The sequence below is a fragment of the Nocardia rhizosphaerae genome, from assembly GCF_042650365.1.
In the GTDB taxonomy this organism is placed as follows: Bacteria; Actinomycetota; Actinomycetes; order Mycobacteriales; family Mycobacteriaceae; genus Nocardia; species Nocardia rhizosphaerae.
In genome coordinates this window covers 1-49,449 of record NZ_JBHSBA010000016.1, presented here as the reverse complement: position 1 = coordinate 49,449, position 49,449 = coordinate 1, and the positions used below count along the sequence as shown (strand labels likewise).

Sequence of the window (49,449 nt, the reverse complement as noted above, 5' to 3'; positions counted from 1 at the left end):
ATAAACCACGGTGCGCCGTCACGGATATTGATCTCGTGACTGAACCAAGACCGCGTCTCGTGCAGCGCTTTTCGAAGTGAAAGCAATGCTTCGAGCGTGTACGCGCGGTCTGATCCGGACGCTAGGACTTCGAATGGTCGCGCCCATCCAGAATTCGCGATCCGGCCCGGACTTGCTATCCGCATCCAGGCGGCGATGGTGTCCCAGTAGAAAACTTGGGCGACGGCGTCGACGGCACCGCCAATGGGCGGGATTACGACCGCGGCGGCCAGGAGATCGCCTGCGGTCTGAATGGCCGCCGAGATTAGTTCGTTAACGAAAGGAAACGAATGCCCACCAGCAACAACTTGAACCGCGGTCGACGGAGTGAAGATGAACTTAGACGATTCGATACCCGTCTCTTCACCCTCGAGATAGATGACGTAAGGGCACGACTTATCCGTCAACCGGAGCCCCGGAACTTTGTACGAGCCTGGGATTGCCGGGTCGACGATGTCTTCGACGATCGGGTCGATGAAATCCTCGACAAACTTCGCAACGGTGCGTTTCAATCCGAGGAACGGGTCTCCACCGTTGGAGGTGTCGGAGTAGTAGCCGGACTTATCGACGATGTCGACCACGAGCGCACCGTTGCGCAGCGTTTGACCCTCGATAGGCTGTTCGTCATCGGCCGCGATGAACCGACGGACAACGATTGAAAGCTCGGCGTCCTCAAGGATATCCTCGGCCATGTCGACCCAGCGTTTAAAACGCGAGTTCGGCACCGACCAGAGTGTCCCAGCCAGCATGTCTTCGGCGAAAGTCGTCGGTTTGACGACCACAGACCAGTTACCCATTCCGGGTGCACTAGAATTCTGGTCCATAGGGTCATCAGGCAGGCCCCACCAGTTATCCTGCTCGCGCATCACATTCAGGAACAGGGCGGTTTTCAAAGCCCAAATACTGGGTCCTGCCAGGAAGAACACCCTAGGGAACTGCACAAAATCCGGCAGAAACGGGTTACACCATGCCAAATAATATTCCAGCATGGACATGTCATGGAGCCATCGGACGACCAAAACACGGGAGCCGTCTTCTCTTTTTTCAACCGTGTGATCGTGGATGCGGCCAGACCAGCGGGCACCGTCTTTGTCGACGGTGATGTAGACGTTGCGTTTCTCGCCCCGAAGGATGCGTGCCGAGACCTGCCATATCCATTTTGCAAGCGGATCGTCAAGCGGGATCTCGGTCAAACCCGGACCGACTTCATTGTCGAGCCAGGTGAAGCTGGCCGAATACTCGCTGTCGAGCGTTCCGACCAGATTGAAATCGCCCGTCCAGACCCTCATCAAAGGCGGTTCGAGGCGTGCGCGGCGGTCCGCTTCCTCCGCCGCGTTGGTGGCGTCCCAGATCGCTTGACACTGTTCTTCCAATGTCATTTCAAGGAGGTCGGTCATCGCACCTCCCACACATGCGACCACCGTCGCTGACAGTAAACGTCCACTCGCGCACCCCCGACAGGGGCGTTCTCGACTTTCACCGGAAGGTTCGTTTCCGGCGTCTTCGGCGGGATCTGATGAAGGAACGAAATACCGTTCATCTGCCCGGCGAGGTTCGTGCCTGCGAAGTCACGCACTTGAAGCTTGTCCCGGTACAACGTGATTCGGGCGCCGCCCTCTAGGTCGGTCAATTCCGGGAGAGTGATCTTCCGGTTAGGCCACTGCCCGCCGGGAATCCGGTGATGCTTCGTCCCGGACCATGTGTAGTCCGGCAAAGTCCAAATCCCTCGGGTGACAACCCATTGCAGCCACATCGGCTGATCGGTCGGGTTCGAAATAGTCACGAACCCTTCCGAAGTGCCGGTAGCGCCGGTTTCGAAATAGTCGTAGGGACTGTCTTCATACCGGTCTTCGAACCAAAACGGTTGATCAGCAACAACCGCCATCGGCTGAACCGAAGTGCGGGTGATCCGTGGATCGTGTTTCGACTCGAACTCGACAGTGTCGTTCTTCGCCAGCCACAGGCTCCTGGTCCCCGACGACGGTGTCGTCACCGACATTTTCGTCAAAGTGGATGCCGGATCCCACCGGTCGGCTTCATACTCCCAGGCCGCGTTCCACCTGCTTTGCAGGTCTTGCCATTCTTCGGGCGTTTCACCGTGAATGTTGACCGCGAAAGTGATGTCGCGTTGCTGGTATCGTTTGCCCTCATACGTCGCACCTTTTTGGTAGACGCTCGACTTCCGAAGCGTGGTAACCGGCGCGTCGAAGATGCCCTTGATGTTCGGTGCCAGGAAGAGCTTCTTCGACGCGCCAGCGCCGCTTATTTGGAAGTGCGAGCCGTCCGGCCCGTAGATGTCGATGCGGGCGGACTCACGCATCAATCGAGTTAGCCCCTTGCAGTTGCCGTGTGCTGAAGCGCACGCATATCGCGAATCAACTCGGCCTTGCGGAACGCCTCATCGACGTTCGGCGTCGTCAAATTGATCGTGGTCGAGTTATCGATGGTGGTCAGCGAGCCGCCTTCACTACCGCGCTGAATGACGGTGTTCGCGGCGCCCGCCGCGGGAACCGACGCAGCCTGGTACCCGGATTGGGCCAGGGTTTGCGACGCTTCCGCCGAACTGGACCGTGCCTGCTGCCACGACGCCAGCGTCGACCCGTAGTCGGTGACCGCCGACGGGATCAGATCACGCGGATCCGGCAGGCCGAGCGGGTCGAGCGTCGTCGAAACCAGATCCTCGAACCCGGTCGACAGTGCCGACGAGAACCGCTCCTGCGCATTGGTGCCGACTTCTTCGAACGTCTCCACCCCGGAGGTGTTGTACGAGCTCGTTCCGTCAGTGCCTGTGTCGACGCCGGTGACCGCGGGCCCTTCGAGCGTTTGCGGCGCCTGGTTGGTCATGTTTGCGACGAAGTCTTGGAACATCCGCCACTGCGGGTTCGTCAGAACCGCTTCCGGCAGCCCGCTGGTGTTCCAGCCGAAGGTGCCGTTGGGGAAGATGCCGCCCTGGTCGTAACCGTGGCCCTGGCCCCACATGGTGGTGAGGTCCATGCCATACGTCGCCTTGTAGTAGCGAAGCGCGGCGACCATGTTCGCCATCGGGTCGGTGCGGTCGTTCGGCAGTGACGGATCCCGGTAGGCCGCGAACGTGCCAGGGATGACCTGCAGCAGACCCTGGGCTTCGTTTCCGCCCGAATTGACATCCTGGACTTGCTGAAGGATGTTCGGGTTGCCGCCGGACTCGGACTGGATCTGCGCCATCATCGCGTTGACCTGGGCCGGGTCGTCCGCGTTGAAGCCCTCGCGGCGCATGGCTTCCAACGCCATGTCGCGCCACTGCTCGACGCCCTCAGAAGGAACGTAGTTCGCTCCCCCGCCACCGGATGACCCCGATCCGAGGATCTTGCTGGCGAGGGCCTCCACGAGCTTCTGCGCGAACGCGCGCGGGATCTTTCCTGCGTCACCGAGCCCAGCGATTTCGGGGACGCTGTTCGCCGCGGCGCGAAGTGGGTTCAGCAGCAGGCTGTTCGCGAGAGCGTTCCGGCCGCTGGTGACAGCCCCGGAGATCGCAGACCCGATGCGCGCGAAGATGCTGGCCTTCTCTTCGTCGGACAGGTTTCCGAGGAAATCGTTTGCGCCCCAGTGGACATGGTCCATGTGGGCTGCGTTCGTCGCGGCGCCGAAGTCGTACGGTTGGCCTTCGTCGAGGTTCTGCCAGCCGTCGAGTGGCCAGTGGATCAACTCTGCCGACTGTGGGTAGGTGTTGTAGATCCAGCGGGCGATTTCCTTCATCGGCCCGCCGAGGTCGATGGCCTTGCCCTGCATGTGCAGGTCGTAGCCGGACCCCACGTCTTGGAAGCGTTTACCCGAGGTCAACACCGCGCCAGGGATGGCTGTGCGCACCAGGTCCCACAGCTGGGCCTGGATCGGGTCGAGCGGATCCGAGGTCGAGACGATGCCGCCGTCGGCATACCGGCCCGGACCATCCGCCGCGGGCTGGGACTGCGTGCCACCGCCCTTGAGCGCGGCGGCGCGCATCTTGTACATCGCGTCATGCCCGCCGGCGGCCTTGACCTCGGCCGCGGTCCACATGTGCTCGCCGGGAGAGGCGAGGATCGGGACGCGGTCTTCGGTAGGTCCGCCGGGGCCGGTGATGGGACCGCCCTGCCAGCGTTTGGCCGCTGCGGGGCCGGGACCGGACCACATTTGCATGCCGCCGGTGCTGCCACCGATGTGGTCCATCGGATCCCACTGCGGCAAACCCAGTTTCGAGGCGACCTTGTTCCAGATGCCGCCGAGGGTGTTGAGGGCGTCGATCAGGCCGTTGATGGCGCCGGACAGTTTGCCGGGCAGCTTGTCCCACTCGATCCCGATATCGCTGACCAAGTTCCCGAAGAACGTCACCAGTGCGCTTGCTTCGGACTTCAGCTTCCCGAAACCTGTAGCGGTGCTAATGATCTCGCCGATATTGTCGGCTATGTGGGAGGTGATCGACGCCCAAGCTGACCCTATGGCGCTGTTGAGGGATTCGGCTTTCGAGCCGATCTCACCAAACCAGGTCCCGACAGTCCCGGCCCCGGTCGCCACAGACGACGTGAAGCCGTCCCAGGCTTCACCGAACTTTAGGGTGAATTGATTCCACTGTTTTCCGACAAATTCCCAGCCGTTACTTACCCAGCTGATGGCGAAATTGACCGGGATGTTGTATTTCAGCCCGGTCCCGAGACCGCTTCCAACTTCGCCGAGCCGATCGGTAAATGTCTTATCGACCTCGACCTCGTTGCCATTCTCATCTTTGACGGTCTTCGTGTCAGTGAAAATCCCGCCGAGCATTTTGCCTGCGGCCGAGTTTCCGACCGTGTCCATCAGGCCGATGATCTTTTCGAGGGCGTTGACGATCGAGTCCGCAGTGGACTTGACGTCGGCGAAGAAGTCCTTGACTGCCTGCTGGCCTTCAGGCGATTTCAGCCAATCAGCCCATTCCTTGAGCTTGTTGGTGATGTCGGTGAGCATGTCCTCACCGGTCTCCTCCGACCCGGAGAACAGGGCGCCGATCAGGCGACCGACCTCGACGACGAGGTCCTTGAGACGGCCGAAAGCAGCCAGCGACTTATCGATGAAGTCCTTGAACTTCTGCTGATTCTCGGGATCTTCGGCCCACTCACGGAAGCGCGCCATCAGATCGGCGAACCCTTGAGCACCGGACGGCAGGAAATCAGATCCGGCCTGGGCCAGGGACAGGAATCCCTGGATCATGTCGCGGATGCCGTCGATGATCGGGCCGATCGAGTCGGCGACCTTGTCGAAAATGTACTCCAGCTTGCTTCGCGTCGCCTCGGACTCGAAATCGGCGAACGCGCGCCGCAGACCACCGTTGATAGCCGTCGCGATCCGGCCGAGCCCGGTCTCCAAGGTTGGAATCCATTTGGTGACGAGGCTGGAAATCGAATCGCCCATGCCGTCGAACAGGTTTTCCTGCACACCGTCGGCCAGGGTCGACAGCAGCGGCTTGACCTCGAGCCATTTACGGACAAAGTCCTGCGCGGCCGGGGACAGTGCCGCCATCTTCCGGGCGAACTCTTCGGCGGCGTCGCTGCCTTCGTTCATCGCCTCGACCACGGCCTGGTTGGCTTCGGCCAACTGCTGCTGTGCATCGGCCAGCGACTGATGGGCGTCGATCAGCGATTGCTGTGCTTCGGCTTCGCTCTCGGCGGCATCGGCGACGCGTTCCTTCGCGGCGACGACCTGGTCGCTGCCCTCGACGCCCTTCTCGTTGGCTTCGGTGACCTGTTCGGCCAGCTCACGAGAGTTGCGGAGCGTGTCTTCTTGGTCGGCCAGAGCACGGTCGAGGTTGTACTGGGCGCGGGCGCGGTCAATAGCGTCCGATGACGAGTCACGTAGAACCTCGTTCAGCTCTTGCTGTGCTTCGGCCACCGCCAAAGCCGCGCCTTGCTCGTCGAGCTTGGTACGGCCAAGCGCGCGGTTGAGGTCGTCGAGTTCCTTTCGAGCGTCCTTGCGGGCCGTAGTCAGAGCCTTCTGCGCAGCCAGCGACTCCTTCTGAGCCGACCGGATACCCTTCTCAGCCGAAACCACGCCACGCTGGGCGGAAACAACACCACGGGCCGCCGACTCGACCTGCTTGTTCGCTGCCGCGACAGCTTTCGCCTGCGACTTGGCCTGGGCGGCAGCACCCTCAGATGCCTTCTTCGCGGCGTCGAACGCGTCGCCGATGCCCGACATGCCAGCAACGACCGTGGCGATCACAGCGCCGAAACCGGCGACTGCGGCCGGGAGCAAAGCGAGCACGCCGGCGGCTTGCGCGATCTGCCCGATCAGCGGGATCAGTGACACCGCGGCCAGCGCGATCAACGCGACTTTCGCGATCCCGGCCAGCGACGACAGGGAGAACAGGTTCTTGGCTGCGTTGGAGATGGCGTCGACCGCGGCGGATTGGAATCCGCGCCACGCCGCGGACAGGCTGCTCATGATCGAGCCTTGCCGGTTGCGGGCGCGGTCGAGCCGGTTGTTGGCGTCGGCTTCCTGGCCCATGAGGCTGGACAGGCGGCCGGTGGCGTCGGCGTGTTCGCGTTGTGCGCGGGCGAGTCGCTGTGTGGCGGCGGTGCGCTGCGACAGCGTCGAGTTGCCGTTGGCCAGGACCTCGTCATGGCGTTGCTGGGCGAGAGTGAGCCGGTCGAGGGTGTCGCCTTGCCGTTGGCGGGCGAGCTCCAGTCGGGAGATGACGTTCGCCAGTTCAGCTTCGGCGCGGGTGACCGAGTCGCGGTCGAGCTGCACCTGCAGCCGGATCGCCCGGATCGGGCGGGTGAAGATGTTGCCGGTGAGCCGTTGCGCGGTGCGGCCGATGCTGGCGCCGCCGAGCGAGTTGACCCGGTCACCGACATCGGAGGCCAGCGTGCGCAGAGCCATCAGCTGGGCGACCGCGGCGGTGGTGTCGACGTTGACGTTCATCGACAGGGGCTGCGCCGCGACAGCGGTACGGAACTCTTCGAGCTGGGTGACCGCTTCAGACAGGTCGAGCTTCACTCGCAGCTGTGCAGCGGGCAGAGTGTTCTTGAGTTCGCGGATCTTTTGCCGCACACCAGCTTCGGACAGTTTTAGCGTGATCGTGCCCTGCACGGTCGCCGCGGCGGCGTTGACTTTGCCGCGCAGCAGGCTTTGGAAACCGGTCTTCAGCTCGGGAGTGAAGTAGACCTTCGCGGTCGCCTTCTGCCCTTCGAGCTTCGCGGCGTTCTTCAGCGAGGCGCGGAACCCTGGAGCCAGTTTGTGACCGAATTCGATCTTCGCACCAGAGCCCTCGGCCGCGGTCTTGGCGAGGTCTTTCACCTGTGCCCGGAAACCGCTGGTCAGCTGCGGTTTCAGTGTGACCGCGAGGGATTCGTTGATCGGTTTGATCAGCGTCTTCACCTGCGCCCGGAACTGGTCGGCCAGCTTCGGCTTCAGGGACAGGTAGGCGGTGCCAGCCTTGTATTCGCCGGGCATCGTCACGAGCTACACCGCCTTGTTGTTCAGTTGTGTGTGCCAGACAGCAGTGCGTTCACTGCGTCGGTCAGCTCGATCCGTTCGATGGCGTCGCGGAAGCGTTGTTCTGCAGTTTGCGGTCGCGGTTCGGGTGGGAAAGGTGGCGGGAGTTTGCCGCCGAACACTGCAGGCAGGGCGCGGATGATCTCTTTGAGCAGCTCGGATTGGCGGATCATCGTCAGCACCTCGAGCGAATAGCCTTGGGGTGCGATCGGTGCCCGCTTTTCTGAGACCGGTTGTTGCGCTCGCGCCCAGCCGATCTCTTCGTCCATGGCCAGCGCGGACTGATACCACGAGTCCATCGGCAGCCTGCGCAGGAACCTGAGCAGTTGCGGCCAGGGGCGTCGACCTCGGAAGTAGTCGCCGAGGTCGACACCGAGCCGCTGCTGCAGGTCGAATTCGATCTCTTCCCCGTACTCCTCGATGAGGAGGACGAGGGCTAGGCACCCCCCGGCAGGTCGTCACCGACCTGCGAGGGCACGCTGTTGAAGTGGTCGGACATGTCGGACACGAGCGCGAAAAGCACCTCGAACGGCTCGTCCTGCACGATCGCCCACACACGATCGAAGGCGTCACCACAGATCGCGGCCACGAGCCGCCGCAGTGCACGGGACTCGAAGTCGCCCTTGCCGTCGACTAGTTCGGCCATCGCGGTCACTCGCTCGACGGTGTCGGGGGCGCTGATCTCGATCGGCGGGTCGACGGCGTCGAACAGGTACGGCGGGGTCGGCTTGTGCTTGGCGCGTGCTTCGTCGCGCATCGTGGCCCACCGCGACTTCGCGGCAGGGTTCAGCTTCTTGGCAGCCATCGGTGTTTCTCCTGGCAGAGTGGGTTACTTGCTGGTCTTGGGTTCCGGCTTCGGGGCCGGTTTCCGTTCCGGTTCACGCGCGACCACGGGCGCTGGCGCGGGGCGGGCTGGCGTGGTCGGCTTGGGGTCGGGCGCGTAGCTGTAGCCGCGGGCAAGCAGCTGCTCACGCTCGGTCGCTGATCCGACGAGGGCGGTACGGCCGTCCGGCGCGACGAGACGGATAGGGGTGAATGCCATGGGATTTCGCTCCTGGCTCTGCCCTGGCTGAAGAATGTGGAAGGGGGTGCCTGCCCCGCGCGCGGCCAGGAATCACGCGCGGGGCGGCAGTCAAGGTGCGGTCAGGCGTAGGTGACCGCGTACGCGGCAGAGGGCCCGGTCGCGTTCGTGACGACGACGTCGTGGCTGCCCGCAGCATTGGCCGGGGTCGTGATCGCCAGGGTGGTGTCGTTGACCAGCGTGTAGTCGGTCGCTGGGGTGCCGCCGACAGTGACGGCGGTGACGCCGGTGAAGTGGCTGCCCAGCAGGACAACGGACTCGCCGCCAGCCGCGGCGAGAGAGCCGGCGGGCAGGTGCGAGGTGATGGTCGGGACCGAGGCGGTGGCGGTGAAGCCCATGTCGGCCAGCAGTGGACCGATGCCGGGGCCGCACAGGACGTGCTTCACGCTGTAGCCGAGGTCGTCGTCGATCTTGGCCGACCAGGTCAGGTTGTAGGCCAGCGACCCGTCCTGTGACCAGGTCTGCTCGCCGACGCTGGTGACGGTGGCGCGCGGCAGGATCCGCAGGTAGTAGATCGTGTTCGCGCCAGCTCCATCGACCAGACCCAGGATCACCCGGTGATAACGGGTTTCGGGCGCGGTCGGGTCGGTGAACTGGATTTCCTTGGTCGTCGGGTCCGCGGTGATCGCGGACAGGTCGACACCGGAGTACAGCTCCAGGTTGCGGCGCTTGGTCTCGAGCAGTGTCGCCGAGACCATCGTCTTGCGGGAGATGATGTCGGTACGCGGAGGCTCCAGAGCACCCCACGCTTCCACGTCGGAACTCTCGATTTCAGGAGTGAAAGTGGGCGGCGCGGCCTTGTCGATGTAGCCGAGCGACTCGAACCCGGCCGAGGCCAGCGACTGGAACTCGGCGGCGACACCGTCGGTGAAGGCGTTTGGAATGGTCGCGTCCATGTTGCCGAGCAGCGCGAAGCCCTTGTTGGGGCGCCGGATGAGATCGGGGTTCCAGTTCGCGACCTGGTCGAAAGTGACAGCAGGCATGTAGATTTCCTTGAATTGGGCACGCCAGAGGGCCCGCGTCAACGGGCGAGGGTGCCAGAGGGAGGTGTCAGCCGCGCGGGCGGCGATAGGTCAGGCGCACGGTGGCTGTGACGCCACGGTCATCGCGCCGCAGCGGCGGCATGAACCGCCCGCCAGTCTGTTCATCGGCGGTGTCGATCAGATAGCCGCCCGGCGCCGTGTTCCCGGCGGCCAGCACCCGTTCTTGCCCAGCAGATTTCAGGACCTTGGACTCTTCGCGAGTGCTAGCGACGTACTCGATGTCGATGACTGGTGCGTCGATGAGATCGGAGGCCCTGCCGCCGACACGGGTGACGAAGATGTACGGGGGTTCGAGCTGGTCGGATTCGAAGGTGACGACGGGAGCGATGTCGTCGAGTAGGGCCTTCATGATGTCGTCGAAGGACGGGAACGGCGGCATCGTCATGTCAGCCCTCCACGTCTCGGATGAAGTCGCGCATCACGTGCTCGGGTCGGTTCCAGCGGGTGCCGTGCTCACGGAAGCGGGCGTAGTAGCCCCAGGCGAGCACGATGCCTTCCTGGACGGGTTCGTCGTCTGCGGGTTCGACATAGGCTTCGATGTGGGTTGCGTTGTAGCCGGTGAGCCACCGGACGCTGCGGGTCCATCGATCGGCGCCTTGCTCGGCGATCTCCTGCAAGAAGTCGCCGAGTTCAGCACTGTCCTGGAGGAACACGTGGAGGTCATTGTCAGTTCCGTCGAACTCCATTGCCACCGTCCTTGGCGATCACGAAACGAACTCCGGTCGCCCAGCCGGTGAACCCGTTCGGTGCGACACGAACCTGGCCGTCGATGACGAACGTTCGGCCGTCGGGCAGCCGGATCCGATCGCCGGCGAGAACGTCGGAGCCCAGTGGTGCGGTGATCTGTGCGGTCAACGTCAGCTGCTCGCCCGTGGTGTTGTCTTCGCTGTCGGTCAGCCACTTCAGGTCGCACGGGCCGATCTCGTGTTCGGTCTCGGCGGCCGGTAGGAGGTCGCCTTGCCAGTCACGCGAGTTCGCGGTGCCGGTGCGGATGACAGTGAGCATCGGGCCGCCCGGATATTTCGGGGCGGGGTAGTTCACCATGTGTCCGGTCCCAGAGCGGCGAGGCCAGCGTTCTTGAGAATCAGCCGGGCGGCGGAGTGCAGCCGTGACAGGGCACGGTCGATCTCGTCGGCGTCGACCGCGTCGCCATAGGTGACCGAGCCGCCGTCCGCCGTTTGCGATGCGACCGCGAGCTCACGACCGACCGACCCGGCGACCGGGTCGATTCCGGCGAGGCACCACATGGCGGCTTGAGCGCAGGTCGCATCACGGAAGGCTTCAGCGACACCACCGTCGGTAGGTAGTCCGGTGCTGTCGGTGTCGTAGCGGTCGCACATGGTGGCGCGGCGCACCAGGATCGACGCGTATCGCAGCAGGATCGGCGCGTTTGTGGGCGCCGTGCCGGTCAGCCATGCGCCGTCGATCAGGTCGTCGGGGACGGCGTAGATCAGCACGGCCATCGGTCACGCCGCCTTGGTGCGCCGGGTGGACTTAGCCGCGGGCTTGGCCGCCGGTTCCGGCTCGGGCTCCGGTTCCGGCTCGGGAGCCGGTTCGGGCTTTGGCTTCGCCGGCGCCTCGATCTCGGTCCACCACGCCCACTCGAGCAAGTCCGGCCGCGGCTCCTCCGACTCGATGACCCACGACGGGTCATGCAGATACCGGTAGAAATGTGGCACTGGATCTCCAAATAGATTGGCAGGCAACCACTCCCCCGCGCCACCATTCGATGACGCGGAGGATCATGGTCACGCCTGCAGATTGCCGCGCAGCAGCACGCCGCGGTCAGCGTCGAGGGTCTTGGTGCCGTACAGAGTGTCGAGGCTCATGATCTCGGCCTTCTGCTGCATGTCGTACTGCTTGACCAGCCGCAGCGACAGGCCCTTGTAGGACACGACGGTCGCCCACGTGTTGTCGGTCGGCAGCGCCAGAGTCGCCGAAGCGAACGCCACCGCGGTCTTGTGGAAAGCAAGACCGACCTCGGTGGTCGGCTGACCCACAGCCGGCGAGCCCGCGGGCTGCACGATGTTCTGGGTCATGAAGGTCTCGAAGCCGAAGATGTCGCGGCCGAGCGAACCCCGACGCAGGGCATCGGTGGTGCCGGACTTGTCAGCGTGCTTCAGCATCTCGGTGTTCAGCCATGGTGCACGCGTGCTCGGGCCGATAACCGCCGAACGCTCCGACGCGGGAACATTCTTGATGTTGAGCTGCCGGTCCGCCTCGATCAGCACTTCCGGCTTGTTCCACTCGTAGCCGACATCAGTGGACTCGCCAGCGACCTGGACGAAGTCGGCCTTCGCCTGGGCGATGATCGACCGGTCCACAGCCTGCGCGATGGCCTCGGCAGCAGGCATCAGGAACTGGGTGGAGAAATCTTCAAGCTCCAGGGTCAGGTCCTCTGCGGTGATCTGAAACGACACGTCCTTGTGGGTGTCGAGAGTCACCGGAATGCCGGTTTCAGTGGCGTTCTGGATGGTGATGCCAGGCGACTGCCGGTCGAAGTCCTGTGCAGTGAAGGTCGTTGGCTGTCGGATGGTGACAGTCGAGCCGATCTTCTGGCTGCTCCATTCCTGCGACACATCGGTGTAGACCAGGGGAACCATGCACAGCTTTTCGTACAGGTTCGCCAGGGCCTTCTTGGCGATCACATCGGGGGTGAGAAGAGTGTTTGCCATTGTGGCGTGCTCCTATAACCGGAGCGCAGGCTCTAGAACGCTTCGCGTTCACGCTTTTCGCGGGCCTCGCGCCGGTAGTCGTCGATTGACTTGGCGGTATTCGGCTTGCGCGCCGCGTTACCGCCGGAAAGGTCACCGCCGCTTCGAGGAGCAGACACCCGGTCTTGCGCCTTCTTGAGCTTCGGATTGGATTCGACGGCAGCAGAAACGACTTCGGCCACCTGGGCGAGGAAGTCGTCGGCTTTTGTGTCGAGTTTGTTGATTGCCTCGGTCACCTTGCGGGAATCGAGGAGTGCGTCGAGGTCGCCTTCAACTGCTTTCGCAGCAGTCGCGACGGCGTCCTTACGCGCGAATGCGCGGAGCTGCTCGGCGTAGGAGTCGCGTTCGGCCGCGAAATCGGCGGCCTGCTTCTCGGCTTCCTTGAGCAGTTCGGCGGGGTCGGGTTCGGCCGGGTCGAGGCCGAGGGTTTCCCGCAGCTTCTCCACGAGCTCGGTCGTGGCCTTCTTCGCTGCTTCCTGAGCTGCGGTTTCGGCCTTCTCGTTGCCTTTGACGCGGTTGGCGGCAGCTTCCTTGCGGAGCTTGTCGACCTCGCGGTTCAGGCGCGCGATCTCGGGGTCTACATCGGGGGTGGCCGACTCGTCCGGGTTGGGGGTGGTCTCGGTGGCCTGTACAGAGTCACCGGGATCCGGGGTGGTTTCTGCCGCGGCGGGTGCCGGGGTTTCGACCGGGTTGCTGTTTTCAGTTGTGGGTTCTGCGGGGGTGTTGTTGGCTTCGTCGGCCATGGATTGTGCCTCCTGGACACGTGAAACAACCCGTCGGCGACCTGGCCGGATCGGGTGTTGATGTGACGAAACCCCCAGGGCCAGACGGCCGGAACTGGGGGTCAATTGCACCCGCGCGAAACTGGGCGGGAAGTCTTCAAAATGTGAATGGAGAGAGCGCTCTCCGCTGGCTGGCTTGCCAGGATTCGAACCTGGACTATCTGAATCAGAGTCAGACGTGCGGCCGTTACACTACAAGCCGTTGGCAGGCTCGCCAGGGTTCAAACCTGGGCCGCCGCGATCAAAGCGCGGAATGCTGTCGCTACACCACGAGCCTACGAATTTTGGGCGAGCCGACGAAGATTATCCGCCGATTCCTTTGCTTTGCGAGCCGCGTTCGACCCGTCCAGCATTCCGGCGAATGCCGTCTCAGCCTCCCGGATCAAGTCCTGCGGCGGATCCGGTGCGTACCCAGCGACCGCGTGAATCGCGGTCGTGACCGCGTCATCGAACCCAGTCTCTGTGACGACGATGCCCTCGGTAGCGGCCAGCTTCAACGCTGCGGCAAACCCTGCGCGCCATTCGTCGTTTGTGCGCCCCCGGTCTGGAGACAGTCTCACGCGTCGCCCCTCCAAGCCTCAAGCAGCCGCCGGTGCAAGAACTTCGCCGGTTCAGATGCATTGTCGCCGAGGAGTTCTACTTCGGCAAACGCTTCAGCGAGTGCTTCCTCCGGCTGGACCTCGTCGCCATAGGAATCGCGGAAGAACGAATACCCAGGCAGTTGGTCGCGCCACGTCCGGTACTTAGCGATCCAGTCTGTCGGCCGTTGCCCCGGTTGGCGAGGATGCAACCGCATCCATTCGGCTTGCATCGCGAGATCGAGGTTCTCGCGTGCTGCAGCGTTTCCTTCGAAGTCCAGGACGTGGCCGTATTCGTGAACCATCGCCGAGTAGATCGGGCGCTGTTCGAACCCGGCAGGATGGTAGCCGTCAGCAGCGTCGGACACCATCCCGGCTTCATGCTCGGCCATGTGCTGCACAGTCCACAGGTTGAGCGTGATATCGACGACCTCGTAGTTGTCGCGGCGCGGCCCGGGTGGCCGGGCGGGCGTTTCTCCGACGATCTTCGTTGTATCCAGGCGGCCGGGGTTTCGTGGCTCGCCGATTCGGATCAGCTGTAGCTGGCGAGAGGGGTAGCGGGTCATCATGTCGTGAATCGCGCGGGCGAACTCTTGGGCCACGTCGAGCGTGACGTCGGGGTGGTCGAATCCTTCAGCCCGGATACCGTGAAGCTGATGCAGGATCTGTGCGACGTCAGCGGGTGTGGTAGCGCTGTCGAACGGCGACGGAGGGATGCTCGATCGCCCCCGCGACCCGCCGCCTCCAGCACTGTCGCCGTTGCTGCGGGTCGCCATTCGAGGCGCGACCACAGATAGCTTGGACGCTGCAGCAACCCGTCGCCTGACACGGTCGGCGCGCTGTTGAGCGGCTGCGGCCCGACGTTCAATCCGGCGGGTCTCGCTCACCCGCACCGCGCGCGGTGGTGCTGGGTTATCCGGCGTCCACACTCGAATCGTGTGGCGACAGTTCGGATGGAACAGGCCACGAGCCCGTGCCTCGTCCAGCGAGCACATAACCTCGACACGAACGGTGCGGCCACTGCTGGTGTCGCGGGCGATCGCACCTGCCGTACTGCCGGTGATCGAGATGATCTTGCCCTCGAACGGTCGACACAGCTCACATGAGCCTGGCACGTCGGACACGATGAACAGGTCGTAGCCGTGCGCGACGAGGTGCTGCATGTAGCCGTCGATCTCGGTCTCGCTGATCGCGCCCCGGATCTGCGCCTCGACGTAGGCGACCAGTTCTCGCCGGCGGCCACGCGAGTCGACCAAACCAGTGAACCCGCGGCGCGCTTCACGCCGTGTGATCCGTTCCAAGGCGCGGCGGTGGGTTGCCGTGTTGTCGACGCGTTGGTCGCGGGCAGTTTCGTCAGCGGTACGACGGACGATCTGTTCGGCGCCGCGGGGCAAACCCTTGTTTACGTCGTCGAGGGCTTCCAGAACTCGGTCGATGATCGCCCGAGTCCGGCGGTCGTCGCGATGCGGCTGGCCGGAGCCGATGTCGTCGCGGGCGGCGGTCGACCCGTCCACCCAGGCCCGTTCGATCGCTTCCTCCACCAGGGCTGGTGCGCGGTCGCCAGCGTCGGCGGCAATACGGCGGATGCTGGCCCGGAATCTGGGGAGTGCGGCGAGAATTCGCAACAACCATCGACGGCCGAATCCGTCCAAACCCAGAAGACGAGCGATGGTCCGCCACAGAGCGAGCTCGACCAGCCGATACAGACGGACGAGAGGACCCGCGCCGCGGTCGCCGTTGGACGGAGTCAGAGGCATCAGACCTCCGCAGCGTCGTCCGGCTTCTTCGTCGTGGCGGGTGCACCGAAGGGGTCCTGCTCGTCGTCGGCGGGATCGAAGTCGCCGGTGTGGTCGGACACCATGACCTCGACCTCGTCCTTGATTCGCTGTACTTCTTCGTCGATCTCGTCGTTGGACCAGTTCGGGTGCGCTTCCCGGACAGCTGTTTCGATCGACATTGCTTGAGCGGTACGAAAGTTCGCGATGGACTGCGAGAGTGACAGCAGGTCTTGGTCGACGCGGACCGGGAACTTCATCTCGGGGTCGGCGTTGATCGTGTAGCTGCCGCCGTAGACGACCCGGTCCAGCTCCAGCATCGTGCGGGCGAACGGCTGAACCGAGCCCTGCCAGTACAGGATCTTGCGGGCACGGGTGCGCGCCGACCTGTCCTTGCGCGCCGAAACCTCGGTCGCGGTGATCGCCGCAGTCTGGGCGTCCTCATCGAAGTCGCCCGCCGAATAGCCGGCGGCGCGCAGGATCTGCTTGAGCAGTTTCTCGCAGGTCGCGGCATGCTCCTCGACACGGATCAGGAACTGCTCGGCCTGTACCAGCCGGACACCCTTCTCGTCGTTGAGGGCGCCGCCGTCTGCTGGGACCGCGGTGAAGATCTCGCGCTCTTTGTCGAATGTCGCGCCGGCGCCGGGGCCGTGATCCTCGAGGAGTTCTTGGGAGACGAACAGCCGGCCTTTGGCAAGGTCAAGGTCGCGCATCCACGACGACCATGCCTCGTCGAGGGCGTCGAACAATTGCTCTACGCCCTCGAAGTCGCTCCGACCCAAGGGCGACAGGTTGGGGACGTTGCGCCACCGGCGAGCAGGGCGGACATTGGGGATGTAGCAGGCTGTGAGGCCGTCCACTCCGGTCGGGATCGACGATTCTGCATCGACGAGATCAGCGGCCCACGCGGTGGCGTCCATCTCGGCCAGCGGCATCCGTCGGCCTATGTCGGCGTCGTCACCGCAGAAGAGAGCGTGTTCGATCCGTCCGGGCTCGTGGTGCTCGAGGTGGCGCCAGGTGCCGCGCTGGTCCTTCGCCACGATCGACCAGAACGTCACCGCGGCGAGCTGGCCGTACCGCCACTGCGGGATCGCAGCATCCGGTGCGACAGCGGAGACCATGACCTTGTCACCGGCGTCTTGATCCCACCATGCGCGCAGGAACACACCGCCGAGGGCGGCTTGGATTTCAGCGGCTTCGAGGAAGGTCGCCAGCACGTCGGCGCCGTCGAGCAGATCGTTCAGGCGTTCTTGGGCGGCCGTATTGTCGCTGGTGTCGCCGTCGGAGAAGAGCCACGACGGCGGCTGCCCGAACAGAAGATCGGCGCTGGTCGTAGCGAGATCGGACGGTGCCGGGATGTGTAGGCGGACAGTTTCTTGGAGGACCGGGCGGCCCCACCAGAAGCGGGCCAGGCGTCCTACGATGCCGCCACGAAACTGGGCTGGATGCGGGTGCGGGATGGTGCCGCCGGGTTTGTAGATCTCCTGCAGCGCCTCGGTGTTGCCCTCCCACCAAGCCGAGTGGATCAGGTATCCGTCCTGGGCGGTGTCCCACGGCTTCGGCGGGAACGCGCCAGCGAACTCGGGCAGCGGCATGCCACCTCCAAGGGGTGTGAGCGCGCCAGAATCCGGGCGGACGCTATGAAGTTGAGGGGAGTGCGGCGGGAACCGTCAGAAGACGTTCAGGTTCGACCAGCCGCGCTGGTTGTGTGCGCCGACCATCAAGCCGAGCATCCCGGCGGGTGACCACACGCCGTATTGGTTGAGCATGTACTCCGAGGAGCGCTCGGCTTCGAGTGCCGGGCAGCCGAACAGGGTGCGGCCTTCGAATTCCTGAGAGTAGAAGTGGTGGTAGTGCGCGGTGAAGAACAGCGAGGTCTCGCCAAGCTGTTCTGTGCGGCCGAGGATCTGGCGCTCGATGGCGTTGCGTGTGCGGGTCTCACTGGAGGAGCCGCGGCCCTTCTCGATGTAGCCGTGGGAGAAGTAGCAGTCCACGCCCGAGAGTGTCAGGGTGATCGCGGGGTCGCCGGCGCCGATGTGCCAATCGATGGCCGGCGCTGCGCCGTGTTCGGCGAGTTCGTCGAACAGCTTGCGGACCTGTCGGGCGATGTGGGTGGAGGCGTTGTCACCCTGGCTGGTGACCGGCTCCTTCGACCCGTTGCGGGTCCATTCGCCGTGGTTGGAGATGACCGACGAGACCGACAGTGGCAGGCCGAGCGAGGCGGCTTCCTTGATCGTCCACACGCGCAGGTCGAAGTCGAGTTCGAGCTGCCGGGACATGTTCAGCTCCACCGTGTGGGGCTGGTTGCCGTAGTTGTTGCAGACGCCCTCGGTTTCGTCGCCCATGAACGCGACGTGCACGCTGGCGAGTTCTGGTGCGAGGAGTTGCGCGAGCGCCAGGTGCGCTTCGACGCCGCGGCGCCAGTTCGCGACGGCTTCCTCGGTGCCCTTCTTTCCGAGCTGGGGGTCAGCGACGAGGATCACGTATGTGCTGCCGTCGCGCCGCTGTACTGGTCTCGGCAGCGGGTGCGCGCGCAGGGCTGCCTGCCAGGCCGCCAGCGTTTTCGGGGACACGTCGGTGGACCTGCGGCGACGGAATCGGGCGCTGTAGGACCACAACTGGATCGCGTCGCGGGTGCCGTCCTCGGTCGCCTTGGACTGCTGCCAAGTCGACATTCGTACGGTGTCGTCGACGACTTCGAACTCGGCCGCGTTCAGATTGAACAGGGCGAATACTCTGGTCCAGTCGTCGTTGATCTGGCCTTCGACGACGACGTTGTTGACGGTCGCGCCGTCGCTGGTGACGTCGATCGAGCCCTTGTTGATCGGGTCGCGATGGGTGAGGTTCGCGGCGTCGTCGGCCAGGCTCACGCAGCGACCTCCGTGAGGGCGAAGCATCCACATTCGCGGCGGCAGTGCACCCGGAATCGGGTTTCTGCGGCTTCGAGCCCGTTTTTCACCGCGAGCCTCCACACGTGGGTCTTCGGGCGGCCGTCAGCGAGGAGCGCGTCGAACGCTTTGCGGTCGCGGTCGTCGAGTGAGGCCAGCCATGCTCCGGTGGCGCAGGGTCGCGGTGTACGGGTTCGCTGTCGCAGTTCGAGAGCGTCATCAGCGAATGACATTCCAGCCTCCAAGATCGGTTACACCAATCGTAAAAGTGGAGGCAAACCCAACTTTTCTTACGCGGCCTCGTCGAATTCGTCAACGGAAGCGTCTCGGTTATCCGGCAGCAGACCAAGTTTGATCCATCGCCGCCATTTCCGTTCCTCGGTGACGAGGAGATAGCGGACCGCGTCGATGCCGTGGTCGTTCAGCTTGACGACCTCGTCCTTGCCCTCAGCGCTCGCCTTTTCGTCCCACACATAGCCGGGGATTTCCTTGAGCAGTTCCGGGCAGCGGTCGGTGAATTTCAGGCGTTTCGCCGACACCAGCGTGCTCATCGTTCGGATGCCGTACAGGACGTCCTTGTTCGCCTTGAGCGACGTGAGTCCGTCCTGCTTGAGCTGGACGCGGAAGTCGGCGGCCGAGGAGTCGACCACCGTGCGGTAGCGGGCGCGTGGCGGGTTCTCCGGGTCGTCGTCCGGGTGGTGCGGCAAAGCCATCCAGTCGCGCACGCCCTTGGACAGTTCGACGTTCGACCAGCGGGCTTCTTCTTTGCCGGCCTTGTATCGCCATTCGTCCATGCAGTACAGGACGTCGTCGACGCCGTGACCGATCATGACCGCATGGGTCGGGTTGGTGGTGCCGTGGTCGATACCGACACCGAGGATCCACCGCATCTCCGGTAGGTCTTCCCACCGGATGACATGGGTATCGCGGTCGTAGGTGTCGAACACTGCGCCCTCGGCGGCAACCCAGTCGCCGCGGATGAACCGCTTGTAGAAGACGCCGGTGAACTCGGCCTTCTTCCTCGCGATGTACTCCGCGCTGAGCTGCGGGTTGTCGTCCATGAAAAACTGGAACACCTTGACGTCCATGCCCGGCTCTCCGGCGCGGTCCATGAACTTCTTCTTCAGGAAGTGCTCGGGGTTGTCCGGGTTGGTCGTTGCAAGGCAGCGGGCGCCGGGCTCGGACAGGCGGCCCTGTAGCTGGGTCCAGAAGTTTTCCGGGATCAGGGTGGCCTCGTCGACGAGCGCCAGGTACACGGTGGAACCGCGGATTTTGGCTTCGGCGGCTTCGTCGTTGGCGCCGATGAGGTGGATCGTGCGGCCGAGGATGACCGCGGTGGACGAGCCTCGTGTGTGGTGGATTTCGCGCGCCAGCGGCCCGAACAGCGACTGCTTCTGCATCGGCTCGAGGATGTTGCGCTCGATGGTTTGCAAGGTGCGGCCGACGATCAGGATCATCGTATCCGGCGGGGCCTGCGCGACGCCGATGAAGAACGCGACGATGCTGGCGATGGTCTTGCCGGAGCGGATGGCGCCGGTCCAGATGGTGGTGGACGCTCGCTCGCACTCGACGATCGACGCGATCTGCTTGCGCGACATCGGGACCATCAAGGCATCCGGCAGGGTCACGCGTCTTCGCCTTCGCCCGCCTGGTCGTCCTCGCCACTGTCGGGATCCTGTTCGGCTTCGTGTGCGGCGTGCAGAGCGTGGAGCACGTCGACGAGCTGGCCCACCATGGACTCGGCTTCGCCGGAGACATTGCCCTTCGCGTCTGCGATGACCCGCAGCTCCGCGGCCTTGTAGGAGCCGGTCAGCTTGGCGCGCTGGTCCATGATGGCCAGGGCGCGGTCGATCTTCCACTCGTAGCCTTTGTCTTTGGCCTTGAGGTCGGGGTGGACCAGGTCCCAGAGGAAGTCGAGGCGGCCGAGTTCGATCGTCAGGTATTCTTCGGCGTTTTCGCGCGTGATTTCCTTGACCGCTTGGGAAATGTAGCGGGAGACGCTGGAGCTGGAAACTCCGAGTTCTTCGGCGATCTCGGCTTGGGACTTGCCTTCCATGCGCAGTTCGAGCGCGCGGTTGCGTTTCCGCTGCGTCTCGACCAACGTTTCGACAGGGATGGTTTTCTTGCGTGCCATAGGTGGCGGGACCTCCAGGGCGCGGCGGGCTCCTGGCCGGACTCGCGTTCTAGGTGGTGGGGACGGTCGCCGCCTGGGCGATCCGTGAGAGGCGCACGACGTGGGCGGCGCCTCTAGTGAGCGGCCAGATCAGGGCCTGGCCGTGAGTGATTCGGGTGACGCGGTATCGGCCGGGTAGGCCGGTCGCGGTCACGATGTCGCCGGAGGTGATAGTCATTTCCACACTCTCGGAAGTCGGGCGTAAGGATCGAACCGCTCAGGGAGAAGGTTCAGCAGGTGCGCGGCCGTGACGATGATTGCAGCGCGCACGAGCAGTGGATGCTGCTCCAAACCGCGGTCGACGCCCTCGGACAGCAGTTCGCCTTCCGGCGCGATGATTTCGAGTGCCGTGGTGACGCCGGCGAGGACCAGCCAGAGGTGTCCGGCGCGGATCGCGGTACGCCGCACGGGTTACTCCTCGTCGTCGACGACCACGAAGTCGGGGCGGGTCAGCCACGTGCGGGTTTGCTCGAGCAACCCAAGCTGGATGTGCTCGGGGACTGAGTCGTCGCGGGTGAACCGCCACACTTGCGCCCAGGGGTCGCCGTCTTCGGCGTAGCCGCGGCGGACCGCGATCACCATGTAGTCGGTGAGCAAGCCGGGGTCATTGTCGTCGTCCAGCTCGAGGTAGGCGTCCCACACGGTTTCGATCGCCGTGGTGAGTGCGTCGTCAGCTTCGCGCTGTTCAGGGGTTCGTGGCATTCGCGGCCCACCTCAACTGTTCGGGCCGGTGGCCGGACCAGTGCTCATCACCGACCACGACTACCGGAGTCTGTTGGTAGCCGAGGGCCCTGATCGCGTCGATCGCGTCGGGTTCCTCGGTGACGTCGATCAGCGTGTATTCCGCCCCGAGCTTGTCCAGCGTTCGTTTCGTTGCTTTGCAGGGCTGGCAGTCGGGCTGGGTGTACACGGTGATCAAGATTCGTCGAGCTCCATATTCAGTTGGTCGATCTCTGCCTCGGCGGCGGCTTGTGCCGCGGCGAGGGCTTCCATAGCGCGCGCGTAGCGGGCCTGCGCTTCGGCGAGCTGCCGGTGGGCGGCGTCGAGGTTCAGTGCGGCTTGGGCGGCTTCGTGCTCGGGGGTGTCGAAGTAGCTCACGGTAGCTGGATTCCGAGGTCGGGCAGTGGCGGCAGCACAAGTGCAGGCGGGAGTTCGGGCAGGGGCGGCGGGGTGAACACCTGCTCGATCGGCGGCGGAACGTACTCCAGGATCTGTGGCGGCACAAAGGGTTCGACCCGTTCGGGGATGTACTCGGCGAGCGGCGTCGGCTGGTAGGGCTGGCCGAGCTGTTCGAGTGGGTAGAAGTCCTCGGCCGATGGCAGCGGTGCCGGGATCGGCAGCTCGGGCAGGCTCAGCGGCGGCGCGGCAGGGATGCCGGTCGGGGTCGACTCGGGCAGCCACGGGATCGGCGGCGGCGCGTCGATCACGTACTCCCCTGGCTCGGCGTCGGCGTACTGGTTGACCTCGTCGGTCGAGATACCGTGGTAGCCACCGAGGAAACCAGCGAGACCCTGCACGAACTTCGCGGGGTCGGACCAGGGTGCGGGGCTGTCGCAGATGGCGTCGAACTCGCGACAGACACTCACGACACCATCGGCCGCGGCGTCGCGGGGGCCGGGGTTCGCGGCGCCGGGGAAGACACCGGGAAGCGCCGAGTAGATGCCGTTGCTGGTACGGGGGTCGCCGAGGACGATGGTGCGGTCGGCGTCCGGGTGGTCGATGACTTCGGCGCCGAGCGAGTGACCGATCACTGTCACTTGGCCATCGGGGCATTCGGCGCGGTAGGCGGCGATCTCGCGGTCGAGTGCGGCGCGGCCGTCGAGAACCGAGAAGTCCTTCATCCACGGGCCGGTCGGCCAGACGCTCGAGGTGTAGTGGGCTTCGGCGACGCGGTAACCCTGCGCGGCCTGGTCGGCGAGGATGTCGCCGATGATGGTCGGGGCACCCTTCGAGTCGGCGTAACGTTCACCGTTGCCGCCGACGCCGATGACGATCGGTCGACAGTCCGGGGTGTCTGCTGCGGCGGTGCCAGCTGCGAATACGAGGGGTCCGAGAGCGATCACAGTCGCGGCGGACGCGAGGCCGGCGGTTACACGGATGAGGGCCATAGAGGTCTCCTGGCATCGTGTAGCGCATTCAACTCGATGCACTACACTCAAGTCTATTTTCGTGCGCAAACCGGTGTGCGCGCCGAACGGGAAGCGAAGTTGAGCCCGCCGGACTCCCAGGTAGCGATAACTGGTCCAGCGGGCGGACCGCGGCGCGCTGTGCGCTGGCTCGCGGCCCCGCCACCTGAGATGCCCTACAGCCAGGCGCTCGTGAGATGGCGCGGCGGCCCCGAGGCGGAATGGGGCACGAGGGTGGTGGCGAAATTCATGGTGGGCGGCTATATTCGAGGGCAGAACGCCCCCGTGTTGCCGCCTCTGCCCCTGCATGCGGCGTCGCCTCTGCCCAGTGCATGCGCCGGGGGCTTCGCCATGTAAGCGGTGCGGTGAGCATTCTCCTGGCAGACACCGATTGCCTTGCGTTACCCCGCACTGCGAGGTCGCACTACGCCATACGCGCAGTTAAGTTGTATGAGCGGGCCGCAGAGGCTCGCTGAAGCAGTGCCGCATCGAAAACCAGTGGTTAGCCAACCTAGACCGCGCGTACGATGCGAGCATGCCAAAGACCGGGATCGCTAGCGGGCGTATGAAATTGGCTCGCGCGCTCCATCACCTCGAGGACCTCGACCGACGAATCACGCGGTACGTTGCGAAGCGACCGGTGCTGACCAAGGTTGTACTCGTGAAGGACGGAACCCCCGCCGATCGCGACATCAAATTCCATGTCGTCATCGATCAGCTAGTAGAGGTTCCGAATGGGTGGCCGCTGATACTTGGCGACGTTGTCACAAACCTTCGGGCGGCCCTTGACCATGCGGTGTTCCCGATTGCTCGGCAGTTTCCGATCGTCAAGGTACAGCCGATCAACCAGCAGACCGGAGTGCCGAGCCCAATCAAGTCGCTACCAGGCCACCCGGCAGCAACGGCAATCATCGAGGCGGCGCAGCCCTATAACGACATCGTGTCAGCTGATCACCACAGTCTTGGCATCCTGAATGAGCTGGTGAATGAGGACAAGCACCGAAATGTTCTCATCACGAGCGGCTGCTTTCTGGAACCTCACATCGGCATCCCGGAGGACGTTGAGGTGATCGAGGAACCAACGACAAGCCTATACGGCCAGGAGATGTACGTTGGCGCGGTGCTTGCGAAGTTCGCGCTTCGCCCCACCCACGCCGAAACCAGGAAGGACAAGGTCTATTACGACCCGGCGCCGAAGGTCACCATCGTGCTGGATGTCCCTAAGACACCGGACAATCGTGAAGCGGTGCCGATGCTTCGTGAGATCCATGCGTACATCTCGACACTGCTCGACGACCTCGAGGCGGCCGGGCTGCCCTAACTCGCGTCGTCGCTGAGCCTTCCACATCCGCAGTCCGGGCCGCCCTTCGGGCAGGCGCGGTCGAGCACGTCGGCCCGGTCCTCGTACTCGTCAGCCCAACGCAACAGTTCGCGCTTCTCGCGGGTGCGTTGGGTCTGCTTGTCCGGTTGGTAGCCGCAGCCGTCGATACAGCCGAAGCACTTATGGATGTGGCCGGTGCCGCGGCCGTACACGAGCGGGCGGGCGCCGGTCGCGCCGAGCATGCGGGCGATCAGAAGCCCTCGGCGGTGAAGTGGGCGCGCGTGTAGGCGACCACTACTTCGGATGCCAGGGGCTCGAGCACGGTTTCGACGACACTGGCCGGCGATTCGATGCCGAGCGCATCCGTGACCACGTCGTTGACGGCGCGGATCGTCTGGCTCACATTCTCAGTGGCGTTCTCCACCATGGCCCCTCGGGGTAGTAGCAGTCGAAGTTGTTGCAGATGCAGCGCAACGGGGCGACGGCGGGACAGCAGTCGGCCGTCCAGTCGCGCGGGTTCTCATATTCGGCTGCCCAGCGCACGAGTTCACGCTTCTCGCGTTGACGGGCGGAGCCGTGCGTGGGCGGGTGGCAGCAGCCGATTGAGCAGTTCGGGTGGACCATCATCGCCATGGTCACCGCCAGATACATCTGAAAAAGAAACCAGCAGGTCAGCGTGCCATCTACGCTGCATGTCGGTTTACATCTGAAAGAAATTTCGGGGCTCTCTACCGTGGTCCCCGCCATTGCACAGACCGGGCCTACCTACGGGCAAGGCGTCCTGGCTCTTTCTTGACCGACCGGCTTCTACAGTCGTCCCGTCATATTGTTGCGAGCGGTGGGATTTGAACCCACGACTTTCGGCTTATGAGGCCGACGAGCTACCGAACTGCTCCACGCCGCAATGCACTCGCCGCGAGATCCTGTTACCGCTGCCGCAGGTTCCGCGAATCCTCCCGATCGCTACTCGGGAGCCCGTCCTCGAGGGTAGGCCGAAGCCCAGCGTTACCCGAGGCGAAGTAAGTTGGTGGGGAGTTTCCTAGGCTCCGACCGGGGCATGGACCGTAAGGCATGTAGTCCCGGTGCTGCGACTTGCCCGCTGAGGCATCGGTTTCCGGCCGCTAAGCCTTCCCTCAGGCACTTGCCCGTCGGGTTGCCGACATCGCACACATTCGCGGCCCGATCACGCATTAGCCGCTCACTCTGTCACCACCAGCGTCGGCGGCTAAACCGACGCTTTGTGCCCCTCGCGCGATTCGAACGCGCACGTCACCGAGGTTTGAGCTCGGTCCCTCTGCCTGTTGGGGTAGAGAGGCATGTTGTCTCCGGGCGGGACTCGAACCCGCAACTATCCCCGTCGGGACGCCTTCTGCCGATTGAGCTACCGGAGACTATTCAGTTTTCTAGTATCAGCTCCGAGCGCGGCTAGCATGCTCGGGCGGGCAACGCTCCGTTTCCGGCTCGTCGAAATGCGCACCGTCTCCGCCATTGCCGGGTTGCCGACCGGTTTTTGAGACAGCTCACGCAGGGATAAAGGTAGCAACCGAAATTCGGTAAACCGTGTCACAAAATAACGATTTGATAACGACTCACGAATTAGCGGCAACTACGCCGCGGTTTCACGCCGCGTCCCTCACCCGCTCAGCTGGTTTGCGGTGGAAGATCGCCCGGCCCGCACCGTTCGGACCGTAGTACTCGTCACGCGTGTACTTGCCTGACACCACCTCGGGCGCGGAATGGCCGATATGCCAGGCGCTGTCGATGTGCGGGCACGGGTACGCCTGAATGTGCTCGCCCTTGAATCGCCGTTTTCCCGCCAGCCGCGCGTCCTTCCGGGACCGGTACGCCTGCTTGTTGCAGTACCGGCACTGACCGAACGGGCGCGCGTCCTGGGCGCGACTCACGCCGCGTCCTCGACGGCGTCCAGGCCGAGCACGCCCGCGATGTCCGGCGGCGTCCAGCCTGCGGGCTTCAGGATTTTGCCGTCCTCGGGCCGGCGAACCACCTTGCCGTCGACCAGCTTCGCCATGTTGCTGCGCTGGACCTCGGCCCACACGCGGTCCATCGGCAGATGCAGCAGCGTCGCCACACTCGTCAGCTGGAACATCGTCTGGTGCACTGCGGCGTCGACCTCGAGCAGGTTCCGGTCGGCGATCGCCTTACCGATCCGGGCGTCGCTTTCTTCGAGGTCGTCGCCGATCTCGGTCATGATGTTGGTCGCGTCGAACGTGTCCCACGTCGCCTGCTCCGTCGACTTCGGGAGGAAGTCGTGAATGTAGGTGCGGGCCAGACCGAGCCGCAGCAGCAGCCCGGCGCGCACGTACAGGCTGTCGGCGATCGCGTCGGCCGCCTCGACGAGGTTGCGGGTAGCCAGCGCGAACAGCAGTTCGTCACGCTCCTCCCCCACCAGCCGCACAGCGAGCGCCACTTCGTCCTCGGACACCCAGCCCGGGTTCTCCCGCAGCCGGACACCGCAGGCCAGGTTGAAGTCCCGGACATCGCTCCATAGATCGTTCACAGCGAAACCTCCTCGGTCAGTTCGTCATCCACATAGGTCTTTGCGCGCAGCACGAGCTGGTGCAGCTCGTGCAGCAGGTTCTGGGCGTTCAGCAGGTCACTGTCGAGGACCGCGAACTCGATCCGCGCCGCGGTCCCTGCGATCGCCGGCCACACTTCGGCGCGCTCAGCGGGCGTCGGGTGTTTCCACTGGCGGTGTGTTGCGAGCCGTTCGGGAGTGGACTCCCCCAGCAGGGCGCCGCAATCAGTGCAGGTCATGGTCAGCTCCACAGTTCTCTCATGATGTCGACGAAGTCGTGGCGGGCCTGTCGGATCCGCTCGTCGTAGGCGGCCGTGCGCTCGCGGGACACGTCGAACACCGCCTGCTGCTCCGGCGTGCTTGGACGTCTCCGATAGCTGCCGTCAGGCAGCTGTTCGTAGTCGTCTTCACGCTTCCGGCCCGGCGGGTACAGGATCGTCAATTCCTCTTCCGTGAAGAGGGGGTCGCGTTCCGACAAACGGTCAATCAGGTCTTCGTACTTCGCGCGCCGCTCGTCCGGGCACACGCACACGGAGTAGTCCATGTGGTAGCGCAGCGATGCGATCGCGAGATCGTTGAAGCTGGAGTCGAACTCGTCGAGAATCCAGTCGATCGACATCGGCGGCAGACCGGTCAGCTCCCGGTAGCTCTTGCCGCGGCCGTGGACGGTGACATCCCAGTACCACAGCGGCATCTGCCACACGTGCTCGGTCAACCGGCCGCGCGTGTGACCCCACCGTGAACCGCGGTCTTGGCGGTAGTGGGTTTGGATCGATGCCCAGCCGAGGAACGGGATGCTCAGCGACTTGTACATCAGTGGTTCTCCTCGAGCAGTTCAGGGGCGCATTCGGTGAGTCGATGCCAGGGCAGGCCGATGATGATCGCGCCGAGCCCGAGCAGCGGGATCACGACCGTTTGCCGACACCACATTTCGGTCACGGGGACGTCCATGTCTGTGGTGCCGTCGCTGCCGAGCCACGGCAGCACGTTCGAGCGGATGCCGTAGAAGGGTCGCGGCCCGTAGAGCCAGATCCCCGGCCACCAGGGCGGTTTCGTGGCGGTCACGACTGCACCTCGCTCAACTTCAGGGCCGGGCGGGGGCCGCCTAGGGCACGGATGGTTGGGCACGGGTACGTTTGCCAGTTGCCGTCGTCGGTGCCGCAGCCGGAACAGACCTGGGTGGGTCGCCCGCCGGGGTATCGGACGTTCAGGGCTTCGACCGGCTGGTGCACCTCCCGGACGCGGTCCGTCGCGGCCTCCAACTCGACGACGCGGGCGCGCAGCTCGCGGGCCACCTCGGGCAGAAACGTCCACGCAGTGTCCTCAGGCGCACCCAGTTCAGCGACAGTGTTCGCCAGGATCACATGGGCTGCATTCCGTTGCGTGCGCATCTTGGCGAAACGGTCGTGCCACTCGTTCTTGCGCTGCTCCATGTCTTCGGTGCGCCGACGCTCAGCCTCGATCTCGTTGAGCATCACGTCGGTGGGCAGGCATTCGTTATGGACTGCTACCTCGCCCCGATGGGGGTGCTCGATGTAGACGAGGTCGTCGACGATCCCGCACCCACAAACCGGGCAGAACGGGGTCGCATCATCAGCGTCGCTCATCGGATCTCCTTCGGGTATTCGTCCCAGGTCTCTTCGTCGAGTTCGCGGCCAGCGGCCTTCTTTCCGAGGCGCCAGTACCGGTCTCGCCTTTCGCCCGCGTGGTAGCAGTCCCATGCCCGGAATGCGTCCTCGGTCATCTGATCAGGCGTCACGTACTCGCCCCACTGCTTGAACAGGAACGGGACACTCGCTTCCACACACTGATCCCGGAGACTCCGCACCCAATCCGGATGCATCGGCCGGGCGCCGCGACCGGACTCGCCGCCGACGATCACCCAGTGCAAGCAGTCGATTCGCGACCACGGCGAGCAGTGTTCTTCGTCGCCGCACGCGCTCGGGTCCTCCAGTGGCTCAAGGTACTGCGCAAGGTCAACCGGTCCGAGAAGCGGCTCCGCACTGACGAACCGAACAGTCGCCGGAGTGTCGAGCAGGACCGGGATCCGCACGTCCGCCCACTTCTGGTCCTCGGCGCTCACGCCGAGCCACACGTTCGGGATCGGCCAGGCGTCGCCCATCACGTCGGGCAGTTCGACGTCGACCGATTTGAACACCAACTCGCGGAACGCATCCGACCGCAGCAGCGAACGCATGCGGCCGGGACGCTTCGTCAACACCTGGAACGTGTGCTGCTCCGCGTGCGCCATCACCCCGAACACCTTCGCGATGAACTCGTCCGGCACATCGGCATGGAACAGATCCGACATACTGTTCACGAACACGCGCTGCGGCTTCCGCCACCGCAACGGCTCACCCAACCGCTCCGGACGCAACGTCACCCCGAACCCATTCGGGAATTGCGGGGTGCCAGCGAACCGGTGCGCGATGCCCTCCGCGTAGCAGTGGTCGCAACCCGGAGACACCTTGTCGCAGCCAGTGACCGGATTCCAGGTGTACTCGGCCCATTCAATGCTGGTCTTGCCCATCAGAGAACCTCGCTAAGAAGCAGTACTTCGATGACGCCGAACGGATCTCGTCCCGTTTTCTCGCACCAGTCGAGGACGTTCGAGGACTTCTTGCTGGAGTTGCACGGGCTGCACGCGGGAACGAGATTCCCCGGTACGGTGTCGCCGCCGAGCGACACCGGATGAATGTGGTCCCAGGTGGTGGCAGGCGCAGGGCAGTAGGCACACTTCCCTGCGAAGTTCTCGGTGAGTACCTCGGCAGCGATCGACGGCACGGGCAGCACACCACGCTTGCGCGCGTGCACCCGCGCCCGGATGGCCTGTCCGTCAGCGGCGTAGCGCGCTCGGTATTCCGCGTTTGTGCATGGGCGGCAGGCGCCCTGGCGCGTCACATTGTCCTGCGGAAGCCACGCGGAACATCCCCGGCACCAACGAAGGCCGACTAGCGCCATCTGTCGCCGCAGTTGCTGACCGGGACGAGTCGGGTCCTGGCGGGTGTATTTCCGCACACGCCGACCATCTCGATCCACCATCTGGGCGTCCGTCCATTCGATCGAGGTCTTACCCATGGCTCAGTACTCCAGTTCCAGGAAGACCAGCTGATGACGGATACGCGATCCGAGATAGGCCAGCCAGTAGCGCGGGTTCCAGCGGCTCACGCGCCGCCACAGATCCCCGCGGAGCTGGCGCACGTACCAGCGGCCGTCCTCGCCCTCACCGAGCAAGAACAGGGTGTCGGCGCACACGCGGTCGGCGGTCACGGTCCAGTGCTCGCGGCGGTTACTCACCGTCGCCCTCCTCGTCGAAGAACTCCCAGGTGATGAGTCCGTCGGGCGGGTTCCAGCGGCCGGAGGAGTCGACCGATTCGCAGAGCTTGCGCAGATCCGTGCGTGCCACGATCGCGGCCCATGCGTTCGCCGGGTAAGCGTCCGGGCGGAAGCCTTCACGCACGGTGATCGACTGCTCATCCCAGCCGTACCAACCGAGCTTGGAGGATGTGCCTGTCTCGTCTGCGCGGTCGAGTCGGTCGGCTGCGGCGTGCTCGTAGGTCGCCAGCAGCTCGGCGCGAGTGCCGCACCCGATCGGTGCATCCACGATCGACGAGTAGACGACGTAGAAGTCCTCGTCCCGGACCGGCTTGATAATCGTGTGGCCCATCAGGACTCCTCGGTGGCGTCGAACAGGACGGTGACGGGGAGGCGGATCTCGTCCACGGAGAACGGGACTTCGTAACCTGTCACCTCCCACGCTGGCGCCTGCCCGACGAAGACCACGGCCCGCCGCAGCACCTGATCGGCACTGTCGCGAACAACCGATCCGACCAGCAGCGCGTCCAGCTCGGCCGGGTCGGTGATCTCGCGGGCGGGTGGACGCCAGCCAGCGTCCAGCAGGTAATCGGCCGCCTCGCTGGGCGAGTGCCCGTCGGCGCGGGTGTCGTCGATCAGCTCGATCAGGGTGTCGCGGTCACTCATCGCCGTCCTCCTCGGTGGTGGTCTGGGTGGCCTGATCGAGCGCCCACTGCACAGACGCGACAGCGCGCATCCACCCGCAGGTGATCGGCTCGTCGTCGTCGGGGTGGACATCGCAGCGAGGATGCTGGCCCAAGGCGTGGCGGATGAACGTGATCGTGGAGGCCTGGTCGACAGCGTGGTTGGTGGCTTGCCGGGCGGTCTCGGCGTACTGATCGCGTTCTCCACGCAGCGAATCGATCCGGTCGGCCAGCACGGTCAGCAAGTTACGCAGGCGCGGGTCCGGTGAGACAAAAGCAGCGGCTCGAGCTGCGGACACCAGATCAGAAGTCGTCACGATCGGGCACCCCCAACCGCAACAACGGGACACCGAGCCGGTGCCAAAGGCGGCACACCTGCAGGCGATCATCGAAAGCACCCAGAATGTGGAAGCGGTCCCGCAAACGCTCGTTGAACAGCTCGTACTTGACGAGGTAGTCCGGCCGCTTGTCCCCCGCCAGGCGCAAATGCAGCTCGGTGAACATCACACCGCTGGCGAGCAACCAATCCGCGGTCTGAGTCAGGCAGTCCGAGTCACGGCCGGACAGCACGATGATCGCCGAATCGATGGCCAGCTTCTGCACCACCTGGATGGTGTGCGCGATCGGGATGTCGCGGTGAACCTGCGTGTAGTCGTAGATCCCGCGCTCCGGATGCTTCTCCGCGAGGGTGCCGTCGACGTCGACGATCCACGCCGGCGGCAGAGACGGGTTCGGCACGTACGGTTCGGGGTAGAAATGCAGATCCGGGGACGGTTCCACCTTCGCCCAATTCTTCCGGGGGAATTTCTTCGCGAGCGCTCGGATCGTGTCCTCCCCCACCGAACGGCCACCCGCCGCGCCGCGTGCAGCGTCACGGCGGACGCACTCGTCGACCGGGGTGTCGAGGTCGATCACCTCAATGTCCGCGCCGTGAAGCGCTGCGAAGTTCGCCCAGCCGCGTGTCCACTGAGTGCGCAAGTTCATCGCATCCACGAACACCGAATAGCCAGCGTCGAGCAGCGCCGCAGCTTGCGCGCGTTCAGCTTTCGAGATGATCTCTTCCTGCGCGTGAGTCAGGCGACCTTCCGCAGCGAACAGAGTGGCGCGCATGTCATCACGCGACACCCGGGCAAGCTTCGGGTTGTCCAGGCGCATCTTCCGGTACAGCGTCGACTTGCCCGAGCCGGGAATCCCCCTCGGGAGAATCACACGCGGGCGCTTCGGCGCCGGGATCACGTCGACCAGTTCGGTAGCGATCATGCGTACGCACCCGCTTCCCGCTCCAGGTCAGCTTTCGCGAAGCTGTACCCCAGATGGTCTCCGTTGGAGCTGTAGACGGTGATGGATGCCGTCTCACCGCCTGGCTGACACCGAACCGTGCCGCGCCACGACCGCACAATGTCGCCCATTCGTTCCCGCAGCAACGCAGCCAGCGCAAGGCACCAAAACCCGTGCCCTGTGTGCTTTCGGCCGACTTTCACCGTCGTACGGTCCGGAGTCAACGTGACCCTCGTGATTTCGCTGTCGACCTCGACCAGCTCCACGGTCAGGTGATTCATGCCGCGATCCCGCCTTCGGCCTCCAAGTCGACCGACTTCTCGTCATCGAGCGCCTTAGTTTCGTGCTGCAGGAAGATCGGCGACTTCGCCTTCAACGTGGTCGGATGCAGGCCGTCGACCGTGCGCACACACACGCCCTCATCGACGAGCTTCTTCGACCCCGACAGCGGAACAGCCTGCCCGTAACCCTCGTCGTAGTAGCGGCGGTCCAACCAGTCAGCGGGATCGAACGCCTTATGCGCCATCTCCGTCAACACCGGGACCGTCTTCAACCCGAGCTGCGCGCACCACTCGACGAGCTGACCCCACGCGAGGTCGGTGATGATGCCCTGCGGGTTCACGTGCGCGACCCGGTACACGTACAGGTCGGCCTCACCCTGCGGAACGTTGTAGGTGTAGCCGGACTGGATCGGCGCACCCTCGGGCGTCCAACCGATCAGCTCCGCGTAGACGACAAAGCTCTGTGGGATCAGGCCGTCGAGCCGCTTACCGTAGTGCGTCCACACGTCGGACCCGTAGAAGTGATTCTGCTCAGCCTTCGGGTCCTTGATGACCTTCCGGCTGCCGTAAACGGTGTCGTAGATGTATTCGGCCACAGGGACTTTCAGGAAGCGGGCCGCGAGCTTGTCACGCCACGTCGGCTTGCGCTTCGCGATCGTGTTACCGATCCGGATCGAGGTGCCGTGCAGCTTCTGGGTGATCACGACGCGCGCCTCGGCGTCGATCAGGTGCTCGTTGCCCCAGTAGCGGGTGGTGTCGTAGTGCTCCGGCAGGAACTTCGCGTCAACACGCACGAACTTCTTCGTCGCCTTCGCCTGCGGGGTACGAGCGTTGCCGCCCTTCACCGGGCGCTCGAACTTGCGGCAGATCTCGTGCCCGTTCAGCTCGTCGAACACGTCGCCCGGCGCCAGCTTGGCGATGTCGTACCCGGTGTAAGCCAGGGCCTCCAACGGCATGAACAGCGCGTCGGAGCGGTGGCCGCGGAGCTTGATCGCTCGGACGCGGCGGTTGCGCTCGAGGTAGCCCTTCTCGGCGGGATCGGCGTTCAGTTCGGGCTCGCGGTGCAGGTTGTTGGTCTGCGCGAACTCTTCCGAGAGCTGCGACTCCGCGACAAACACGATGCCGAGGTCGCCCGGCTGCTGGTCTTTGCCGACGATCGCCTGAAAACCCAGCAGCGGGGCGCCGGCGATGTTGTCACACCCGGCGAGTTCGTTGACCGCGGTCAACCGGGCAACGACGGCCGCGTAGTTGAGGTTTGCGGGTGGTTTGAGCGCCATACACACACACTATGTTGACTGCGTTCAATTGTCTAGACTGTGTTCAATTCGATTTGAGGTCAGTCAAGTCCATGACCTGCGTGTTGTCGCGCATCCGCGCACCATCCATGTCGAGGATGTGGACGTCGGTGCGGTAGTCGCGGCTGACGAGTGGTGCGTCGAGGCGGCAGTGGTAGTGGCCTGCGAATAGGTGTTTCGGCTTCACTTCGTCGACGACGCGGCGCAGCAGTTCCCGATGCCGTTGAGCGGCTTCGATCTCGGCGTCGGGGAAGCCGATCGGGTTGCCTTCGATGCAGGGGATGCGGACGCCGTCGGGTACGTCGTGGCAGATCATCACGTCCGCTCGGCCGCCGTTGGCTGCGGTGACTGCTTCGCTGATGGTGATGGTTTCACGCGCCCACCATTCGCCGCGGGCCCGCCATGGCCGATCCACACTGTGCGCGCCACCGAGCGCGAGGAACGAAACCCCCGACCAGATCCAGCGGTAGGTGCGGGGCAGATAGAACAGGTTGGGGCGCAACGGGATCGCGGTGCAACCGTGTTCTTGCTCGCGCAGGTCGAGGTAGACGTAGGAGTCATGGTTTCCTGGCACGAACCCCAAGTACAGCCCGGTCTCGCCCAAAGCCTGCTGCACGGCCGACATGAACGACGGCCTGAACTGGTAGGCGAAGTCACCGACATGCAGGATGGCTTGCGCGCCGTGCTCGGCGGCGTACCGGATTGCGTCCTCCGCATGGTAGTGATTGCCGTGCCAATCGCCGGCGACCATAACCGTGTTCGGGGCCAGCTGTTCCCAAGCGTTCATGATCCTTCTTCGAGTTCGCGGAGCGCCTTGCGGTTCAGTGCGGCGTCGTGGCGGCGGCAGATCCAGTAGCCCCAGTGGTCCGGTACGTCTGGCCAGTCGCCGGGGTCGTCGCAGAGGTCCTGGTCGAGCGGCACCCTCAGCCACTCGTGTGCGATGTTGTCCGCCACGCACCACCAGAACAGGCCAGGGCAGTGCGTGAGGATGTCCCGCTGGTGGAAGTCCAACCACCAGCGGGACATTCGGTTACACAGCGTCACGCGGCCTGCGCGCCGTCGCGCCACGGCCAGGTGCCGTTGCGGCTCGACTCGAGAAGCGGGATCAGCCGGAAGCCCGCGTCGGTCAGACCACCAACGGTGTGCCGGAACTTCCCGGCCTCCGTGTGCGCAACCTTGTAGCCCGCAAGGTTCCACGTGTACAGCGGCGTCCGCTCCGGCAGAACCGAACCCGGATCGACGACGCTGCCCGCCTGCTCGTCGGTCAGCAGAACCACCCGATCGTGGCCAGCGAAGTGCCGCTGAACCGCGGGCGCCGTGTCGGTGCCGCCACCGAGGAACCAGCCGCCCGTCTTCCACCGCTCGACCGACTTCAGCACCGACTCGCCACGGGGACGGTCGAACACTTTGGTGCGCGCACCGATCGGGTCGCCGTAGTACATCCGCGTGGACGAGTACGACACGATGTCGGCGTCGGCGCAGCGGGCGGCCAGCGCGATGCCGAACAGCGCCGCGGCATCCCACCGCATCAGCGTGCCGTCCTTGGAGAACGGGTCCTGCATCGACGTCGAGGTGTCGACGAGGATCAGCGTGCGGCCGGACAGCTTCGGGATGTTCGTCAGCGAGTGGTCGAGGGCCTGCTCGAGCGGCCAGGCCCAGCGCAGCGACGGCACGGCCTTGTACGCGGACAGAAACCGCATCGGCAGCTGACGCGAACGCGCGACCTCGTCCGGGTCGGCGAGCTTCGCCGCGATCTCAGCCGCGACCTTGTTCGACACCCCGGCCTGGTCGAAGTTCCGCAGGTTACGCAGCAACGCCATGTAACCCATCGACGGGATCATCGCCTCCCACCGTGCCGCGGTCCACGGGCCGTACGAACCGAGCTGCTCCCAGGTCATGCCCGCCTCGGCGAGCTTGTCGGCGAGCGTGCCGTTCTTGGCGAGGTGGTCGACGTACAGCGGGGTGTAGGTCTTGAAGATCGTGTTCGTGGTGACCATCGGCAGCGACTCCGGGATCGCGTTCTCGCGGTTGTGGCGCCGGTCGATGGCGTATCGGAACAGGTCGGACTGCCAGGTGCCCTTCGGGATCGGGTGCAGCAGGTCGAGGACGTCGCCGAAGCGGATGCCGTGGCTGTCGGTGTCGTGCTTGAGCAGCGAACGCTCGTTGTACAGCAGGGTGGCCGCGTCGCCGATGCCGCGCTTGATCGGCTTCGGGATCGGGCGACCGTAGGTGGCGAGCCAGTAAGCGAGCATCTCGCCGGGCTCGTCGGCGCGCTGCAGGACAGAGGCGATGACGTGCCGGTTGTCGCCATGCAGTCCGGCTTCGAGCCGGGCGTGGACGTATTCGGCGGCGCCGACCAGCGCGGCGGAGCGCATGTTGGCTTCAGGGCTGCGCAGCCAGGCGAGCATGCCGGCGACCCATTCGGGGTCCTTGATGGCGAGCTTGCGGACCAGCTTCACGAAGCGCGAGTCGCGCGCCTTGCCGGTCTCGTAGAACGTCGACTCGCCGACCATGTTGGTCACGGCCAGGAGGAACAGTTCCGAGCGGGCGTCGCGCAGGTGACCGATGCCGCCCTCGACGGTCGGTGCGGTCTTTGCCTTGGTCTTGATGGGGCCGACGGCCGCGGCGCGCGCCTTTGTCGGAGTGTTGAACTTGGACATAGCAAAGCCTCTCAACGGGATTCCTGGATTCGAGTTGGGAGGCTTTCAAAGGGTGCTGACGACGAGTCAGATCAGGTGCTTTGTTGACGGCTGCTCTACCAATTGAGCTACCAGCGCGAACGCTGGACGGGACTTGAACCCGCAACCCGCTGTTGGGAAGAAGTAACCCGGTCTTGCAGACCAGCACCCTATGAAAGTCTCCCCCAGTTCCCTGGGAGGCAGTTTTCACAGTAGGGTGCTGACAACAAGGCGATGTAGGTGACGTTTACGTTGCTCTAGCCAATTGAGCTACCTCCCGATTGGTCGGGCGGGCAGGACTCGAACCTGCATCGACGGCTCCGAATGCGAAGTAACCCACGTCTACAGACCAGCACCCCTGTGAAGTTGTCTCCCCGAGAACAAAGTTGCGGACGGTGTCTTTTTCGCCAAATGAGAAGTAACCGTCTGCGATCACACCGGGAAGGTGTTGGATTGAATGTAGCACACTCGATTGAATGCGTTCAACCCTATTCCAAGATGCCCTCCGGTGTCGGCGCTCCGATCAGCGCGCCAAGCAGCCGGTAGTACTCGGGTGCCCACTGCATACCGCACGAAAGGCATTCCGCGCCAGACAGATTCGCGCGCAGCACGTACTGCCTGACTGTCTCCCCCGACCCGTCCTGACCGGCAATCACCATCTCGCCACACGACGGACAGGGCGCCTTCAACTCCCATTCCCGCTCCTCGTCGAGCAACCGACGCACACGCACCGCCCAGCTGTCGACCTGCGCGGCTAGTCGGCGCACGTACGCGACGTCCTCGGGTGCCCAGGCGGTGTCGGCGAGCGCGTACAGTCGCCGCGCCGTCACCGCGCGACCGGGCACCTCGGCGGCGCCGATCGACCACTCCCCTACCCGGCGGTCGATCAGCTCGAGCAGCGACAGTGCGTCCGACCAGCCGGGCGCCCGCGATCCGGGTTCGGGCCGTCGGACACTGCCGCCGTCCTGCCGTTCGCCGAGGGATGCTTCGCACAGCTGGTCGTATAGGGAGTCGATCGGGATGGGAACCTGGCGGCCGTTTTGCTCGACGTGTTCGACTTGCATGCCGACGAGGGCGTGGACGGCGTCGGCGAGTGCGGCGCGGGCGCCGGCGACTAGCTCGTCACTCACGCTGTTCGTCGTCTCCTTCGTCTCGGACCCAGTCATGGATGCATCTGCCGTCTGCGCCGATGCCGATGCGTTCCAGTCGGCCCAGCGGTTCGCCTGTGATGGGTCCGCCGTTGGCGAATTTCGGTGTTTCGTCGGCCATGGGGTGCTCCGTGGGTCGGGTTCGGTGTTCGCGGGGTCGTGGCCGCGGGTTCAGCATTCGCAGTCGGCCCAGTGCATTCCGCAGGCGACGCAGTCTTCACCGTCGAGCCAGTCGAAGTCGTCGCCGACCTCGTCATGGAGCATCAGCGGTCGTACCCGAACGTGCTGCGCTGGTGCTCCCGATACCGGCGAACCGCTGAGTCCACGTCTTCCGACCTGATCGTGATGTTCGTGCTCGTCGCCGGGGCGACCGCCGCCTCGTACTTGGCTTTCCACTCGGCGGCATCCGCCTTGTACTGCAGAGCAGCGAAGTCGGCGAGGGCAATCAGGGCAGCGAACACGGCGACCAGCCAGTCCCCGAACGTGACGTGCAGGATCGCGGCGGCGGGCCACATGATCAGGAACAGCTTGTCGAACCATGTAGCTACCTGCCAGGCGCGCCGGATTTCGGTGGTCATTCGTTGCTCTCCGTTTCGTCGCCGAACAAATCGGCTGGCGTGATGGGCCGGTTGTTGTGCTGCATCGCGTGCGCGACCTGCAGGGCGCGAGCTTCACTGTTGGTGAGGTATCGGCCCCGCCACATTTCGCAGCCGTGGGAAATGCAGAAGAGTGCGATCACGCCTTTGTCAATCGGTGTCATTGATACCCGCCGATGCCGCGACCATCGCTCCGAGAAATCTGGGCGTGACGAACCACCAGGTCAACACCACTACCACGGCGGCGACCAGGCTAGTTGCAGTCTTGCTCATAATCGTCATCCTCGTATCCGAGCCACGGGAATTCCGGGTCGACGCCCACTTCTTCGGGCTCGATATATTCCGGGTCCATTCGGCAGCCTCCTCGGTTCGGCTATTCACAGAATATGTAGCCAGTCAAACCGTCCAGACACCCCGAATGCCCGCCACACAAAACACGCGCGTGGCGGGCATCACCGAATTTTTCAAGCAGCGTCCGCGAGAATCCTTTCCGCCGCGGACCGAACCTGATCCCAACCCTGCGGCGGATCACCATCGGGGTAGAGCGCGTACAGGATGTGGTCCGCGCGCACGAACGCACCGACGATCCCCGCGCGCCGCTGCTCGGCCTCACACAACGCGCCGATGAAGTCGATCAGCTTCGCATCCGCCAACGCCTGCGCCTGCCAACGCCGCCGAGACGTCCACACTCGCCGCAGCAGCGACATCATCCCGGCCCGCACATGCCGCTGGCCGCTCCGCTCTCCATAGATCACCGCGTTGTACAGGCGCGCCTGATACGGGGTGATCACCTCATCGAGATCAGACATGCCGTCCTCCGATCAGACCATGCTGCTCCCACCACGACACGTACGTGGCGGTGAGCCAGCGGCCGATCTCGGCGCGGTCCGGTTGTGGCGGCAGGTCGGCGGTTTCGGCGAGCTGGTTGAGCTGGTCGAGGAGGTCGGCGGCCCGGTCGAGCGCTTCTTCCTTGGTGTGCTCGCCGCGGCGCAACTCCTGCAACCAGGTGCGGTCCGGCTCCGGGATCGGCAGGGTGATCCGGCCGGTGGTCAGCAGCTCCACACCTTGCAAACCCAAACGGACCATATGGTAAGCGAATTTTGAGTCGAATCCGTACTGTTCGACCAGCTCAGGGCGGTTGGTGTGCTTCTTCGACTTGAGCCCGAGCAGCTGGTCACGCTGGCTGACGAGGTACCCGCCGAACCGCTTCGCCACCTCCCGCGACAGCCAACGCTCTGGATGGGCTTGAATGTCGCGGCCGATGTCGGTCTGAATGACAATCTCGGACTCCGGGAGGAAGGCGAGCAGCAGCACGGTGGGGTTGCCTTGGGCGGCGAGCGCGCTCCACTTCCGCAGCGAGTACACCGTGAGATCGAGGTCGCCGGAGCCGGACCGGACGCCTTCGGCCTGGGTGCGGAACACGTACTGCTCGAACAGGGCCCCACCGTCTTTGGTGACCGGGATGGTCATCGTGGGCGCTTCGATGCAGACGCCCATCTCGTCGCGGTCGTCGTTGCCGGTGGTGACACCGTGCAAGCCGGAGCCGACTTGGCCGAGGAGCACGAGGCCGCCGCTTGCGATACGCGCGTTCCGCAGGCCGCCGTGCGGGTTCGTGCTGGCCGGGTCGACGGGGATGCTCCTGGTGATCTCGGGGACCGTGCTGTGCGTCTCGTAGTACTCGCGGGCCCCGGCGATGCCGTCGTTCATGCTGCCTTCTCCACGATTTCCCAAGCGCTGGTGGTGATCCACCGCTTGGTCACGACCACCTGATATCCGGCGTCGAGCATCTGCTTCCGTTCTGCCCAGACACGGGTGCCGTCGGTGAGGAGGCTGAATTCCTCTCCGGTCTCCGGGTTCTTGTAGTGGAGCTGGTACTCGGACCGGGTCGTCGCGGTGTCGGTGAGCCGCGGCACGTACGGTTCGTGTCCGAGTTCCATGGGGCCTCCTATGAACCGAGCGATGTGGCCGATAATGCTGGTCATGCTGCTTCTTCCTCTGCGCTGTAGGTGATTTCGAGCCACATCCGGCCGCCCTCGCCCTTGACAGGCGGGTGAATGACCGGTTCGGGCTTGGCCATGTATTCGGGGGTGTCGTCGGGGACGAGCCCGTAGCCGCGGATGTTCTTTCCGCCGGCGGCGAGCCCGTCGTAGATCGGTTTCGCGGTGGCCGTGAGGTTGTCGGTGTCGCGACGCCGTCGATCGAGTGGCTGGTAGTGCAGTTGCACGGTCACGTAGTCGAGGCCCTGGGGCAGGTTGGCGTGGACGGCGAGCGCGATAGCGGTTTCCCGGATCTCGCGGATCTTAGAGGCTTTCGCCATCGCCGCACCCCGCGTGTAGCCGCGGTCGTTCATCGACAGCAGCGGCCGGGACCAGGGCAATTCGATGGTCACCGTTATCGGGTCGCTCATATCGCCTCCGATGTGAGGTAGTCGGCGACGGTCGCGAAGGTGCGGTCGCATTCTGCGCAGCGGATCGGCGCACGCTTGGCGAACCCCTCTTCGAGCAGGACCAGACACCCGGAGCACATGAATACGTCCCGGCAACCATGAATGTTTGCCCAGAGGTTCGAGGGTGGTGCTGGCGCGAATGGTCCGTGAAGGTGGATGTTGCACTCGCAGGCCGGGTTTGCCCACAGGTCGGGCCAAGTGCTGGTCATGATCCGGTCCCGTCGCGCAGGAGGCTGAGGACTTTGTCCAGCGGCATTCGGGCTGTGGCGGCGAGCGCGATGGCGAGGTCTGCGAGGGAGACGACGATCCCGACGGTGTCGCCGTATTCGAGGATGTGTCCGATGCCGTCGAGGTCGCCGCGGTCGCGTGCGGCGACGATCGCCGAGGTGTCACGCATGTTTTCGACCATGTCGGTCATGCCGCTCGCTCCTCGCCGTAGATGTCGCCCGATTGTTCGGCGAGGTGTTCGGGCTTATCGGGGAACACTCGCCCGCCCCAGATGCCGGAGGCGTCGAGCTGTTCCTGCTTTTCGCGGCATGCTTGCCGTGCTGGGCAGGAGAAGCAGATGCCGACGGAGCGGCGGCGACGTGCGATCGACTGGTCTTTGGTTTCGCCGTCGATGTAGTAGTCCCACTGACTGGCACGATGCTCGCGGATCCACGCCGTGTGTTCCGGGCTGCGGCAGGGCGCCCCAGCGAAGGGGTCGGGCTTGGGGGCTGTCATTGGCGCACCGCCGCGATGATCGGCGCGATCAGGCACGCGATGATGAGGAGCGGGATGGCGGCCAGGAGGCCCACCGTGCGGAGCAGGATCGGTTTACTCATGATGGTGGCCTCCTGGGCGTCAACCGTACTTGAATTCAGTACTGATCCTAGAATTCATTCGATTCAATTTCAAGGGATAGCGGCGAGCCGGTCTTACGCTCCGCGATCGGCGAGCTACCGGCGTTGCATCTCGACGAGGGCGCCAGCGAGGTTGAGGATCAATGCGGTCACTTCGTCGGCGTCCAGCGCGACCGCAACAACGGAATCGCGCACGATATTGGACGTTTCAAGTGTTGCGAGAGGTGCACCGAGCCCGTCGCGGTGGACCAGGACCGCAACCTGTGCGTCCGTTGACGTGACAATCATCGTCGGCTCGTCAGTTACCGCGGTCATGCGGCCTTCTTCGGGTAGCCGTCGACGCGTTCGCCCGCGACGATCTCCAGGATCTTCGCGCCCGCCCGCCGCTCTGAAGCTGTTTCGCTGCGAAGTCGGCAGACCGCGTGCAGGGCTTGCAGGTATCGGTCGATCGCGGCGTCTTGCGCGGGGCCGCGGGCTGCCCAGTCAGCGGCCTCGGCGAGGTCTTCGACGCGCCCGTAAAGGCGAGTGTGGTAGCCGAATCCGTCGCTTGCGTCCAGCAGGCTGCTCATGAGAGGTGACCTTTCTTGTCGAGGGTGAGGTAGGTGCTGATCTGCTCGAATGCGATGTTGGTGAGGCGGGAGACTTCGTCGTCGAGCCAGCCACGGGCGATTTTGTCGTCGGCGGCCATGAGGATGAAGCTGGCTTCCTCTTGGGTGAGGCCGAGGAGTTCGGTGGCGACGGCATCGGCGAAACGGACCCGATTGGGCGCGGCGAGTTCCATGACGCGGATCTGTCCGTAGGTGGCGCAGTCGTCGCCGATCCACTGGTAGCCGCCGGCGAGCTGGATGGCCCATCCGGCGATGTTCATTTCGATGTGCCCGTCGTGGGTGCGGTGCCGGATGTAGGACTGGTTGAATCCGCGGCGGTCGCGGTGGATTTGTTCGGAGATGGCTCGCATAAGCGGCAGGTTGTGTTGCATGGTGGCTCCTGGTTGGTAGGGGCGGCGCCCGAGAGATGTGGTGGTCGGATCTCGGGCGCCGCGCTCCTCGCTCCCCTATGGGCGGCCGTCGCGCGCAGATGATGGCGGGGCACCGCGGTCGCGCAGGGAAGGTTCTGGGGTTAGTTGTTGCCGCCCATGGCTTGTTCGCCGCGCACGACACCGGTGGCAGTGCCGATCAGCGACGGAGCCCAGCCCGCGTCCACCAAACCGGCCGCCTGCTCGTAAGTGAGGGGGCCGCGAGAGTAGTGCGAGCTGGTCAGGTAGTTGATCAGCCCTTCGCGCGTGCTGAACACAGGAGTGATCGGTGACCCCTCGGACACGGTTTCCCACAGCTGCCAGCCGTCACCGGCCGGCGGGTCGGTCGGCTCCCACAGTTCGGCGCGGATCCGCTGGCAACGCCACTTTTCGAGGCTGCCGTGGCCGTCGCACGTGGCGCACGTCTGTCGGTTGCCTTCACGTTCGCAGCGCGCTTGGATCACGATCCAGCGGTTGATCGCGTCGTGCCCGAAGCCGTGCAGCGACCACTCGTTGACCTGTGCGGCAGTCGGGTGGACTGGCGGGTCGGCATCTATCCATCCCGTTTCCCGGCTCCAGGTGCGGGTGAGGTCCCACAGCCGGTCGCCCTTCACGAGGGCGTCGACGTCGTCCTGGGTGAGGTGGTGGCTCCACTGCCCGTTCCACAGGTTGGCCAGGCGGGTTGCCTCGCGAACGATCGCGGCCTCACCGGTCCCGTAGTAGTCAGCGGCCCTGGACACGTTCCGTTCAGCGAAGGCGCGGACCGCGGGCGTCGCCGGCGTCAGTGGCGTGGACCCGGTCTCGGCCGGGTGGAACGGCACGTAGCCGTACCACTGGTCCTGCATGTGTTGCGCTTCGGGCGACGCACCGTATTTGCAGTCGGGGCACGGGGTTTCGTCGAACCGGTCGGGCCGGAGGAAGCCGTGCCAGACTTCGTTGAGCGGCCAGTCGAAGTTGACGGGTACGCGGCGGACTTCACGCCCCATGGCGTGCCTCCTGGTTGTCACGGGGAACGGTGGCGAAATGCTCGGCGAGGACCAGGTCGGGGTTGTCAGCGGCGATTTCGTCGACGGTGCGCTGGTTCGGCTTCCAGAACACGCGAGCGTGGCGGCCGTAGGACAGCACCCGCCGGGCCGACTCGCGGTATTCCTCGGCCACTCTGGACAGGTCGGTCGTGTTCACTGGTTCTCCTCGCAGGTGTGGCCGTAGACGACTTGGCGGGCTGCGCTTTCACCGAATGGGCCACTCCCAAGCAGGTCATACGCCATGCCGGTGCGCATGCCGCACTGGTCGTGGATGAGGTGGTGGACTTCCCACCAGCCGGAGCCGCGCTCGGCGGTCCATCCGTCAGGCAGCCGCATCGGTCACTCCGCACTTGTCAGCGATGGCTTCGGCGCGCGCGGCGTGATCTGCATGCCCGTCCCAGCGCAGGTCGTGGGCCAGGGCGAGAACTTCCTCGCGTAGCTGGGCTGTGATGACGGCGGGGTCGCTCGGCCGCGCGTTGACGGGGCTCATGCCACACCGCCTGCCGTGTCGTGTGTGTGGGTGACGTTGCGAATCGTGATGATGTCCTCCGCCGGGGCGAACAGGAGCAGCTTCCAGTGGCCGTCTACCTCGCCGTGGAACATCCAGCCCGCCCGCTTCCTGGTGGCCGTCGCGCCAGAGAAAAGCGGGGCCATCAGGTCGCTCGGAGGTGCGATCACTTGATGCGCTGCGATGCGCTCGACCTGGCCGGAGGCCCAGATGATCTCGTAGGTGTCCATGGGGCCGTACTCGAACTTGCTCATGCTTGGCCGTCCTTCAGGGCATTGCGGGCATCGCGCGCGGCGGCGAGGTAGCGGACCTGCACGCTGTTGGGCTCGTTCAGCCAGCTGGACTTGGAGCCGAGGCTGTTGAGCGCGCAGTAGATGGCGAGCGCGAGTCGTTCCAGTTCGGGATCCCAGGTCGACTCTTCGACGCGGTCGGGGTTCATGGCTTCTCCTGGTGGTCGTTGAGGTAGGCGTCGCAGCGGTCGCGAAGTTCGCGGACTTGCGGCGTGGTGAGGTCGGCGCGGATCTTGGGTCCGGGCCCGGTGGCATTGGTGGCGACCCGGAGGTGCATGTGGGCGTCGCCCGGTTCGGCGATCACTTCGACCACGTAGCCGTCGTGGTCGATGAGCGGGGCGTCGCCGTAGAGGGTTTCGCCCCGCTCGTCGTGGCGGGTGATCACGCGGCGGCCAGGGTCGGGGCCGCGTACCGCAGGTACCAGCCGTTGACCACGACCTTGATGTAGACGTCGTCGTCGTGCGCGAACGGCGCGGTCTCGTCGAGAGCGGTGGCGATCTCGGCGCGCGCGTGGTCGATGCAGAACGCGAGCTCCTGCAGGTGCAGCGAGTTCGGCGCGTCGGTGTCCTCGTCGTAGCCGGGCTTGGTCCAGTCGATGTGAACCGAGGCGGTGACCCTGTCGCCGTGGCGGCACTCGCCCTCGTGGCATTCGGTCTCGACGAAGTCGCTGCCGTCCCAGTCGGTTTCGAAGGTGACGCGGTTGTCGGCCGGGATACCGAGCAAGGTGCGGGCTTGGGTTTCGGTGAGCATCGGGTCTTCCTTCCGATCAGGCGGCGAGGGGCAGGGTGAGCGCGAGGTCGGCGATGGTGACGTCGATCGAGGCGGGAGCGGTCATGTCGGCCGCCCAGATGGCGTCGGCGGCGTGAGCGAGGCACCAGGTGCTGGTGTCGGTCCACCCGCCCGCGCGGTGGGTGTGGCCGATTTCGATGCGGATCAGGCCGGTCGCGGTGCATTCCTCGCACTCGTCGGTGAACGTGTTCGAGGGGGCGGTGTGGCCGGTGAAGTCGAGCGGGCTGGCGCCGATGAGGTCGGCGATCGCGGCGGTGGGGTTCACGCTGCTACCTCCAGCGGCATCTCGATGGCGAACCCGCAGTAGGTGACGTGCTCGCCGGTGTGGGGGTCGCGCCAGGTGGTGCAGTCCTCGTGCCCGCAGGTGGGGCGGGGGTCGGTGGTGGTCATCGGGGTCCTTTCGCTGCGGTCCGGGTGCTAGCCGGTGTTGACTCGACCATAGGGTGTTGACTCGCTTCAATTCAAGCGTTTCGGAGAGTGAGTTCAAGCCGTTACATTCGGTTGACTTGAGCGAAGACTGCGCCGGCGATCGGATAGTTCGCAGGCCAGCACCTACACGCGCCGTGCAGTTCGGTGCCCACAGGGGGGTGCGGTTGGTAACGGATCGGCCTTCTTGAATGCAGATCGCTTGAATTGCTTGCATTCAAGTCATACGGTTGAGGCATCGCACCGACCGAAGGAGAGCCCGATGACCGTAACGACCTACATCCGCAGCCGCGCCGCCCGTCTGGCCGCCGCGCGCATCATCCGCGAGCGCCTGGTCGCCGCCAAGACGGTCGCGTTGGTGCGGGCTCTGCGCTCCCTCAACGGGTTCTGGATGACCGACCTGCTCGACAAGGGCGAGTTCGTGACCGTGTCCCAGATCCTGGACCGGTTCGGCGCGGACGCTGAGCTGATCCGCCGCTACGCCTCCCAGGCGGGCAAGGCCATCAAGCGCGCCTACCTCGCCGCGTACGAGGGCCGCGAGCCCGTGCAGATCTGGAAGGTCGTCAACAGTCGCCCTCGCCAGGTCCTCGCCTACACCCCCGACGAGCCCGTCATCCGCGACGGCCTCGGCGCCTACCAGCGGACCGCCCACCTCGTCGCGGCCTGACCGCCACCACCATCGAAAGGCAATGCCATGGCAATCACGCTCGAAAACAGCGACCTCAACTGGCTCGGAACCTTCGCCGAAGCGGTCGAGTTCATCGCCAAGGACATCCTCAGCGACGCCGTCGAAGTTGTTCCCGTGACAGTCCGTGATGGCGACGGCAACACCGTTTGGGGTGCGCTGATGGGGGTCGAGGACGGGCACCTGGTTGTTGGCCGCCAGCGGATCGTGATCGCCGACAACATCACTGGCTTCTACGTCGCCTGAACCGGTTGGCGGGGTCACCGCCCAACGGTGTGCGGCAAGGGATCAACGACGCTCCCCCACCGACCCCGCCAACACCCCACCGACCGATCGACGCGAGGAGCATCCGATGAACGACAAAGTCACCACGATGATTTGCGGCTGCTGCATCGCGCCGATCAGCCAGATCCCGGCCGACTGGGCGACCGCGCGCCGGATCCGCAGCGGCACCGTGAAGGTGGGGCGCGTCCCGACCAACCGGTGCGACGACTGCGTCGGTCACGACGTGTACCGGGCGCCGTGCGTGCCCGCCGACTTCACCGCGCCCCGCTGCTCGTGCGGGTGCGCCGACACGGAACAGGTAGACGCGGCATGAAGCGCATCCGTATCGAGACCGGCGCCGACGTGCGCCGTTGGGACACCTACGAGCTCGACGTCCCCGACGACTTCGACCTCGACGGCGAGTACTTCGAGGCGTACCTGCACGACCGGCTCGCTACCGACAACGGCGTCACCTTGATCGACACGAGCTACGAGAACGACGGCGACAAGTACCCGCCCGAGAAACCCGACATCAACACCTGGAATGAGGTTTGAAATGCCCCGCATCTACCGCACCATCGGCACCGACAAGGACGGCTTCCCGATCGCGGTGTCCTCGTCGAGCGAGGAGAGCGCTCGACGGTCTGTCGAGGAGGCGAACCGATACGCGGCCAAGGCCGGTCGGCCGCAGGACTGGCGGGCCGAGTACGCCGACATCGAGTGGAAGGCGCTGCCGTGATCGAGTCGACCTGCCGCACCTGCAACGGCGTCATCGACTGGGTCGACTGCCCGACCGGTGGTTGGTGGCAGCACGCCGAGCACCCCGAAGACGGGCACGACGCCGTCAGCGGCTACGACCCCGCCGAAATGATGGACGGCCTCGGCCGCTGGACCACCCTCCGCAGGAAGGCGTGACCGTGAAGCACGTGTGGCTCGTCTCCGAGATCTCGCGCCGCTACGGCGACACCGATCAACCGGTGATGGCGGTCCCAACCAAGATGGCGGCGAAGCAGTGGGTGAAGTCCGTTGCCCCGCACCTCGTGTTCTCCGGCGATGACGGCGACGGAACCTTCGTAGCACGCACGCCCGGCCTGGATTGGGTCGCCCGCTACAGCATCACGAAGGTGCCCTTCAGGAGCGGCAGTGCCTGAAGACGAGCAGCCCGAGGAGCGTCCCGACCTCGCGGCGTGGCGGCGCCGACACGAGCTCCGGCAGTCGTCGGCCGCGCAGCCGATCCCGTCCGGCAAGACCTACCAACGCAAACCGAAACACGACCAGGAGAAGGACGAGCGAGATGGATAGCAACCAGGCTGTGATCGCCGCGGCGTTGAGGGCGTACGACCCGGAGATGCCCGTCGCGCAGGCCGAGCACGCTGCCCGGCTCACCGCAGCGGCACTCGATCACGGCGGCTACGCGGTCGTGAAACGTCCCACGTGTGGGCCGCCTGAGGAGAAGACCAGCGGTGTCGTCGAGCCGCTCGTGCTGGAGGATCTGCGGCGCGTGGTCGCCGCGACTCAAGACTGGTCGCCTGTCACGATCGTTCAAGTCACGCGGCCCGGCAACACCCTCAGCCCCAAGCGCGGCCCGTCCGTGTTGACCGCGGTTCGAGGCAGCCTCGCCGCCCATCGAAAGCGAGACCTCAGATGATGAAACCGCTGCTGTATCTCGATGTTGACGGCCCGCTCAACCCGTACGGCGCGAAGCCGGAGAAGCGTCCGGCCGGGTACGAGACGCATCGGTTGACGCCAGCGGCCTGGTTGGAGCGGCACCCGAACACGCCGCCGATGCGGGTGAAGCCGTTGCGGGTGTGGCTGAACCCGGCACATGGTCCCGCGCTGCTCGCCCTCACGGACGTGTTCGAGTTGGTGTGGGCGACGACGTGGGAGCACGACGCGAACACGATGATCGGCCCGCGGATCGGCCTGCCGAAACTGCCCGTCGTCCAGTTCCCTGGCACCAAACGGTTCGGACCGGAGGGAACGTTCTTCAAGACAGCGCCGCTGATCGAGTACGCCGCGGGCAGGCCCTTCGCGTGGGTTGACGACGACATCAGCACACGGGATCGCCGCTACGTCGACACCGAGCACGCCGGCGCGGCGCTCCTTCACTACGTCGATCCGGCGAAGGGGCTGCTGGACGAGGACTTCCAGGTGCTCGCCGAGTGGGCCGCAGCTAACGCGCGCCCGACCCAATCCGATACCGGTTCCATGCGCAACAATCTCAGGGGGAACTAGTGACTCATCCAGGCCAGCAGCCCTACCCGCCGCGTCCAGTTCCGCCGCGGCAGCCACCGAAGAAGCCGAACACCAAGATCGCGTGGATGATCGGCGGCGGCGTGGTCGCAGTTTTCGTTGCCCTCGCAATCATCGGCAACCTGATCAAGGACGACGAACCTGCCTCCACGGTCAGCGTGCCGTCCACCTGGGCGACACTGCCCGACCCGACTACAACCGCGGCACCTTCTCCATCCCCCGCGGCGGCACCGACGACAACGGCACCGAAGCTGGAGCGCACCGCCACCGCGACGCCGTCACCGGATTTCCCGGCCGGATTGAGCCCCCGATGCAGCAAGGCCCCGGCTGACCTGGTGGCAGCTGTGAGCGCCGGGCTGAAGAACAAGAACCACGAGATCGCGCACGCTGTCCTCGTCTACGGTTCCGACGGCTACGAATACCTCGGTGCGTCGATCGTCGACAAGAGCGGGTTGCTGATCCAGCGATCGGACGTGTGGGTGCGGGGCCTCGGCCGGGTGTGGGCGGCATCTGGTGGCGCCCGCAACGAGTCGACGTTCGATAGGGCGTCGAGGGGTTTGGGTGTTGACCTTGCTGGTGAGGACTTCGTGACGGCGGACGAGTGCGCGCGGGCTTGGGCGAAGGTGTCAGGATACTGATGATGTTCGCCACGTGTTTGCTTGTTCGCTGCGCGAACTAGTCTGGTCTCATGCGGTTCGAGGTTGGTCAGCGTGTGCGTCTACACGCGAACGGTGCATCGGTATTCAAAGTGCTCGCAGTGGACTACGAGGGCGACCCAGACCGTGTCCTTATCGAATCGGTGGAGGACACGCCCGGCACGTACCCGTGGTCGGTGCGGACGACGCTGATGGTGCTCGCCGACGACTGACCCGCGGATACGGCATACTCGGGGACGGCCAGGTCTGGCCGTCCCCGTTTGTTTCGATAGAGAGGGTTGCCGACACCGTGTGCGGACTGCTCGGATTCCTGACAGCTGATACGGCGACGACCGAGGTGGTCGATCAGGTCTACGACGCCCTGCATTGCCAGCGGCACCGCGGCCCGGACGAGAAGGGCACCTGGCACGACGAGCACATGATCTTCGGCTTCAACCG

82 protein-coding genes and 5 tRNA genes (1 of these 87 only partly in view) are annotated in these 49,449 nt (G+C 64.9%); 13 read left to right on the top strand and 74 right to left on the bottom strand.

From position 1 onward, the window contains the following. The 27 genes from ACFOW8_RS28745 to ACFOW8_RS28615 form a co-directional block, all read right to left on the bottom strand. A protein-coding gene (locus tag ACFOW8_RS28745; protein ID WP_378554807.1) for a Gp37-like protein crosses the window boundary here: on the bottom strand, positions 1–1,436 show its 5' portion. 271 nt of this gene lie to the left of the window's left edge; the window shows 1,436 of its 1,707 coding nt (coding positions 1–1,436); it begins with the start codon at positions 1,434–1,436; its stop codon lies off the left edge, out of view. Further along, complete coding sequence (locus ACFOW8_RS28740) at positions 1,433–2,359, bottom strand: hypothetical protein (protein WP_378554806.1); 927 nt, start codon at positions 2,357–2,359, stop codon at positions 1,433–1,435. The genes ACFOW8_RS28745 and ACFOW8_RS28740 overlap by 4 nt, the downstream gene beginning before the upstream one ends. Positions 2,360–2,367: 8 nt before the next feature. Further along, the gene (locus tag ACFOW8_RS28735) at positions 2,368–7,479 is read right to left on the bottom strand and encodes a transglycosylase SLT domain-containing protein (RefSeq protein ID WP_378554825.1); all 5,112 of its coding nucleotides are present in this window, start codon (positions 7,477–7,479) and stop codon (positions 2,368–2,370) included. Between the two features lie 26 nt (positions 7,480–7,505). Beyond that, a complete protein-coding gene (locus ACFOW8_RS28730; protein WP_378554805.1) occupies positions 7,506–7,820 on the bottom strand; it encodes a hypothetical protein in 315 nt (104 codons plus the stop codon). 137 nt (positions 7,821–7,957) lie between these two features. Continuing rightward, positions 7,958–8,326, bottom strand: coding sequence for a hypothetical protein (locus ACFOW8_RS28725; protein ID WP_378554804.1), 369 nt, complete (start codon positions 8,324–8,326; stop codon positions 7,958–7,960). A gap of 24 nt (positions 8,327–8,350) precedes the next feature. Beyond that, positions 8,351–8,563, bottom strand: coding sequence for a hypothetical protein (locus ACFOW8_RS28720; RefSeq protein ID WP_378554803.1), 213 nt, complete (start codon positions 8,561–8,563; stop codon positions 8,351–8,353). A gap of 101 nt (positions 8,564–8,664) precedes the next feature. Then, positions 8,665–9,585: an IPT/TIG domain-containing protein gene (locus ACFOW8_RS28715; protein WP_378554802.1), complete on the bottom strand. Its 921-nt coding sequence runs from the start codon at positions 9,583–9,585 to the stop codon at positions 8,665–8,667. Positions 9,586–9,652: 67 nt separating this feature from the next. Further along, positions 9,653–10,030 carry a phage tail termination protein gene (locus ACFOW8_RS28710; protein WP_378554801.1) on the bottom strand — a complete coding sequence of 126 codons (378 nt, stop codon included), beginning with the start codon at positions 10,028–10,030 and terminating at the stop codon, positions 9,653–9,655. A 1-nt stretch (position 10,031) separates the two neighbouring features. Continuing rightward, positions 10,032–10,331, bottom strand: a complete 300-nt coding sequence (locus ACFOW8_RS28705; RefSeq protein WP_378554800.1) for a hypothetical protein — start codon at positions 10,329–10,331, stop codon at positions 10,032–10,034. After that, entirely contained in the window at positions 10,312–10,689 is a 378-nt protein-coding gene (locus ACFOW8_RS28700; RefSeq protein ID WP_378554799.1) for a hypothetical protein, read from the bottom strand. The genes ACFOW8_RS28705 and ACFOW8_RS28700 overlap by 20 nt, the downstream gene beginning before the upstream one ends. Further along, positions 10,683–11,108 carry a hypothetical protein gene (locus ACFOW8_RS28695; RefSeq protein WP_378554798.1) on the bottom strand — a complete coding sequence of 142 codons (426 nt, stop codon included), beginning with the start codon at positions 11,106–11,108 and terminating at the stop codon, positions 10,683–10,685. The genes ACFOW8_RS28700 and ACFOW8_RS28695 overlap by 7 nt, the downstream gene beginning before the upstream one ends. Before the next feature lie 3 nt (positions 11,109–11,111). Beyond that, positions 11,112–11,324, bottom strand: a complete 213-nt coding sequence (locus ACFOW8_RS28690; protein ID WP_378554797.1) for a hypothetical protein — start codon at positions 11,322–11,324, stop codon at positions 11,112–11,114. 69 nt (positions 11,325–11,393) lie between these two features. Further along, a complete protein-coding gene (locus tag ACFOW8_RS28685; RefSeq protein ID WP_378554796.1) occupies positions 11,394–12,320 on the bottom strand; it encodes a P22 phage major capsid protein family protein in 927 nt (308 codons plus the stop codon). Positions 12,321–12,352: 32 nt separating this feature from the next. After that, positions 12,353–13,102, bottom strand: a complete 750-nt coding sequence (locus ACFOW8_RS28680; protein ID WP_378554794.1) for a hypothetical protein — start codon at positions 13,100–13,102, stop codon at positions 12,353–12,355. A 167-nt stretch (positions 13,103–13,269) separates the two neighbouring features. Then, positions 13,270–13,343, bottom strand: a tRNA-Gln gene (locus tag ACFOW8_RS28675). 1 nt (position 13,344) lies between these two features. Next, positions 13,345–13,418: transfer RNA gene (locus ACFOW8_RS28670), tRNA-Gln, on the bottom strand. 279 nt (positions 13,419–13,697) lie between these two features. Beyond that, entirely contained in the window at positions 13,698–15,476 is a 1,779-nt protein-coding gene (locus tag ACFOW8_RS28665; protein WP_378554792.1) for a phage minor capsid protein, read from the bottom strand. Beyond that, the gene (locus ACFOW8_RS28660; RefSeq protein WP_378554791.1) at positions 15,476–17,089 is read right to left on the bottom strand and encodes a phage portal protein; all 1,614 of its coding nucleotides are present in this window, start codon (positions 17,087–17,089) and stop codon (positions 15,476–15,478) included. Before ACFOW8_RS28660 ends, ACFOW8_RS28665 begins: the two co-directional genes overlap by 1 nt. A 75-nt stretch (positions 17,090–17,164) precedes the next feature. Beyond that, positions 17,165–18,364: a hypothetical protein gene (locus tag ACFOW8_RS28655; protein ID WP_378554790.1), complete on the bottom strand. Its 1,200-nt coding sequence runs from the start codon at positions 18,362–18,364 to the stop codon at positions 17,165–17,167. Between the two features lie 308 nt (positions 18,365–18,672). Beyond that, positions 18,673–20,010 (bottom strand): PBSX family phage terminase large subunit, encoded by a 1,338-nt coding sequence (locus tag ACFOW8_RS28650; protein WP_378554789.1) that lies wholly within the window; start codon positions 20,008–20,010, stop codon positions 18,673–18,675. After that, positions 20,007–20,516: a sigma factor-like helix-turn-helix DNA-binding protein gene (locus tag ACFOW8_RS28645; RefSeq protein WP_378554788.1), complete on the bottom strand. Its 510-nt coding sequence runs from the start codon at positions 20,514–20,516 to the stop codon at positions 20,007–20,009. The genes ACFOW8_RS28650 and ACFOW8_RS28645 overlap by 4 nt, the downstream gene beginning before the upstream one ends. Before the next feature lie 49 nt (positions 20,517–20,565). Next, on the bottom strand, positions 20,566–20,733 hold the full coding sequence (locus ACFOW8_RS28640) for a hypothetical protein (protein ID WP_378554787.1): 168 nt from the start codon (positions 20,731–20,733) through the stop codon (positions 20,566–20,568). Next, a complete protein-coding gene (locus ACFOW8_RS28635) occupies positions 20,730–20,963 on the bottom strand; it encodes a DUF7427 family protein (protein WP_378554786.1) in 234 nt (77 codons plus the stop codon). The genes ACFOW8_RS28640 and ACFOW8_RS28635 overlap by 4 nt, the downstream gene beginning before the upstream one ends. Before the next feature lie 3 nt (positions 20,964–20,966). Then, the gene (locus ACFOW8_RS28630) at positions 20,967–21,257 is read right to left on the bottom strand and encodes a hypothetical protein (protein WP_378554785.1); all 291 of its coding nucleotides are present in this window, start codon (positions 21,255–21,257) and stop codon (positions 20,967–20,969) included. After that, on the bottom strand, positions 21,241–21,465 hold the full coding sequence (locus ACFOW8_RS28625; RefSeq protein ID WP_378554824.1) for a glutaredoxin family protein: 225 nt from the start codon (positions 21,463–21,465) through the stop codon (positions 21,241–21,243). The genes ACFOW8_RS28630 and ACFOW8_RS28625 overlap by 17 nt, the downstream gene beginning before the upstream one ends. Before the next feature lie 5 nt (positions 21,466–21,470). Then, the gene (locus ACFOW8_RS28620) at positions 21,471–21,653 is read right to left on the bottom strand and encodes a hypothetical protein (protein ID WP_378554784.1); all 183 of its coding nucleotides are present in this window, start codon (positions 21,651–21,653) and stop codon (positions 21,471–21,473) included. Beyond that, positions 21,650–22,663, bottom strand: coding sequence for a hypothetical protein (locus ACFOW8_RS28615; RefSeq protein ID WP_378554783.1), 1,014 nt, complete (start codon positions 22,661–22,663; stop codon positions 21,650–21,652). Before ACFOW8_RS28615 ends, ACFOW8_RS28620 begins: the two co-directional genes overlap by 4 nt. A gap of 553 nt (positions 22,664–23,216) precedes the next feature. Between ACFOW8_RS28615 and ACFOW8_RS28610 the strand changes: the two genes are divergently transcribed. Then, a complete protein-coding gene (locus ACFOW8_RS28610) occupies positions 23,217–24,002 on the top strand; it encodes a hypothetical protein (RefSeq protein ID WP_378554781.1) in 786 nt (261 codons plus the stop codon). On the opposite strand, the gene ACFOW8_RS28605 is transcribed toward ACFOW8_RS28610, so the two are convergent. The 47 genes from ACFOW8_RS28605 to ACFOW8_RS28375 all read right to left on the bottom strand — a co-directional run bounded on the left by ACFOW8_RS28605 (position 23,999) and on the right by ACFOW8_RS28375 (position 45,117). Then, positions 23,999–24,244 (bottom strand): hypothetical protein, encoded by a 246-nt coding sequence (locus tag ACFOW8_RS28605; protein WP_378554780.1) that lies wholly within the window; start codon positions 24,242–24,244, stop codon positions 23,999–24,001. The genes ACFOW8_RS28610 and ACFOW8_RS28605 overlap by 4 nt on opposite strands. Positions 24,245–24,252: 8 nt before the next feature. Then, positions 24,253–24,429 carry a hypothetical protein gene (locus ACFOW8_RS28600; protein WP_378554779.1) on the bottom strand — a complete coding sequence of 59 codons (177 nt, stop codon included), beginning with the start codon at positions 24,427–24,429 and terminating at the stop codon, positions 24,253–24,255. 402 nt (positions 24,430–24,831) lie between these two features. Beyond that, positions 24,832–24,906: transfer RNA gene (locus ACFOW8_RS28595), tRNA-Met, on the bottom strand. A 337-nt stretch (positions 24,907–25,243) separates the two neighbouring features. Beyond that, positions 25,244–25,318 (bottom strand) — tRNA-Leu (locus tag ACFOW8_RS28590). Positions 25,319–25,323: 5 nt separating this feature from the next. After that, a tRNA-OTHER gene (locus tag ACFOW8_RS28585) sits at positions 25,324–25,393 on the bottom strand. Between the two features lie 228 nt (positions 25,394–25,621). Further along, positions 25,622–25,906, bottom strand: coding sequence for a hypothetical protein (locus ACFOW8_RS28580; RefSeq protein WP_378554778.1), 285 nt, complete (start codon positions 25,904–25,906; stop codon positions 25,622–25,624). Then, positions 25,903–26,520 carry a pyrophosphohydrolase domain-containing protein gene (locus tag ACFOW8_RS28575; protein WP_378554777.1) on the bottom strand — a complete coding sequence of 206 codons (618 nt, stop codon included), beginning with the start codon at positions 26,518–26,520 and terminating at the stop codon, positions 25,903–25,905. The genes ACFOW8_RS28580 and ACFOW8_RS28575 overlap by 4 nt, the downstream gene beginning before the upstream one ends. Beyond that, entirely contained in the window at positions 26,517–26,789 is a 273-nt protein-coding gene (locus tag ACFOW8_RS28570; protein WP_378554775.1) for a hypothetical protein, read from the bottom strand. The genes ACFOW8_RS28575 and ACFOW8_RS28570 overlap by 4 nt, the downstream gene beginning before the upstream one ends. Beyond that, on the bottom strand, positions 26,780–27,352 hold the full coding sequence (locus ACFOW8_RS28565; RefSeq protein ID WP_378554774.1) for a hypothetical protein: 573 nt from the start codon (positions 27,350–27,352) through the stop codon (positions 26,780–26,782). The genes ACFOW8_RS28570 and ACFOW8_RS28565 overlap by 10 nt, the downstream gene beginning before the upstream one ends. Then, positions 27,352–27,603, bottom strand: a complete 252-nt coding sequence (locus ACFOW8_RS28560; protein ID WP_378554773.1) for a hypothetical protein — start codon at positions 27,601–27,603, stop codon at positions 27,352–27,354. Before ACFOW8_RS28560 ends, ACFOW8_RS28565 begins: the two co-directional genes overlap by 1 nt. Next, positions 27,600–28,145: a hypothetical protein gene (locus ACFOW8_RS28555; RefSeq protein ID WP_378554771.1), complete on the bottom strand. Its 546-nt coding sequence runs from the start codon at positions 28,143–28,145 to the stop codon at positions 27,600–27,602. Before ACFOW8_RS28555 ends, ACFOW8_RS28560 begins: the two co-directional genes overlap by 4 nt. Further along, positions 28,142–29,068 (bottom strand): phage Gp37/Gp68 family protein, encoded by a 927-nt coding sequence (locus ACFOW8_RS28550; RefSeq protein ID WP_378554770.1) that lies wholly within the window; start codon positions 29,066–29,068, stop codon positions 28,142–28,144. The genes ACFOW8_RS28555 and ACFOW8_RS28550 overlap by 4 nt, the downstream gene beginning before the upstream one ends. Next, a complete protein-coding gene (locus ACFOW8_RS28545; protein ID WP_378554768.1) occupies positions 29,068–29,616 on the bottom strand; it encodes an HNH endonuclease in 549 nt (182 codons plus the stop codon). Before ACFOW8_RS28545 ends, ACFOW8_RS28550 begins: the two co-directional genes overlap by 1 nt. Before the next feature lie 3 nt (positions 29,617–29,619). Continuing rightward, positions 29,620–29,835 (bottom strand): hypothetical protein, encoded by a 216-nt coding sequence (locus tag ACFOW8_RS28540; RefSeq protein ID WP_378554766.1) that lies wholly within the window; start codon positions 29,833–29,835, stop codon positions 29,620–29,622. Then, positions 29,828–30,205: a hypothetical protein gene (locus ACFOW8_RS28535; protein ID WP_378554765.1), complete on the bottom strand. Its 378-nt coding sequence runs from the start codon at positions 30,203–30,205 to the stop codon at positions 29,828–29,830. Before ACFOW8_RS28535 ends, ACFOW8_RS28540 begins: the two co-directional genes overlap by 8 nt. Then, positions 30,205–30,519, bottom strand: a complete 315-nt coding sequence (locus ACFOW8_RS28530; RefSeq protein WP_378554764.1) for a hypothetical protein — start codon at positions 30,517–30,519, stop codon at positions 30,205–30,207. Before ACFOW8_RS28530 ends, ACFOW8_RS28535 begins: the two co-directional genes overlap by 1 nt. Further along, the gene (locus tag ACFOW8_RS28525; RefSeq protein ID WP_378554763.1) at positions 30,512–30,853 is read right to left on the bottom strand and encodes a hypothetical protein; all 342 of its coding nucleotides are present in this window, start codon (positions 30,851–30,853) and stop codon (positions 30,512–30,514) included. Before ACFOW8_RS28525 ends, ACFOW8_RS28530 begins: the two co-directional genes overlap by 8 nt. After that, the gene (locus tag ACFOW8_RS28520) at positions 30,840–31,796 is read right to left on the bottom strand and encodes a phosphatase domain-containing protein (RefSeq protein ID WP_378554761.1); all 957 of its coding nucleotides are present in this window, start codon (positions 31,794–31,796) and stop codon (positions 30,840–30,842) included. The genes ACFOW8_RS28525 and ACFOW8_RS28520 overlap by 14 nt, the downstream gene beginning before the upstream one ends. Continuing rightward, positions 31,793–32,095, bottom strand: coding sequence for a hypothetical protein (locus tag ACFOW8_RS28515; protein ID WP_378554760.1), 303 nt, complete (start codon positions 32,093–32,095; stop codon positions 31,793–31,795). The genes ACFOW8_RS28520 and ACFOW8_RS28515 overlap by 4 nt, the downstream gene beginning before the upstream one ends. Beyond that, a complete protein-coding gene (locus ACFOW8_RS28510) occupies positions 32,092–33,372 on the bottom strand; it encodes an RNA ligase family protein (protein ID WP_378554758.1) in 1,281 nt (426 codons plus the stop codon). Before ACFOW8_RS28510 ends, ACFOW8_RS28515 begins: the two co-directional genes overlap by 4 nt. A gap of 43 nt (positions 33,373–33,415) precedes the next feature. Continuing rightward, entirely contained in the window at positions 33,416–34,177 is a 762-nt protein-coding gene (locus tag ACFOW8_RS28505; protein ID WP_378554756.1) for a metallophosphoesterase family protein, read from the bottom strand. Further along, positions 34,174–34,344, bottom strand: a complete 171-nt coding sequence (locus ACFOW8_RS28500; protein WP_378554755.1) for a hypothetical protein — start codon at positions 34,342–34,344, stop codon at positions 34,174–34,176. The genes ACFOW8_RS28505 and ACFOW8_RS28500 overlap by 4 nt, the downstream gene beginning before the upstream one ends. Before the next feature lie 86 nt (positions 34,345–34,430). Continuing rightward, complete coding sequence (locus ACFOW8_RS28495) at positions 34,431–36,050, bottom strand: TROVE domain-containing protein (protein WP_378554754.1); 1,620 nt, start codon at positions 36,048–36,050, stop codon at positions 34,431–34,433. 506 nt (positions 36,051–36,556) lie between these two features. Further along, positions 36,557–37,198, bottom strand: a complete 642-nt coding sequence (locus ACFOW8_RS28490) for a DUF7341 domain-containing protein (RefSeq protein ID WP_378554753.1) — start codon at positions 37,196–37,198, stop codon at positions 36,557–36,559. After that, positions 37,191–37,337 carry a hypothetical protein gene (locus ACFOW8_RS28485; RefSeq protein ID WP_378554752.1) on the bottom strand — a complete coding sequence of 49 codons (147 nt, stop codon included), beginning with the start codon at positions 37,335–37,337 and terminating at the stop codon, positions 37,191–37,193. Before ACFOW8_RS28485 ends, ACFOW8_RS28490 begins: the two co-directional genes overlap by 8 nt. Positions 37,338–37,479: 142 nt before the next feature. Further along, positions 37,480–37,794 carry a hypothetical protein gene (locus ACFOW8_RS28480; protein ID WP_378554751.1) on the bottom strand — a complete coding sequence of 105 codons (315 nt, stop codon included), beginning with the start codon at positions 37,792–37,794 and terminating at the stop codon, positions 37,480–37,482. Continuing rightward, the gene (locus tag ACFOW8_RS28475) at positions 37,791–37,955 is read right to left on the bottom strand and encodes a hypothetical protein (RefSeq protein WP_378554749.1); all 165 of its coding nucleotides are present in this window, start codon (positions 37,953–37,955) and stop codon (positions 37,791–37,793) included. Before ACFOW8_RS28475 ends, ACFOW8_RS28480 begins: the two co-directional genes overlap by 4 nt. Positions 37,956–37,962: 7 nt before the next feature. Then, positions 37,963–38,085, bottom strand: coding sequence for a hypothetical protein (locus ACFOW8_RS28470; RefSeq protein WP_378554748.1), 123 nt, complete (start codon positions 38,083–38,085; stop codon positions 37,963–37,965). Between the two features lie 191 nt (positions 38,086–38,276). Continuing rightward, complete coding sequence (locus tag ACFOW8_RS28465) at positions 38,277–38,621, bottom strand: hypothetical protein (RefSeq protein ID WP_378554747.1); 345 nt, start codon at positions 38,619–38,621, stop codon at positions 38,277–38,279. Continuing rightward, on the bottom strand, positions 38,614–39,519 hold the full coding sequence (locus tag ACFOW8_RS28460) for a DNA polymerase beta superfamily protein (RefSeq protein WP_378554746.1): 906 nt from the start codon (positions 39,517–39,519) through the stop codon (positions 38,614–38,616). The genes ACFOW8_RS28465 and ACFOW8_RS28460 overlap by 8 nt, the downstream gene beginning before the upstream one ends. Beyond that, a complete protein-coding gene (locus tag ACFOW8_RS28455) occupies positions 39,516–39,749 on the bottom strand; it encodes a hypothetical protein (RefSeq protein WP_378554745.1) in 234 nt (77 codons plus the stop codon). Before ACFOW8_RS28455 ends, ACFOW8_RS28460 begins: the two co-directional genes overlap by 4 nt. A 41-nt stretch (positions 39,750–39,790) precedes the next feature. Continuing rightward, positions 39,791–40,219 (bottom strand): hypothetical protein, encoded by a 429-nt coding sequence (locus ACFOW8_RS28450; protein WP_378554744.1) that lies wholly within the window; start codon positions 40,217–40,219, stop codon positions 39,791–39,793. Positions 40,220–40,463: 244 nt separating this feature from the next. Continuing rightward, positions 40,464–40,676: a hypothetical protein gene (locus tag ACFOW8_RS28445; RefSeq protein ID WP_378554743.1), complete on the bottom strand. Its 213-nt coding sequence runs from the start codon at positions 40,674–40,676 to the stop codon at positions 40,464–40,466. Next, positions 40,673–40,981, bottom strand: coding sequence for a WhiB family transcriptional regulator (locus tag ACFOW8_RS28440; protein WP_378554742.1), 309 nt, complete (start codon positions 40,979–40,981; stop codon positions 40,673–40,675). The genes ACFOW8_RS28445 and ACFOW8_RS28440 overlap by 4 nt, the downstream gene beginning before the upstream one ends. Positions 40,982–41,196: 215 nt before the next feature. Beyond that, positions 41,197–41,415, bottom strand: a complete 219-nt coding sequence (locus ACFOW8_RS28435; protein ID WP_378554741.1) for a hypothetical protein — start codon at positions 41,413–41,415, stop codon at positions 41,197–41,199. Further along, on the bottom strand, positions 41,412–41,669 hold the full coding sequence (locus ACFOW8_RS28430; RefSeq protein WP_378554739.1) for a hypothetical protein: 258 nt from the start codon (positions 41,667–41,669) through the stop codon (positions 41,412–41,414). Before ACFOW8_RS28430 ends, ACFOW8_RS28435 begins: the two co-directional genes overlap by 4 nt. After that, positions 41,666–42,079 carry a hypothetical protein gene (locus ACFOW8_RS28425; protein ID WP_378554738.1) on the bottom strand — a complete coding sequence of 138 codons (414 nt, stop codon included), beginning with the start codon at positions 42,077–42,079 and terminating at the stop codon, positions 41,666–41,668. The genes ACFOW8_RS28430 and ACFOW8_RS28425 overlap by 4 nt, the downstream gene beginning before the upstream one ends. Positions 42,080–42,219: 140 nt before the next feature. Then, on the bottom strand, positions 42,220–43,101 hold the full coding sequence (locus tag ACFOW8_RS28420) for a hypothetical protein (RefSeq protein WP_378554736.1): 882 nt from the start codon (positions 43,099–43,101) through the stop codon (positions 42,220–42,222). Beyond that, positions 43,091–43,297: a hypothetical protein gene (locus tag ACFOW8_RS28415; protein WP_378554734.1), complete on the bottom strand. Its 207-nt coding sequence runs from the start codon at positions 43,295–43,297 to the stop codon at positions 43,091–43,093. The genes ACFOW8_RS28420 and ACFOW8_RS28415 overlap by 11 nt, the downstream gene beginning before the upstream one ends. After that, the gene (locus ACFOW8_RS28410; RefSeq protein ID WP_378554733.1) at positions 43,294–43,476 is read right to left on the bottom strand and encodes a hypothetical protein; all 183 of its coding nucleotides are present in this window, start codon (positions 43,474–43,476) and stop codon (positions 43,294–43,296) included. Before ACFOW8_RS28410 ends, ACFOW8_RS28415 begins: the two co-directional genes overlap by 4 nt. After that, the gene (locus ACFOW8_RS28405) at positions 43,463–43,630 is read right to left on the bottom strand and encodes a hypothetical protein (protein WP_378554732.1); all 168 of its coding nucleotides are present in this window, start codon (positions 43,628–43,630) and stop codon (positions 43,463–43,465) included. The genes ACFOW8_RS28410 and ACFOW8_RS28405 overlap by 14 nt, the downstream gene beginning before the upstream one ends. Beyond that, a complete protein-coding gene (locus tag ACFOW8_RS28400) occupies positions 43,627–43,902 on the bottom strand; it encodes a hypothetical protein (RefSeq protein WP_378554731.1) in 276 nt (91 codons plus the stop codon). The genes ACFOW8_RS28405 and ACFOW8_RS28400 overlap by 4 nt, the downstream gene beginning before the upstream one ends. Beyond that, the gene (locus tag ACFOW8_RS28395; RefSeq protein WP_378554730.1) at positions 43,899–44,087 is read right to left on the bottom strand and encodes a hypothetical protein; all 189 of its coding nucleotides are present in this window, start codon (positions 44,085–44,087) and stop codon (positions 43,899–43,901) included. Before ACFOW8_RS28395 ends, ACFOW8_RS28400 begins: the two co-directional genes overlap by 4 nt. Next, positions 44,084–44,323: a hypothetical protein gene (locus tag ACFOW8_RS28390; RefSeq protein ID WP_378554728.1), complete on the bottom strand. Its 240-nt coding sequence runs from the start codon at positions 44,321–44,323 to the stop codon at positions 44,084–44,086. Before ACFOW8_RS28390 ends, ACFOW8_RS28395 begins: the two co-directional genes overlap by 4 nt. After that, positions 44,320–44,688, bottom strand: coding sequence for a hypothetical protein (locus tag ACFOW8_RS28385; RefSeq protein WP_378554727.1), 369 nt, complete (start codon positions 44,686–44,688; stop codon positions 44,320–44,322). The genes ACFOW8_RS28390 and ACFOW8_RS28385 overlap by 4 nt, the downstream gene beginning before the upstream one ends. 16 nt (positions 44,689–44,704) lie before the next feature. Continuing rightward, positions 44,705–44,992: a hypothetical protein gene (locus ACFOW8_RS28380; protein ID WP_378554726.1), complete on the bottom strand. Its 288-nt coding sequence runs from the start codon at positions 44,990–44,992 to the stop codon at positions 44,705–44,707. Next, the gene (locus tag ACFOW8_RS28375) at positions 44,989–45,117 is read right to left on the bottom strand and encodes a hypothetical protein (RefSeq protein WP_378554725.1); all 129 of its coding nucleotides are present in this window, start codon (positions 45,115–45,117) and stop codon (positions 44,989–44,991) included. The genes ACFOW8_RS28380 and ACFOW8_RS28375 overlap by 4 nt, the downstream gene beginning before the upstream one ends. Positions 45,118–45,415: 298 nt before the next feature. On the opposite strand from ACFOW8_RS28375, the gene ACFOW8_RS28370 reads away from it, so the two are divergent. The 12 genes from ACFOW8_RS28370 (at position 45,416) to ACFOW8_RS28315 (ending at position 49,223) form a co-directional block, all read left to right on the top strand. Beyond that, entirely contained in the window at positions 45,416–45,820 is a 405-nt protein-coding gene (locus ACFOW8_RS28370; RefSeq protein ID WP_378554724.1) for a hypothetical protein, read from the top strand. Between the two features lie 27 nt (positions 45,821–45,847). Then, on the top strand, positions 45,848–46,084 hold the full coding sequence (locus tag ACFOW8_RS28365) for a hypothetical protein (RefSeq protein ID WP_378554723.1): 237 nt from the start codon (positions 45,848–45,850) through the stop codon (positions 46,082–46,084). A gap of 106 nt (positions 46,085–46,190) precedes the next feature. Next, complete coding sequence (locus ACFOW8_RS28360) at positions 46,191–46,436, top strand: hypothetical protein (protein ID WP_378554722.1); 246 nt, start codon at positions 46,191–46,193, stop codon at positions 46,434–46,436. Further along, a complete protein-coding gene (locus ACFOW8_RS28355) occupies positions 46,433–46,657 on the top strand; it encodes a hypothetical protein (RefSeq protein WP_378554721.1) in 225 nt (74 codons plus the stop codon). Before ACFOW8_RS28360 ends, ACFOW8_RS28355 begins: the two co-directional genes overlap by 4 nt. A gap of 1 nt (position 46,658) precedes the next feature. Continuing rightward, the gene (locus ACFOW8_RS28350) at positions 46,659–46,841 is read left to right on the top strand and encodes a hypothetical protein (RefSeq protein ID WP_378554719.1); all 183 of its coding nucleotides are present in this window, start codon (positions 46,659–46,661) and stop codon (positions 46,839–46,841) included. Next, positions 46,838–47,017, top strand: coding sequence for a hypothetical protein (locus tag ACFOW8_RS28345; protein ID WP_378554718.1), 180 nt, complete (start codon positions 46,838–46,840; stop codon positions 47,015–47,017). The genes ACFOW8_RS28350 and ACFOW8_RS28345 overlap by 4 nt, the downstream gene beginning before the upstream one ends. After that, entirely contained in the window at positions 47,014–47,253 is a 240-nt protein-coding gene (locus ACFOW8_RS28340; RefSeq protein WP_378554716.1) for a hypothetical protein, read from the top strand. The genes ACFOW8_RS28345 and ACFOW8_RS28340 overlap by 4 nt, the downstream gene beginning before the upstream one ends. Then, complete coding sequence (locus ACFOW8_RS28335) at positions 47,246–47,404, top strand: hypothetical protein (protein ID WP_378554715.1); 159 nt, start codon at positions 47,246–47,248, stop codon at positions 47,402–47,404. The genes ACFOW8_RS28340 and ACFOW8_RS28335 overlap by 8 nt, the downstream gene beginning before the upstream one ends. Next, a complete protein-coding gene (locus ACFOW8_RS28330) occupies positions 47,397–47,750 on the top strand; it encodes a hypothetical protein (protein WP_378554714.1) in 354 nt (117 codons plus the stop codon). The genes ACFOW8_RS28335 and ACFOW8_RS28330 overlap by 8 nt, the downstream gene beginning before the upstream one ends. Then, positions 47,750–48,337: a hypothetical protein gene (locus tag ACFOW8_RS28325; protein WP_378554713.1), complete on the top strand. Its 588-nt coding sequence runs from the start codon at positions 47,750–47,752 to the stop codon at positions 48,335–48,337. Before ACFOW8_RS28330 ends, ACFOW8_RS28325 begins: the two co-directional genes overlap by 1 nt. Then, entirely contained in the window at positions 48,337–48,993 is a 657-nt protein-coding gene (locus tag ACFOW8_RS28320; protein WP_378554712.1) for a hypothetical protein, read from the top strand. The genes ACFOW8_RS28325 and ACFOW8_RS28320 overlap by 1 nt, the downstream gene beginning before the upstream one ends. 50 nt (positions 48,994–49,043) lie before the next feature. After that, complete coding sequence (locus tag ACFOW8_RS28315; RefSeq protein WP_378554710.1) at positions 49,044–49,223, top strand: hypothetical protein; 180 nt, start codon at positions 49,044–49,046, stop codon at positions 49,221–49,223. Positions 49,224–49,449 lie beyond the last annotated feature (226 nt).

Bases quoted from the DNA above. Each gene is read 5' to 3' on its own strand.
- ACFOW8_RS28740 (WP_378554806.1), bottom strand. From the start codon at position 2,359: ATGCGTGAGTCCGCCCGCATCGACATCTACGGGCCGGACGGCTCGCAC.
- ACFOW8_RS28735 (WP_378554825.1), bottom strand. From the start codon at position 7,479: ATGCCCGGCGAATACAAGGCTGGCACCGCCTACCTGTCCCTGAAGCCG.
- ACFOW8_RS28730 (WP_378554805.1), bottom strand. From the start codon at position 7,820: ATGGACTCGTGGTATCAGTCCGCGCTGGCCATGGACGAAGAGATCGGC.
- ACFOW8_RS28725 (WP_378554804.1), bottom strand. From the start codon at position 8,326: ATGGCTGCCAAGAAGCTGAACCCTGCCGCGAAGTCGCGGTGGGCCACG.
- ACFOW8_RS28720 (WP_378554803.1), bottom strand. From the start codon at position 8,563: ATGGCATTCACCCCTATCCGTCTCGTCGCGCCGGACGGCCGTACCGCC.
- ACFOW8_RS28715 (WP_378554802.1), bottom strand. From the start codon at position 9,585: ATGCCTGCTGTCACTTTCGACCAGGTCGCGAACTGGAACCCCGATCTC.
- ACFOW8_RS28710 (WP_378554801.1), bottom strand. From the start codon at position 10,030: ATGACGATGCCGCCGTTCCCGTCCTTCGACGACATCATGAAGGCCCTA.
- ACFOW8_RS28705 (WP_378554800.1), bottom strand. From the start codon at position 10,331: ATGGAGTTCGACGGAACTGACAATGACCTCCACGTGTTCCTCCAGGAC.
- ACFOW8_RS28700 (WP_378554799.1), bottom strand. From the start codon at position 10,689: ATGGTGAACTACCCCGCCCCGAAATATCCGGGCGGCCCGATGCTCACT.
- ACFOW8_RS28695 (WP_378554798.1), bottom strand. From the start codon at position 11,108: ATGGCCGTGCTGATCTACGCCGTCCCCGACGACCTGATCGACGGCGCA.
- ACFOW8_RS28685 (WP_378554796.1), bottom strand. From the start codon at position 12,320: ATGGCAAACACTCTTCTCACCCCCGATGTGATCGCCAAGAAGGCCCTG.
- ACFOW8_RS28680 (WP_378554794.1), bottom strand. From the start codon at position 13,102: ATGGCCGACGAAGCCAACAACACCCCCGCAGAACCCACAACTGAAAAC.
- ACFOW8_RS28665 (WP_378554792.1), bottom strand. From the start codon at position 15,476: ATGCCTCTGACTCCGTCCAACGGCGACCGCGGCGCGGGTCCTCTCGTC.
- ACFOW8_RS28660 (WP_378554791.1), bottom strand. From the start codon at position 17,089: ATGCCGCTGCCCGAGTTCGCTGGCGCGTTCCCGCCGAAGCCGTGGGAC.
- ACFOW8_RS28645 (WP_378554788.1), bottom strand. From the start codon at position 20,516: ATGGCACGCAAGAAAACCATCCCTGTCGAAACGTTGGTCGAGACGCAG.
- ACFOW8_RS28640 (WP_378554787.1), bottom strand. From the start codon at position 20,733: ATGACTATCACCTCCGGCGACATCGTGACCGCGACCGGCCTACCCGGC.
- ACFOW8_RS28630 (WP_378554785.1), bottom strand. From the start codon at position 21,257: ATGCCACGAACCCCTGAACAGCGCGAAGCTGACGACGCACTCACCACG.
- ACFOW8_RS28615 (WP_378554783.1), bottom strand. From the start codon at position 22,663: ATGGCCCTCATCCGTGTAACCGCCGGCCTCGCGTCCGCCGCGACTGTG.
- ACFOW8_RS28610 (WP_378554781.1), top strand. From the start codon at position 23,217: ATGCCAAAGACCGGGATCGCTAGCGGGCGTATGAAATTGGCTCGCGCG.
- ACFOW8_RS28605 (WP_378554780.1), bottom strand. From the start codon at position 24,244: ATGCTCGGCGCGACCGGCGCCCGCCCGCTCGTGTACGGCCGCGGCACC.
- ACFOW8_RS28600 (WP_378554779.1), bottom strand. From the start codon at position 24,429: ATGGTGGAGAACGCCACTGAGAATGTGAGCCAGACGATCCGCGCCGTC.
- ACFOW8_RS28565 (WP_378554774.1), bottom strand. From the start codon at position 27,352: ATGTACAAGTCGCTGAGCATCCCGTTCCTCGGCTGGGCATCGATCCAA.
- ACFOW8_RS28555 (WP_378554771.1), bottom strand. From the start codon at position 28,145: ATGAGCGACGCTGATGATGCGACCCCGTTCTGCCCGGTTTGTGGGTGC.
- ACFOW8_RS28550 (WP_378554770.1), bottom strand. From the start codon at position 29,068: ATGGGCAAGACCAGCATTGAATGGGCCGAGTACACCTGGAATCCGGTC.
- ACFOW8_RS28545 (WP_378554768.1), bottom strand. From the start codon at position 29,616: ATGGGTAAGACCTCGATCGAATGGACGGACGCCCAGATGGTGGATCGA.
- ACFOW8_RS28535 (WP_378554765.1), bottom strand. From the start codon at position 30,205: ATGGGCCACACGATTATCAAGCCGGTCCGGGACGAGGACTTCTACGTC.
- ACFOW8_RS28530 (WP_378554764.1), bottom strand. From the start codon at position 30,519: ATGAGTGACCGCGACACCCTGATCGAGCTGATCGACGACACCCGCGCC.
- ACFOW8_RS28520 (WP_378554761.1), bottom strand. From the start codon at position 31,796: ATGATCGCTACCGAACTGGTCGACGTGATCCCGGCGCCGAAGCGCCCG.
- ACFOW8_RS28515 (WP_378554760.1), bottom strand. From the start codon at position 32,095: ATGAATCACCTGACCGTGGAGCTGGTCGAGGTCGACAGCGAAATCACG.
- ACFOW8_RS28510 (WP_378554758.1), bottom strand. From the start codon at position 33,372: ATGGCGCTCAAACCACCCGCAAACCTCAACTACGCGGCCGTCGTTGCC.
- ACFOW8_RS28505 (WP_378554756.1), bottom strand. From the start codon at position 34,177: ATGAACGCTTGGGAACAGCTGGCCCCGAACACGGTTATGGTCGCCGGC.
- ACFOW8_RS28495 (WP_378554754.1), bottom strand. From the start codon at position 36,050: ATGTCCAAGTTCAACACTCCGACAAAGGCGCGCGCCGCGGCCGTCGGC.
- ACFOW8_RS28485 (WP_378554752.1), bottom strand. From the start codon at position 37,337: ATGGCCGACGAAACACCGAAATTCGCCAACGGCGGACCCATCACAGGC.
- ACFOW8_RS28480 (WP_378554751.1), bottom strand. From the start codon at position 37,794: ATGACCACCGAAATCCGGCGCGCCTGGCAGGTAGCTACATGGTTCGAC.
- ACFOW8_RS28470 (WP_378554748.1), bottom strand. From the start codon at position 38,085: ATGAGCAAGACTGCAACTAGCCTGGTCGCCGCCGTGGTAGTGGTGTTG.
- ACFOW8_RS28465 (WP_378554747.1), bottom strand. From the start codon at position 38,621: ATGTCTGATCTCGATGAGGTGATCACCCCGTATCAGGCGCGCCTGTAC.
- ACFOW8_RS28460 (WP_378554746.1), bottom strand. From the start codon at position 39,519: ATGAACGACGGCATCGCCGGGGCCCGCGAGTACTACGAGACGCACAGC.
- ACFOW8_RS28455 (WP_378554745.1), bottom strand. From the start codon at position 39,749: ATGGAACTCGGACACGAACCGTACGTGCCGCGGCTCACCGACACCGCG.
- ACFOW8_RS28450 (WP_378554744.1), bottom strand. From the start codon at position 40,219: ATGAGCGACCCGATAACGGTGACCATCGAATTGCCCTGGTCCCGGCCG.
- ACFOW8_RS28445 (WP_378554743.1), bottom strand. From the start codon at position 40,676: ATGACCGACATGGTCGAAAACATGCGTGACACCTCGGCGATCGTCGCC.
- ACFOW8_RS28440 (WP_378554742.1), bottom strand. From the start codon at position 40,981: ATGACAGCCCCCAAGCCCGACCCCTTCGCTGGGGCGCCCTGCCGCAGC.
- ACFOW8_RS28435 (WP_378554741.1), bottom strand. From the start codon at position 41,415: ATGACCGCGGTAACTGACGAGCCGACGATGATTGTCACGTCAACGGAC.
- ACFOW8_RS28430 (WP_378554739.1), bottom strand. From the start codon at position 41,669: ATGAGCAGCCTGCTGGACGCAAGCGACGGATTCGGCTACCACACTCGC.
- ACFOW8_RS28425 (WP_378554738.1), bottom strand. From the start codon at position 42,079: ATGCAACACAACCTGCCGCTTATGCGAGCCATCTCCGAACAAATCCAC.
- ACFOW8_RS28420 (WP_378554736.1), bottom strand. From the start codon at position 43,101: ATGGGGCGTGAAGTCCGCCGCGTACCCGTCAACTTCGACTGGCCGCTC.
- ACFOW8_RS28410 (WP_378554733.1), bottom strand. From the start codon at position 43,476: ATGCGGCTGCCTGACGGATGGACCGCCGAGCGCGGCTCCGGCTGGTGG.
- ACFOW8_RS28405 (WP_378554732.1), bottom strand. From the start codon at position 43,630: ATGAGCCCCGTCAACGCGCGGCCGAGCGACCCCGCCGTCATCACAGCC.
- ACFOW8_RS28400 (WP_378554731.1), bottom strand. From the start codon at position 43,902: ATGAGCAAGTTCGAGTACGGCCCCATGGACACCTACGAGATCATCTGG.
- ACFOW8_RS28395 (WP_378554730.1), bottom strand. From the start codon at position 44,087: ATGAACCCCGACCGCGTCGAAGAGTCGACCTGGGATCCCGAACTGGAA.
- ACFOW8_RS28385 (WP_378554727.1), bottom strand. From the start codon at position 44,688: ATGCTCACCGAAACCCAAGCCCGCACCTTGCTCGGTATCCCGGCCGAC.
- ACFOW8_RS28375 (WP_378554725.1), bottom strand. From the start codon at position 45,117: ATGACCACCACCGACCCCCGCCCCACCTGCGGGCACGAGGACTGCACC.
- ACFOW8_RS28370 (WP_378554724.1), top strand. From the start codon at position 45,416: ATGACCGTAACGACCTACATCCGCAGCCGCGCCGCCCGTCTGGCCGCC.
- ACFOW8_RS28365 (WP_378554723.1), top strand. From the start codon at position 45,848: ATGGCAATCACGCTCGAAAACAGCGACCTCAACTGGCTCGGAACCTTC.
- ACFOW8_RS28360 (WP_378554722.1), top strand. From the start codon at position 46,191: ATGAACGACAAAGTCACCACGATGATTTGCGGCTGCTGCATCGCGCCG.
- ACFOW8_RS28355 (WP_378554721.1), top strand. From the start codon at position 46,433: ATGAAGCGCATCCGTATCGAGACCGGCGCCGACGTGCGCCGTTGGGAC.
- ACFOW8_RS28350 (WP_378554719.1), top strand. From the start codon at position 46,659: ATGCCCCGCATCTACCGCACCATCGGCACCGACAAGGACGGCTTCCCG.
- ACFOW8_RS28330 (WP_378554714.1), top strand. From the start codon at position 47,397: ATGGATAGCAACCAGGCTGTGATCGCCGCGGCGTTGAGGGCGTACGAC.
- ACFOW8_RS28325 (WP_378554713.1), top strand. From the start codon at position 47,750: ATGAAACCGCTGCTGTATCTCGATGTTGACGGCCCGCTCAACCCGTAC.
- ACFOW8_RS28315 (WP_378554710.1), top strand. From the start codon at position 49,044: ATGCGGTTCGAGGTTGGTCAGCGTGTGCGTCTACACGCGAACGGTGCA.